At 46.9% G+C, this 50526-nt stretch carries 63 protein-coding genes; 50 read left to right on the forward strand and 13 right to left on the reverse strand.

Going from position 1 to position 50526, the window contains the following annotated elements; all coding sequences use genetic code 11:
• Positions 1-39: 39 nt before the first annotated feature.
• From AKJ31_RS15890 to AKJ31_RS15905, 4 genes are read right to left on the reverse strand one after another with little or no spacing between them, the layout of a single operon-like run.
• Entirely contained in the window at positions 40-258 is a 219-nt protein-coding gene (locus AKJ31_RS15890; RefSeq protein ID WP_053410085.1) for a YheU family protein, read from the reverse strand.
• Positions 259-313: 55 nt separating this feature from the next.
• Positions 314-1294, reverse strand: coding sequence for a hydrolase (locus AKJ31_RS15895; RefSeq protein ID WP_053410086.1), 981 nt, complete (start codon positions 1292-1294; stop codon positions 314-316).
• A gap of 8 nt (positions 1295-1302) precedes the next feature.
• Complete coding sequence (locus AKJ31_RS15900; protein ID WP_053410087.1) at positions 1303-1782, reverse strand: TIGR02444 family protein; 480 nt, start codon at positions 1780-1782, stop codon at positions 1303-1305.
• Complete coding sequence (locus AKJ31_RS15905; protein WP_053410088.1) at positions 1779-3701, reverse strand: ABC transporter ATP-binding protein; 1923 nt, start codon at positions 3699-3701, stop codon at positions 1779-1781. Before AKJ31_RS15905 ends, AKJ31_RS15900 begins: the two co-directional genes overlap by 4 nt.
• Positions 3702-3870: 169 nt before the next feature.
• Here AKJ31_RS15905 and kefG point away from each other — a divergent pair, with 169 nt between their 5' ends.
• From kefG to motX, 7 genes are all read left to right on the forward strand, one after another.
• Positions 3871-4455, forward strand: coding sequence for a glutathione-regulated potassium-efflux system ancillary protein KefG (kefG, locus tag AKJ31_RS15910; RefSeq protein WP_053410089.1), 585 nt, complete (start codon positions 3871-3873; stop codon positions 4453-4455).
• A complete protein-coding gene (gene kefB, locus AKJ31_RS15915) occupies positions 4445-6241 on the forward strand; it encodes a glutathione-regulated potassium-efflux system protein KefB (protein WP_053410090.1) in 1797 nt (598 codons plus the stop codon). Before kefG ends, kefB begins: the two co-directional genes overlap by 11 nt.
• A gap of 71 nt (positions 6242-6312) precedes the next feature.
• Positions 6313-6507, forward strand: coding sequence for a YheV family putative zinc ribbon protein (locus AKJ31_RS15920; RefSeq protein WP_053410091.1), 195 nt, complete (start codon positions 6313-6315; stop codon positions 6505-6507).
• 96 nt (positions 6508-6603) lie between these two features.
• The gene (gene slyD, locus AKJ31_RS15925) at positions 6604-7191 is read left to right on the forward strand and encodes a peptidylprolyl isomerase (protein ID WP_053410092.1); all 588 of its coding nucleotides are present in this window, start codon (positions 6604-6606) and stop codon (positions 7189-7191) included.
• Between the two features lie 123 nt (positions 7192-7314).
• Entirely contained in the window at positions 7315-8259 is a 945-nt protein-coding gene (locus tag AKJ31_RS15930; protein WP_053410093.1) for an isoaspartyl peptidase/L-asparaginase family protein, read from the forward strand.
• A gap of 132 nt (positions 8260-8391) precedes the next feature.
• Positions 8392-9708 (forward strand): adenylosuccinate synthase, encoded by a 1317-nt coding sequence (locus AKJ31_RS15935; protein WP_053410094.1) that lies wholly within the window; start codon positions 8392-8394, stop codon positions 9706-9708.
• 230 nt (positions 9709-9938) lie between these two features.
• Positions 9939-10577 carry a flagellar protein MotX gene (motX, locus tag AKJ31_RS15940; RefSeq protein WP_053410133.1) on the forward strand — a complete coding sequence of 213 codons (639 nt, stop codon included), beginning with the start codon at positions 9939-9941 and terminating at the stop codon, positions 10575-10577.
• A gap of 91 nt (positions 10578-10668) precedes the next feature.
• Here the strand turns inward: motX and AKJ31_RS15945 are convergent, their stop codons facing one another.
• Positions 10669-12078: an amidohydrolase gene (locus AKJ31_RS15945; RefSeq protein ID WP_053410095.1), complete on the reverse strand. Its 1410-nt coding sequence runs from the start codon at positions 12076-12078 to the stop codon at positions 10669-10671.
• A gap of 253 nt (positions 12079-12331) precedes the next feature.
• Between AKJ31_RS15945 and rnr the strand changes: the two genes are divergently transcribed.
• From rnr to rplQ, 30 genes are all read left to right on the forward strand, one after another.
• A complete protein-coding gene (gene rnr, locus AKJ31_RS15950; RefSeq protein WP_053410096.1) occupies positions 12332-14791 on the forward strand; it encodes a ribonuclease R in 2460 nt (819 codons plus the stop codon).
• A 17-nt stretch (positions 14792-14808) separates the two neighbouring features.
• On the forward strand, positions 14809-15546 hold the full coding sequence (rlmB, locus tag AKJ31_RS15955) for a 23S rRNA (guanosine(2251)-2'-O)-methyltransferase RlmB (protein WP_053410097.1): 738 nt from the start codon (positions 14809-14811) through the stop codon (positions 15544-15546).
• Positions 15547-15975: 429 nt separating this feature from the next.
• The gene (gene rpsJ, locus AKJ31_RS15960) at positions 15976-16287 is read left to right on the forward strand and encodes a 30S ribosomal protein S10 (protein WP_004410492.1); all 312 of its coding nucleotides are present in this window, start codon (positions 15976-15978) and stop codon (positions 16285-16287) included.
• A 14-nt stretch (positions 16288-16301) separates the two neighbouring features.
• Entirely contained in the window at positions 16302-16931 is a 630-nt protein-coding gene (gene rplC, locus AKJ31_RS15965; protein ID WP_005456132.1) for a 50S ribosomal protein L3, read from the forward strand.
• A gap of 17 nt (positions 16932-16948) precedes the next feature.
• Positions 16949-17551, forward strand: a complete 603-nt coding sequence (rplD, locus tag AKJ31_RS15970) for a 50S ribosomal protein L4 (RefSeq protein WP_053410098.1) — start codon at positions 16949-16951, stop codon at positions 17549-17551.
• Positions 17548-17850 (forward strand): 50S ribosomal protein L23, encoded by a 303-nt coding sequence (rplW, locus tag AKJ31_RS15975; protein ID WP_053410099.1) that lies wholly within the window; start codon positions 17548-17550, stop codon positions 17848-17850. Before rplD ends, rplW begins: the two co-directional genes overlap by 4 nt.
• Before the next feature lie 16 nt (positions 17851-17866).
• Positions 17867-18691 (forward strand): 50S ribosomal protein L2, encoded by an 825-nt coding sequence (gene rplB / locus AKJ31_RS15980; RefSeq protein WP_053410100.1) that lies wholly within the window; start codon positions 17867-17869, stop codon positions 18689-18691.
• A gap of 21 nt (positions 18692-18712) precedes the next feature.
• Positions 18713-18991: a 30S ribosomal protein S19 gene (gene rpsS / locus AKJ31_RS15985; protein ID WP_004745876.1), complete on the forward strand. Its 279-nt coding sequence runs from the start codon at positions 18713-18715 to the stop codon at positions 18989-18991.
• 10 nt (positions 18992-19001) lie between these two features.
• Positions 19002-19334 carry a 50S ribosomal protein L22 gene (gene rplV, locus AKJ31_RS15990; protein WP_004745877.1) on the forward strand — a complete coding sequence of 111 codons (333 nt, stop codon included), beginning with the start codon at positions 19002-19004 and terminating at the stop codon, positions 19332-19334.
• A gap of 19 nt (positions 19335-19353) precedes the next feature.
• Positions 19354-20052, forward strand: coding sequence for a 30S ribosomal protein S3 (gene rpsC / locus AKJ31_RS15995; RefSeq protein WP_005471060.1), 699 nt, complete (start codon positions 19354-19356; stop codon positions 20050-20052).
• A gap of 11 nt (positions 20053-20063) precedes the next feature.
• A complete protein-coding gene (gene rplP, locus AKJ31_RS16000) occupies positions 20064-20474 on the forward strand; it encodes a 50S ribosomal protein L16 (RefSeq protein WP_053410101.1) in 411 nt (136 codons plus the stop codon).
• On the forward strand, positions 20474-20665 hold the full coding sequence (gene rpmC / locus AKJ31_RS16005) for a 50S ribosomal protein L29 (protein ID WP_004410456.1): 192 nt from the start codon (positions 20474-20476) through the stop codon (positions 20663-20665). Before rplP ends, rpmC begins: the two co-directional genes overlap by 1 nt.
• Positions 20665-20919: a 30S ribosomal protein S17 gene (rpsQ, locus tag AKJ31_RS16010; protein ID WP_053410102.1), complete on the forward strand. Its 255-nt coding sequence runs from the start codon at positions 20665-20667 to the stop codon at positions 20917-20919. Before rpmC ends, rpsQ begins: the two co-directional genes overlap by 1 nt.
• A 162-nt stretch (positions 20920-21081) precedes the next feature.
• Positions 21082-21453 (forward strand): 50S ribosomal protein L14, encoded by a 372-nt coding sequence (rplN, locus tag AKJ31_RS16015; RefSeq protein ID WP_053410103.1) that lies wholly within the window; start codon positions 21082-21084, stop codon positions 21451-21453.
• Between the two features lie 12 nt (positions 21454-21465).
• Positions 21466-21783, forward strand: coding sequence for a 50S ribosomal protein L24 (rplX, locus tag AKJ31_RS16020; RefSeq protein WP_014230668.1), 318 nt, complete (start codon positions 21466-21468; stop codon positions 21781-21783).
• A 23-nt stretch (positions 21784-21806) separates the two neighbouring features.
• Entirely contained in the window at positions 21807-22346 is a 540-nt protein-coding gene (gene rplE, locus AKJ31_RS16025; protein ID WP_053410104.1) for a 50S ribosomal protein L5, read from the forward strand.
• Between the two features lie 17 nt (positions 22347-22363).
• Positions 22364-22669, forward strand: a complete 306-nt coding sequence (gene rpsN, locus AKJ31_RS16030) for a 30S ribosomal protein S14 (protein WP_053410105.1) — start codon at positions 22364-22366, stop codon at positions 22667-22669.
• A 29-nt stretch (positions 22670-22698) separates the two neighbouring features.
• Positions 22699-23091, forward strand: a complete 393-nt coding sequence (gene rpsH, locus AKJ31_RS16035) for a 30S ribosomal protein S8 (RefSeq protein ID WP_053410106.1) — start codon at positions 22699-22701, stop codon at positions 23089-23091.
• A gap of 13 nt (positions 23092-23104) precedes the next feature.
• Positions 23105-23638: a 50S ribosomal protein L6 gene (rplF, locus tag AKJ31_RS16040; protein WP_053410107.1), complete on the forward strand. Its 534-nt coding sequence runs from the start codon at positions 23105-23107 to the stop codon at positions 23636-23638.
• 9 nt (positions 23639-23647) lie between these two features.
• Complete coding sequence (gene rplR / locus AKJ31_RS16045) at positions 23648-24001, forward strand: 50S ribosomal protein L18 (RefSeq protein WP_004410436.1); 354 nt, start codon at positions 23648-23650, stop codon at positions 23999-24001.
• 14 nt (positions 24002-24015) lie between these two features.
• Positions 24016-24519, forward strand: coding sequence for a 30S ribosomal protein S5 (gene rpsE / locus AKJ31_RS16050; RefSeq protein WP_004745894.1), 504 nt, complete (start codon positions 24016-24018; stop codon positions 24517-24519).
• A 7-nt stretch (positions 24520-24526) separates the two neighbouring features.
• Entirely contained in the window at positions 24527-24703 is a 177-nt protein-coding gene (gene rpmD, locus AKJ31_RS16055) for a 50S ribosomal protein L30 (protein WP_004410429.1), read from the forward strand.
• A 5-nt stretch (positions 24704-24708) separates the two neighbouring features.
• Positions 24709-25143, forward strand: a complete 435-nt coding sequence (gene rplO / locus AKJ31_RS16060) for a 50S ribosomal protein L15 (RefSeq protein WP_006963206.1) — start codon at positions 24709-24711, stop codon at positions 25141-25143.
• Between the two features lie 20 nt (positions 25144-25163).
• Positions 25164-26498, forward strand: coding sequence for a preprotein translocase subunit SecY (gene secY / locus AKJ31_RS16065; RefSeq protein ID WP_053410108.1), 1335 nt, complete (start codon positions 25164-25166; stop codon positions 26496-26498).
• Between the two features lie 38 nt (positions 26499-26536).
• Positions 26537-26650, forward strand: coding sequence for a 50S ribosomal protein L36 (gene rpmJ / locus AKJ31_RS16070; RefSeq protein ID WP_000868186.1), 114 nt, complete (start codon positions 26537-26539; stop codon positions 26648-26650).
• 149 nt (positions 26651-26799) lie between these two features.
• Positions 26800-27156, forward strand: coding sequence for a 30S ribosomal protein S13 (gene rpsM / locus AKJ31_RS16075; RefSeq protein ID WP_005383154.1), 357 nt, complete (start codon positions 26800-26802; stop codon positions 27154-27156).
• An 18-nt stretch (positions 27157-27174) separates the two neighbouring features.
• Positions 27175-27564: a 30S ribosomal protein S11 gene (gene rpsK, locus AKJ31_RS16080; protein ID WP_001118870.1), complete on the forward strand. Its 390-nt coding sequence runs from the start codon at positions 27175-27177 to the stop codon at positions 27562-27564.
• Positions 27565-27591: 27 nt separating this feature from the next.
• Positions 27592-28212, forward strand: a complete 621-nt coding sequence (rpsD, locus tag AKJ31_RS16085; protein WP_006963204.1) for a 30S ribosomal protein S4 — start codon at positions 27592-27594, stop codon at positions 28210-28212.
• 24 nt (positions 28213-28236) lie between these two features.
• The gene (locus AKJ31_RS16090) at positions 28237-29229 is read left to right on the forward strand and encodes a DNA-directed RNA polymerase subunit alpha (RefSeq protein ID WP_004410407.1); all 993 of its coding nucleotides are present in this window, start codon (positions 28237-28239) and stop codon (positions 29227-29229) included.
• A gap of 26 nt (positions 29230-29255) precedes the next feature.
• Entirely contained in the window at positions 29256-29636 is a 381-nt protein-coding gene (gene rplQ / locus AKJ31_RS16095; protein WP_005383141.1) for a 50S ribosomal protein L17, read from the forward strand.
• Between the two features lie 155 nt (positions 29637-29791).
• Here the strand turns inward: rplQ and AKJ31_RS16100 are convergent, their stop codons facing one another.
• Both AKJ31_RS16100 and bamJ read right to left on the reverse strand, forming a co-directional pair.
• Positions 29792-30292, reverse strand: coding sequence for a DUF2780 domain-containing protein (locus AKJ31_RS16100; protein ID WP_053410109.1), 501 nt, complete (start codon positions 30290-30292; stop codon positions 29792-29794).
• Positions 30293-30388: 96 nt separating this feature from the next.
• Positions 30389-31009, reverse strand: coding sequence for a BamJ family beta-barrel-assembly machinery protein (bamJ, locus tag AKJ31_RS16105; RefSeq protein ID WP_053410110.1), 621 nt, complete (start codon positions 31007-31009; stop codon positions 30389-30391).
• Positions 31010-31245: 236 nt separating this feature from the next.
• Here bamJ and AKJ31_RS16110 point away from each other — a divergent pair, with 236 nt between their 5' ends.
• The gene (locus tag AKJ31_RS16110; protein WP_053410111.1) at positions 31246-31809 is read left to right on the forward strand and encodes a LysM-like peptidoglycan-binding domain-containing protein; all 564 of its coding nucleotides are present in this window, start codon (positions 31246-31248) and stop codon (positions 31807-31809) included.
• A 3-nt stretch (positions 31810-31812) separates the two neighbouring features.
• Here AKJ31_RS16110 and AKJ31_RS16115 read toward each other — a convergent pair whose 3' ends face one another.
• From AKJ31_RS16115 to cpdB, 4 genes are all read right to left on the reverse strand, one after another.
• A complete protein-coding gene (locus tag AKJ31_RS16115) occupies positions 31813-32664 on the reverse strand; it encodes a DMT family transporter (RefSeq protein ID WP_053410112.1) in 852 nt (283 codons plus the stop codon).
• A gap of 9 nt (positions 32665-32673) precedes the next feature.
• Complete coding sequence (locus AKJ31_RS16120; RefSeq protein ID WP_053410113.1) at positions 32674-33126, reverse strand: GNAT family N-acetyltransferase; 453 nt, start codon at positions 33124-33126, stop codon at positions 32674-32676.
• A 69-nt stretch (positions 33127-33195) separates the two neighbouring features.
• Positions 33196-33759 carry a Crp/Fnr family transcriptional regulator gene (locus AKJ31_RS16125; protein WP_053410134.1) on the reverse strand — a complete coding sequence of 188 codons (564 nt, stop codon included), beginning with the start codon at positions 33757-33759 and terminating at the stop codon, positions 33196-33198.
• Positions 33760-33869: 110 nt separating this feature from the next.
• Positions 33870-35831: a 2',3'-cyclic-nucleotide 2'-phosphodiesterase gene (cpdB, locus tag AKJ31_RS16130; protein ID WP_053410114.1), complete on the reverse strand. Its 1962-nt coding sequence runs from the start codon at positions 35829-35831 to the stop codon at positions 33870-33872.
• Between the two features lie 261 nt (positions 35832-36092).
• Here cpdB and cobA point away from each other — a divergent pair, with 261 nt between their 5' ends.
• Genes cobA through cysC form a run of 5 tightly spaced genes read left to right on the forward strand, consistent with a single transcriptional unit; the run spans position 36093 to position 41755 of the window.
• On the forward strand, positions 36093-36962 hold the full coding sequence (gene cobA, locus AKJ31_RS16135) for a uroporphyrinogen-III C-methyltransferase (protein ID WP_053410135.1): 870 nt from the start codon (positions 36093-36095) through the stop codon (positions 36960-36962).
• Between the two features lie 27 nt (positions 36963-36989).
• Positions 36990-37925, forward strand: a complete 936-nt coding sequence (cysD, locus tag AKJ31_RS16140) for a sulfate adenylyltransferase subunit CysD (protein WP_281173358.1) — start codon at positions 36990-36992, stop codon at positions 37923-37925.
• 20 nt (positions 37926-37945) lie between these two features.
• Complete coding sequence (gene cysN, locus AKJ31_RS16145; RefSeq protein ID WP_053410116.1) at positions 37946-39373, forward strand: sulfate adenylyltransferase subunit CysN; 1428 nt, start codon at positions 37946-37948, stop codon at positions 39371-39373.
• 27 nt (positions 39374-39400) lie between these two features.
• Positions 39401-41125, forward strand: a complete 1725-nt coding sequence (locus AKJ31_RS16150; RefSeq protein ID WP_053410117.1) for an SLC13 family permease — start codon at positions 39401-39403, stop codon at positions 41123-41125.
• Positions 41126-41137: 12 nt separating this feature from the next.
• On the forward strand, positions 41138-41755 hold the full coding sequence (gene cysC / locus AKJ31_RS16155; RefSeq protein ID WP_053410118.1) for an adenylyl-sulfate kinase: 618 nt from the start codon (positions 41138-41140) through the stop codon (positions 41753-41755).
• Between the two features lie 48 nt (positions 41756-41803).
• Here the strand turns inward: cysC and AKJ31_RS16160 are convergent, their stop codons facing one another.
• Positions 41804-42265, reverse strand: coding sequence for a chemotaxis protein CheX (locus AKJ31_RS16160; RefSeq protein WP_053410119.1), 462 nt, complete (start codon positions 42263-42265; stop codon positions 41804-41806).
• A 25-nt stretch (positions 42266-42290) separates the two neighbouring features.
• Positions 42291-42746: a zinc uptake transcriptional repressor Zur gene (zur, locus tag AKJ31_RS16165; protein WP_053410120.1), complete on the reverse strand. Its 456-nt coding sequence runs from the start codon at positions 42744-42746 to the stop codon at positions 42291-42293.
• 353 nt (positions 42747-43099) lie between these two features.
• On the opposite strand from zur, the gene dusA reads away from it, so the two are divergent.
• From dusA to AKJ31_RS16200, 7 genes are all read left to right on the forward strand, one after another.
• Complete coding sequence (gene dusA / locus AKJ31_RS16170; RefSeq protein ID WP_281173359.1) at positions 43100-44095, forward strand: tRNA dihydrouridine(20/20a) synthase DusA; 996 nt, start codon at positions 43100-43102, stop codon at positions 44093-44095.
• Between the two features lie 158 nt (positions 44096-44253).
• Positions 44254-44466, forward strand: coding sequence for an envelope stress response protein PspG (pspG, locus tag AKJ31_RS16175; RefSeq protein WP_053410121.1), 213 nt, complete (start codon positions 44254-44256; stop codon positions 44464-44466).
• Positions 44467-44605: 139 nt separating this feature from the next.
• Positions 44606-45268, forward strand: a complete 663-nt coding sequence (locus tag AKJ31_RS16180) for a TIGR04219 family outer membrane beta-barrel protein (RefSeq protein ID WP_053410122.1) — start codon at positions 44606-44608, stop codon at positions 45266-45268.
• 147 nt (positions 45269-45415) lie between these two features.
• Positions 45416-45646, forward strand: a complete 231-nt coding sequence (locus AKJ31_RS16185; protein WP_053410123.1) for a hypothetical protein — start codon at positions 45416-45418, stop codon at positions 45644-45646.
• Between the two features lie 124 nt (positions 45647-45770).
• Positions 45771-47627 carry an assimilatory sulfite reductase (NADPH) flavoprotein subunit gene (locus AKJ31_RS16190; protein ID WP_053410124.1) on the forward strand — a complete coding sequence of 619 codons (1857 nt, stop codon included), beginning with the start codon at positions 45771-45773 and terminating at the stop codon, positions 47625-47627.
• The gene (gene cysI, locus AKJ31_RS16195; RefSeq protein WP_053410125.1) at positions 47627-49360 is read left to right on the forward strand and encodes an assimilatory sulfite reductase (NADPH) hemoprotein subunit; all 1734 of its coding nucleotides are present in this window, start codon (positions 47627-47629) and stop codon (positions 49358-49360) included. Before AKJ31_RS16190 ends, cysI begins: the two co-directional genes overlap by 1 nt.
• The gene (locus tag AKJ31_RS16200) at positions 49353-50129 is read left to right on the forward strand and encodes a phosphoadenylyl-sulfate reductase (RefSeq protein WP_053410126.1); all 777 of its coding nucleotides are present in this window, start codon (positions 49353-49355) and stop codon (positions 50127-50129) included. Before cysI ends, AKJ31_RS16200 begins: the two co-directional genes overlap by 8 nt.
• The last annotated feature ends 397 nt before the right edge of the window (positions 50130-50526 follow it).

Consider the following 50526-nt stretch of genomic DNA (forward strand, 5'->3'; position numbering starts at 1 on the left):
TTACGACAGTTTATGGATGTGCTCGCTGAGCATTGAATCTTAACGATTAAACTGTCTTCTCAGCTGAATATCAACGGTTTCATGCAGTTCTGAGAACACAACCACGGCTTCACCCGTTTCGAGCTGCGCTTTGATTTGTGCGACTTTGTCGTCGAGCGATATTTCGTTTTCGCCGTAGTCTGTCCCTTCGCGTAAGACAAACTCTTTGATTAGGTTATCCAGGGTGTCTGGGGCGATTTGTTGCCATGGGATGATCATAAATACCTCAAAACTTTATGCAGCAATTCTATTGGAGCGTGGTTTAGATATGCACTTACTGGCGTTTAGCACTCAAGCTTTGGTAGTACGCCGGAAGTGCTTCTTCAAGCCAGAACTTTGGTTTTAGTGCGCTACCCGCGACAAACCCCACATGACCACCTTGGTCAAACAAACGGTAGTCAATATTGTCCGGAAGTACGTATTTCGGGATGACGTCTTCGGTCATAAACGGGTCGTCTTTGGCGTGGATGATTTGCGTCGGCAGTTTGATGTCTTTTAAACGGTGGATGCCAGAGCAGCGCTGGTAATAATCTTGTGCGTCTTTAAACCCGTGCAGCGGCGCTGTGATCAAATCGTCGAACTCGTAAAGCTTCGTTACGCGCTTGATGCTTTGATAAGACAGGTCGAGCTCGCCTTTTAGTAGGTGATGTTTGCGCAGTGCGTTTCTTTTCAACGAAGAGAGCAGATAGGTTTTATAGATCTTTGAGAAGCCTTGCTCAATACGCTGTGAACAGGCAGAAAGGTCAAGCGGCGCTGAAACAATGGTGGCGGCGTCTAGTAGAGGCTCTTGATTGTATTGCGCAAGATAGTTGGCCAGCATGTTTCCGCCAAGCGAGATGCCAACCGCCACTTTGGTTTGATTTGGAAACAGCGAGTCGAGGTGCTGAAGAAACAGTCGCGCGTCTTCGACTTCGCCCGAATGATACGCTCTGGCTAGGTTGTTCGGTTTGCCGCTGCAACCGCGAAAATGCATCATCACCGACAGCCAACCGTTCTTGGCAAAAGCGTGCATTAAGCCGTTGGCATAAGGGCTATAGAAGCAGCCTTCCAAACCGTGAAACAATACGAAAATAGGTTTGTTTTTCGCTTTTTCTGATTGCCAATCCTCACTCCAGGCGAGATCGAGAAAATCGCCGTCTTCGGTATCCAGCGTTTGCCATACAGGTTCAAACAACGCTTTCTTGCGAATAAAGCGCGGAGCCAGAGTTTGTACGTGAGGATTGGTCAATCCTTTAGCAGCGACAAATTGAGTCATAAGCACATCTACATGTTGGCGGTGTTATCAATCGGCTCGGCGAAAGCAGGATAGAGGTGCTCTGCTCCTAGTTGGCGACAGTAACGCAGGGTTAACGGCGAACCTAAGTTTTTTTCTAGTTCTAAGTTATTGATGCAGTCGACCAGATCAGATTGCTGGCAGCGTTCTAACTGCAGTTCAAACTGCAACGACTCACGATATAGCGCATCTGGAACATGGGATTTGAGTCGACGGCGAATGTCTCGGTAGCTGTGCAGCAGAGTTTCAGAATGCCCAAGGCACTCTTCCACTTTGAGCCAGTCTTGATCTTTGAAACATACCTGCTGCTCGTCGAGCCATTTGAGCAACAGCAGCAGGTTAACGTTGCCTTTGAAGTGGTTTTGTAGATTTAGGCACGCGTCTTTCACTCCTCGCATACTGTAGTACTGCAAGCTAAATTGCCACAGTCTTTCAAGGGTGAGTGATATGTCTGCGTGCTTTGGACTCATTGGCTATTGAATTCCTGTTCCATCTGTTCAAGCTCTTCTTGCAGAGCCATCCATTCCATTTCGACGTCTTCAAGTTCGCTTTTGCTGTTCGCCTGGGTTGCTAATACTTGATTAAGTTTAGTCTTATTTTCCGCCTCATACAGTGAGTTATCTGACAATTGTGTTTCTGCTTCTGCGAGGGCTGTACTTAACTTATCCATTTTTTCTTCAAGCTTTGTCAGCGTTTTGCGAATTGGCGCGGTCTGTTTACGGAAATCCGCATCGCGACGCTTTTGTTCTTTCTTCGCTGCGGCGCTATTGCTGGAGGTTTTTTCCGGTTGTGCTGATTGCTCTTCTTTACGCTGCACTTTTTGCTGCTCGGTCAACCATTTGTAGTAGTCATTCAAGTCGCCGTCGAATGGTGCCACTTGGCGGTCATGGACAAGGTATAAGTCGTCCGTGGTTGCACGTAATAAGTAACGGTCGTGCGATACGATCACCATCGCGCCTTCAAAGGTTTGCAGCGCTAAGGTCAGCGCTTGGCGCATATCGAGGTCAAGGTGGTTGGTCGGTTCATCGAGTAGCAATAGATTCGGTTTTTGCCAGACGATGAGTGCGAGCACTAGACGCGCTTTTTCACCGCCCGAGAATGGCGCGACTTTTTCCAGCGCTTTGTCACCTTGGAAACCAAAGCTGCCCAAGTAGTCACGTAACTGCTGCTCTGTGTGTTTCGGCGCGATCTGCATCATGTGCTGCAGCGGCGTCTCTTCTGGGTGCAAGGTTTCCAACTGGTGCTGTGCGAAGTAGCCAATTTTCACGCCTTGAGAATAGGTCAGCTCACCGCCCTGGCTGTTTAATTCGCCAGACAGCAGTTTGATCAGAGTGGATTTACCCGCGCCGTTGCGGCCAAGCAGACCAATGCGGCTGCCCGGAACTAGGTTCAAGCGGATCTTTTCCAGAATCAAGTTGTCGCCGTAACCCGCAGACACATCATCCATCATGATGATTGGGTTTGGTAGCGCATCCGGTTCGCGGAACTCAAAACTGAACGGGTTATCAAACTGCGCAGGTAGTACTTTCTCCATCCGTTCCAGCGCTTTGATACGGCTTTGCGCTTGGCGTGCTTTCGACGCTTTGTAGCGGAAGCGGTCGATGTAGCTTTGCATGTGCGACATTTGCTTCTGCTGCTTTTGATACATCGCTTGTTGCAAGATGAGCTTTTGCGCGCGCTGTTCTTCGAACGACGAGTAGTTACCCGTGTATTCGTTAAGTTGTTCGTTTTCGATGTGGATCACTCGACCGACGATCGGGTCCAAGAAATCACGGTCGTGCGAGATAAGTACCAAAGTACCTGGGTAGTTTTGTAGCCAGCGTTCAAGCCACATTACTGCGTCCAAATCCAAGTGGTTGGTCGGTTCGTCGAGCAAGAGCAAATCAGAACGGCACAGCAGCGCTTGCGCTAAGTTAAGACGCATACGCCAACCACCAGAAAACTGGGTTAGGTTCCAACTCATCTGTTCTTGGCTAAAGCCCAAACCGTCTAGCAGTTCTGCCGCGCGAGCGCGAATACTATAACCACCGATGGTTTCAATCTGGCCGTGGATCTCGGCGACGAGCGTGCCGTTATCGTTCGCTTCTGCGAGTGCGAGCTTTTCTTCCAAGGCGCGGTATTCTCGGTCACCGTCAATCACGTACTCAATCGCACTGCGTTCAAGCGCTGGTGTTTCCTGCGCAACCCAAGCTAATTCCCAATGCGCTGGTTTGCTGAAGTTACCAGCATCCACCGACAACTCGTCTTTAATCAACGCGAATAAGGTGGATTTACCACAACCGTTTTTGCCAACTAGGCCGACTTTATCGCCCGGATGAATGGTTGCAGAAGTTTGGTCCAGAAGCGGTTTACCGCCACGAAGAAGCTGGATGTCAGAAAAGGTAATCATAGTTTTGCGCTTTATCTTTGCTCGTATCGCGCAGAATAGTAGGGGGAATGAGATTAAATGTCGATCATTGTATTATGTGTAACAAAGACGTATAACAATCTGATAACGATAATATGAACTTAGCCACAGTGAGTCGGCTTCACCACTAATAAGGATTGCTGTCCAAGGAATGCAGACGAGACCATCGAAAACGCCCAAAGTACTTGTTCTTTACGCTCACCCAGAGCCGGATAGTTCAGTCGCCAACCAAATGATGATCAAGAAAATTCAATCGCTTGATCACGTTACTGTGCATGACCTTTACGCCCATTACCCAGATTTTTTTATCGACGTCAAAACAGAGCAACGACTACTGCTGAATCATGATGTTATCGTCTTTCACCATCCGCTCTACATGTATTCCTGTCCCGCGCTGTTAAAAGAGTGGCTGGACCGCGTACTGTGTAAAGGTTTTGCGTTCGGTTCAGGAGAGGCGCTGAAAGGCAAAGTATGGCGTAGCGTGATCACCGCTGGTGGCCGTGAAGACGCGTTTAAAGCCAGCGGCTATAACCGTTATCCGATGTCTGAAATTCTACAGCCGTTTGAGCTAACCGCGGCTTTGTGTCAAATGGAATGGGTTGAACCTCTGGTGTTGTACTGGGCGAGACGAGTACCAGAAATGGAGCGCTATCAACATGCTGAAGCGTATCGTCAATGGCTGATGAATCTTACCCATGACAATCACCATCGAGTAGGAGGTCAGCATGGCAGCTGAAAGCGACTTTCTACAAAGTAGTGTAATTTTTCTTTCCGCCGCGGTATTGGCGGTGCCACTCGCGCAGCGATTAGGGTTAGGCTCGGTACTCGGCTATCTACTCGCGGGTGTGGCGATCGGTCCTTGGGGCTTGGGTTTAATCAGCGACGTTGAAGCGATTCTGCACTTTGCCGAGTTTGGTGTGGTACTGCTGCTGTTTTTGATTGGTCTGGAGCTAAACCCGACCAAACTACTACAAATGAAAGGGCCGATTCTCGGGCTTGGCGGCGCGCAGGTTGTTATCACTACTTTATTACTTGCAAGCGTGGCTTATCTATTGGGCACGAGCTGGCAAACCAGTTTAGTGATCGGTATGGGCTTGGCGCTGTCTTCCACAGCGATTGCGTTGCGGGTTATCGAAGAGCAAGGCTTAGAAGGCAGTGAAGCCGGTCAATCGGGGTTTGCGGTGCTGCTGTTCCAAGATATCGCCGTGATTCCGATGTTGGCGATATTGCCAGTGTTGGCGGGAAACACTGCCGGTGACTGGTTCGATGTATTGTGGATGCTCGGCGGTGTCGGTGGATTGTTGGTCGGTGGCCATTATCTATTGAGGCCGCTGTTCCGTTATGTGGTGATGAGTGGCGTACGTGAGTTGTTCACCATTGCGGCTTTGCTACTGGTGATCGGTATCGCTTTGATTATGAAGCAGCTAGGTCTATCGATGGCACTTGGCACTTTCTTGGCTGGGGTGCTACTGGCAGAGAGTGAATACCGCCACGAACTAGAGATCGCGATTGAACCGTTCAAAGGTTTACTGTTGGGACTGTTCTTTATCGCGGTTGGCATGGCGGTTAACTTAGGGTTATTGGCGTTACAACCAGTCGCGGTGCTGTTGGCAGTAACGGGGTTAGTGACGTGTAAAGGGCTGATCCTTTATGTGCTGGCCCATTTGTCTGGCGGGCGAGCCAAATCACGCAGTAAGATGGCGGCGATTCTCAGCCAAGGTGGTGAGTTTGCTTTTGTTATCTTTACCGCTGCCAGTGCGGAAGGCTTGTTAACCCAAGACCAAATTGCGTTTTTACTCGTAGTGGTAAGTTTGTCGATGGTAACGACCCCCTTGTTACTCACGGTGCAAAATCGCTGGTATGCGCGTGGCCTGAACGCTCAGCCAGGCAAGCAACGTCGCAGTGATGTGGTGAACAAACAACCCCGCGTGATCATCGCTGGCTTTGGTCGTTTTGGTCAGATCGTTGGTCGTCTGATGTACGCCAACAAAATAAAAGTAACGGTACTGGAAAGCGACGCCAGCCAGATCCAACTGTTGCGTAAATACGGTTATAAAGTCTTCTTTGGTGATGCGACCCAGCTCGATTTATTGCGTGCGGCTGGGGCAGACAAAGCCGAAGCGATGATCATCTGTACCGATTCACCAGATGAACTGATGAATATTGTTGAGTTGTGTAAACAACACTTCCCAAGGCTTAAAATCCTCGCACGGGCGCGTAGCCGGGTTGAAGCATATCAATTGCTCAGTCACGGAATCGAAAGCTACTCGCGCGAAACCTTTTTAGGTGCGTTAGACTTGGGGCGTCAGGCATTGGTCGAGTTAGGTATGCATCCTTATCAGGCCAAGCGAGCGGAAGCACATTTCAGGAAACTGGATAATGCAATGCTGAAAGAGCTGTTGCCTCAGCACACCGACGATAAGCAATTGGCCCTAAGAGCCAAAGAAGCACGAAAAGAACTGGAAGAGATTTTTGGTCGCGAGATGGAAAGCGACCAACAATCGAAAAACTTCTGGGATTAATCCAATCGCCGATGTATACGCCGGCTTTTAGGTTGGTGTATGAGTTGGAAGAGACTAGTGAAGTAAGAGAGATGAAAAAAAGGTTTATTGCAGGCGCGAGTTGCCCTAAATGTTCGCAGCAGGACACATTACGCTGGTGGATCGAGAACAATATCGAAATCGTCGAGTGTGTCGAGTGCTCGCACACCGATCAGCGTAAGCCGCAATCTGTAGAAAAAACTGAACACAGCGGTCAAGAGATGATCGGAATTTTTAAGCCAGAATAATTGAGTTTCTATAATCAATCCCCATAATACGTGGATAGACACTTTGTTAATCGGAGCAAGTTTTTTGCTCCGTTTCTCTAACTCCTTGGAGTAATTATGAAAATTGAAAAGAACGTAGTAGTAAGTCTTGCTTACCAAGTAAAACTAGAAGATGGTGTGGTTGTTGATCAATCAACAACAGACGCGCCACTAGATTACCTTCACGGTAACAACAACCTGATCACAGGTCTGGAAGATGCCCTAGAAGGTAAAGAAGCAGGTGCTAAGTTCTCAGTAACTGTTACTCCAGAAGAAGCATACGGCGAGCACAACGACGCGCTAGTACAACGCGTTCCTGCTGATGTATTCCAAGGCGTTGACCAGATCGAAGTTGGTATGCGTTTCCTAGCGGATACAGACCAAGGTCCAATCCCAGTTGAAGTGACTGAAGTAGACGGTGACGAAGTAGTGGTTGACGGTAACCACATGCTTGCAGGTCAAACACTGACTTTTGACGTTGAAGTTGTCGCGCTACGTGAAGCAACAGCAGAAGAAGTTGAGCACGGCCACGTTCACCAAGCTGGCGGTTGCGGTCATGATCACGACCATGATCACGAAGGTGGTTGTTGTGGCGGCGAAGGCCACAGCCACGGTGAAGAGAAGAAAGATGGCTGCTGCGGTGGCGGTAGCTGCGGTTCTCACTAATCTGAGCCGATGCTGAACTTACGTTTAGTAAGATAGAATAACAGAGCGCAAGCTAACGCGATTAGCTTGCGCTTTTTTATACCCGTTGAATTGATCAACTCCAGATACTCGGAGAGTAAACCCATGAGCAAGCCATTTTCTATCGCTATCCACGGTGGCGCCGGGACGATTTTACGCGAGCAAATGACGCCAGAGTTAGAAGCGCAAATCAGACGCGACCTCGAGTCCTCGGTCAAAGCGGGGTATCAAGTGTTGGCAAATGGTGGCGATGCACTGGATGCGGTCGTGGCTGCAGTCAAAGTGCTGGAAGACTCACCACATTTTAATGCGGGTAAGGGCTCAGTATTGACCAACAAAGAAATGGTCGAGATGGATGCGTCGGTCATGCATGGCAAAGAGATGAATGCCGGCGCTGTGGCGGGTGTACGCCATATTCGCAACCCGATTGAATTGGCCCGTGATGTGATGCTCAACAGCAATCACGTCTTGTTGATTGGAGAAGGCGCGGAAGAGTTCGCGTTTGAGCACGGATACGAATACACAGAACAAGATTACTTCTACACCGATCGTCGTTATGAGCAACTGCAATCGATGAAAGAGAAAGGCTTGTTCGCTTTGTCTGAGTCTAAGTACCCAGATGACAGTAAGCACGGTACGGTAGGCGCAGTGGCGCTCGACCAGCAAGGAAACTTGGCCGCTGCAACCAGTACTGGTGGCGTGACCAATAAGAAATACGGCCGAGTAGGTGACTCATCAATCATTGGTGCGGGCACTTTTGCCGAAAATGGCAACGTTGCGGTATCGACGACAGGCATGGGAGAGTTCTTTATTCGCAAATGCGTGGCGGGTGACGTGGCGGCAAGAATGCGCTACTTGGGTGAAGATGTCGTGACGGCGAGTGAGACCGTGATCAATGGTGAGCTAAAAGCCATGGGGGGAGAGGGCGGTTTGATCGCGTTAGATGCAAGCGGCAACATCAGTTATGCGATGAATAGTAGCGGCATGTATCGCGCTGGAATTGATGCCCACGGAGCGATGGAAATTAAGATATACGCCGCAGAAAAATAAGCCGTATTGTTTGAAAAAGATAATATCAACAAACACTTAGTTAAGCGCTACGCAAGCGTGATTAAAAAATAACTGCAAGAAATGTGATTCAGTGCTAGAATCCATTTTTAATCAGCAATCAGACTTGGAAAGATGGGTAATAACGTAGTCGTTCTAGGCACCCAATGGGGTGACGAAGGTAAAGGTAAAATCGTAGACCTTTTAACTGAAGATGCAAAATATGTGGTTCGCTACCAAGGCGGTCACAATGCAGGCCACACTCTAGTAATTGACGGTGAAAAAACCGTTCTTCACTTAATTCCATCAGGTATCCTTCGCGATAACGTAAAATGTGTTATCGGTAACGGTGTAGTACTATCACCTGAAGCTCTACTTAAAGAAATGAAACCTCTTGAAGAGCGCGGTATTCCTGTACGCGAGCGTCTTTTCATTTCTGAAGCTTGTCCTCTAATTCTTCCTTACCACATCGCGCTTGACCAAGCTCGCGAACTTGCTCGTGGTAAGAAAGCGATCGGTACAACTGGCCGTGGTATCGGTCCAGCATACGAAGATAAAGTTGCTCGTCGCGGCCTACGCGTTGGCGACCTATTCGATATGGAAGCGTTCGCTGAGAAACTAAAAGAAGTAATGGAATTCCATAACTTCCAACTAGTTAACTTCTACAAAGCAGAAGCAGTAAGCTACGAAGAAGTACTTGAGCAGGCACAAGGCTACGCTGAGCTACTCACTTCAATGGTTATCGACGTAACTGACGAACTAGACGCAGCACGTAAGCGCGGCGACAAGATCATGTTCGAAGGTGCGCAAGGTACGTTGCTTGATATCGACCACGGTACTTACCCATACGTAACATCTTCTAACACGACTGCTGGTGGTGTTGCTGCAGGTTCTGGTTTCGGTCCTCGTCACATCGGTTACATCCTTGGTATCGCGAAAGCTTACTGTACTCGTGTAGGTTCAGGTCCATTCCCGACTGAACTTTACGACGGTCAAGAGAAACAAGATCCAGTAGGTAAACACCTAGGTACTAAAGGTCACGAGTTTGGTGCAACAACGGGTCGTCTACGTCGTACTGGTTGGTTCGATGCAGTTGCTATGCGTCGTGCAATCCAAATCAACTCTATCTCTGGTTTTTGTCTAACTAAGCTAGACGTACTAGACGGTCTAGAAGAGCTAAAAATCTGTACTGGTTACAAGATGGAAGATGGCTCTGTACTAGAAGTTTCGCCAATGGCTGCTGAAGCATTTGAACAAGCAACGCCAATCTACGAAACCATGCCTGGTTGGTCAGAAAACACATTCGGTGCGAAATCAATCGAAGAGCTACCAAAAGCGGCTATAGATTACATCAAGCGTATCGAAGAGCTAACGGGCGTGCCTGTAGACATTATCTCTACTGGTCCAGACCGTAATGAAACAATCATCAAGGTTCACCCATTCGAATCTTAATTCTGATTGTTATCAGTAGATTAGAAAACCAGCGCTATGTCGCTGGTTTTTTTGTGCTTGTCGATCGCTGTTTTTTTCGACACTCTATGGCAATCTTTTGCCATTACACGGCAATTTTGATTAAAGAGTTAGCGGTACTTGCCGATATTAATATCAAACTTGCCGCAACTGCGGCAATTCCGGCATTGGTGAAAAGCGAATGCCAATTATCGAAGTTAAGAGTGCAGACAATGAAGCTAAAACAATTAGCGGCTTCGATGGTATTGGCGGCCAGCACCTTTATGGTCAAGGCCAATGGCTTGCAGGAGATTGGCGAGCCAGTACCTATCTACTCCGAAGCAGAACTGATTAAGTTGGTGAACGAAAACCAGCACCTTGCACGCATAAAAGCCGATAACTGCCAGTTAGTGGAAGATATCGTTGCTCGTGCTACCCGTATTAACTTACCGTCATACGAGTTTCTCTATGGTGATATGTTGGCGTGGGGTGTGTGTGTCGACCAAGACGTCGAACTGGGGCTCTATTATATGGAAAACGCAGCGCATCAAGGTTTGCCTGCGGCGTTAGAGCAACTCGGTCGTTACTACTCACGTGGTACCTTGGTTCAGCAAGATAAAGAACGTGCGATCCCATATCTACGCGAAGCTGCGGCGATGGGCAATCTAAACGCGCGTATTCAATTGGCGGAGTTGTTACTTAGAGATTACGGCAGTCCGCTGGATTATGAAGATGCCTACCGTTGGCTGTACAACTCGGTTACGGCTGATCAGCGCACTCACAAGCGAATTTCGATTTTGCGTCGCGGTTTAGAACAGCGCATGCCGATGAACATCATTGCTCGAGCGAAAAAGCGCGATACTTTCTGGTAAACAGAATTTCGAGAACCATTTTTCTGCACTCAAGTTGTTCTCAAAAACAAAAATGCCCAGCGGTTGCTGGGCATTTTTTATTGTCTGCTGGTTATTGAACCACTTCGCCTGACTCAATCACAGTGCTGCGTACCACTTTGGTAAATTCTAACGCTTCTTTACGAATCGCGTCTTCATCTACGGTCAGCATGTTACGGTCTTTCATCAGGATTTTTCCATCCACGATCGTATGACGAACATTGGCTGAGTTCGCTGAGTACACCAACGCAGAATATGGGTTATATACCGGTACCATGTTTGGCGCTTTGGTATCGATGACGATGATATCCGCCAGCTTGCCCACTTCGAGTGAGCCGACTTTATCTTCCATATGCAATGCTTTGGCTGCGCCCATGGTTGCCATATCGATAACTTTAATCGGTGGCATTGCCGCTCGGTCTTGATTGACCAGTTTATGCACTTTCGCGACTTGGTTGAATTCGTCGATGGTACTTAACGTGTTACCCGACATTGGGCCATCTGTGCCCAGTCCGATACGTACGTCTTGGTCGTACATCTTCAATGCGGGAGAGACGCCTTTCGCCGATTTAATGTTGGCACTCATATTATGCGCCACACCCATCTGCGATTTTTTTACTAGCTCGATATCTTCATCGTCGACCAAAATCATATGCGCGCCGACAAGGTTCTTGTTGAGTGCACCAATGCTATCCATATATTTGACTGGCGATAATCCGTCTGAACGCTCGGCGATCTTTTCTTGTTCGCGGTGTGATTCTGCAAGGTGGATCATCACTGGAACATCTTTTTCCAGTGATAGCTTAGCGATTTTCTGCAGCGTTTCGGTGGTGTTGGTGTAAGGTGCGTGTGGCGCAAATGCTGGAGTAATGCGGGAGTGGTCTTTGTACTGCTCAATAAAGTTGAGTGCATACTGAATGCCTTCTTCGGCGTTAGCCGCATCGGCAACTGGGAACTTAATCACCGTTTCACCGAGTACCGCACGCATGCCAATTTTATCGACCGTCTTAGCCACTTCATCCTCGAAATAGTACATGTCTGCGTAAGTGGTTACGCCACCTTTCACCATTTCAACGTTGCCTAAGTTTGCGCCAATACGAACCATGTCACGCGAAACCAGTTTGGCTTCTAGAGGGAAGATATAGCGATGCAGGCGGTCCGGCACATCGTCAGCCAGTGAGCGGAACACCGTCATCGAAACGTGAGTATGCGTATTGATAAGACCAGGCATCACGATGTCACCATCGACATCAAGCACCGTATCGGAACTGTATTGTTTGGCAAGGCTGCTGTCACCGACTGCGACGATCTTATTGCCATCAACGATGACAGTTCCGTTTTCGTACACCGTCTTATCTTGATTCATAGTTAACACCATCGCATCGGTAATGATCAGGTCGACTTTTTCATTGGCAACAGAAGAAAGGGGCAGTAGACCTAAGCCAGCAATGGCAGTGGCTAGCAGTGTGCGTTTTAAACTCATAGGATCACCAGTATTGGTAAGAACGGATTGTCTGACCGGATCATACCCCTTTAGCTATTAGCTACAATCGTTTGCTTAGTGCGTTGCACAGAAGTGTGATCTGGATAAATTCACGCTACCCACGGAATTAATCCACGCTAAGTGATGAAAAAGACATTAAAAAGTAATGGATTTGAAGCGAGTTGCCTGTAGCTTCTACCGTGAGTCAGATATACTAGTTTCCATACCTTCCTTGCTAAATTTAGGCGAGCTTATGTCAGATAATATCAATAACGACCCGTTTGCAGATCGTGAATCGGAAAACTATGAAAACCCAATCCCTAGTCGTGAATTCATCCTAGAGTTCTTGGCTCAGGCGGGTGTGCCGATGAACCGCAATGACCTGTTTGATGCACTGCAGCTCAACGGTGAAGACCAATACGAAGGCCTTCGTCGTCGCTTAAGAGCGATGGAGCGTGATGGCCAGCTCGTATTTACCCGTCGCCAGTGCTATGCCCTACCAGAAAAACTCGAAATGGTAAAAGGCTATGTTATTGGTCATAAAGATGGCCATGGCTGGGTGCGACCAGATGGAAGCACCGGTAAGGACAACGACATTGTTCTTCCTCATCATCAGATGAAAAACGTTATCCACGGTGATTACGTACTCGTGCAACCGACACAAAATTCAAAACGTGGACGTAAGGAAGGGCGTTTAGTCCGCGTGTTGGAAGAAAGAACCGGACAAATCGTCGGTCGTTTCTTTATGGAGTACGGCTACTCTTATGTGGTGCCGGATGACTCGCGTATTTCACAAGATATTCTGATCCCAAATGAGCTCAAAGCCGGGGCTCGTATGGGTAACGTGGTCGTAATCGAGATTACCGATCGCGGCTCACGTTCACGCGGCATGATGGGTAAAGTGGTGGAAGTACTGGGCGAAAACATGGCGCCGGGTATGGAAACACAAATCGCGATTCGCACTCACCAGATCCCACATGAATGGCCAGTAGCGGTAGAAAAGCAAATTGAAGGCCTGGGAGAAGAAGTTCCAGAGGAAGCGAAGCAAGGTCGTGTTGATCTACGTGAACTTCCGTTAGTGACGATTGACGGTGAAGACGCTCGTGACTTCGATGACGCTGTTTACTGTGAAGCGATCCCCGACGGTGGTTGGAAACTGTGGGTGGCAATTGCTGATGTAAGTTATTACGTTCGTCCAGATTCAGCGCTGGATAAAGAAGCCATTAATCGTGGTAACTCGGTGTACTTCCCGTCACAAGTGGTACCAATGTTACCTGAAGTGCTTTCAAACGGTTTATGTTCACTTAACCCGCAAGTTGATCGCTTATGTATGGTGTGTGAGATGACGTTGTCTGAATCGGGCAAATTGACCGGGTATAAGCATTACGAAGCGGTAATGAACTCGCACGCTCGTCTGACTTACAACAAAGTGCACGATATTTTGGAAGGGGACGAAGAGCTACGCCAGCGTTACCAACCGCTCGTTCCACACCTTGAAGAATTGCACAAAATGTACAAAGTGCTAAAGAAAGCACGTGACCATCGTGGTGCGATCGAGTTCGAAACCATCGAGACCAAATTCATCTTTAATGCTGAGCGAAAAATTGACAGCATTGAGCCTGTGATTCGTAACGATGCGCACAAGATCATCGAAGAATGTATGATTTTGGCTAACATCGCTTCGGCTTCTCTGGTGGAAAAAGCGAAAGAACCGTCGCTATACCGTATCCACGAGCCACCTGGTGAAGAGCGTCTGATGGGCTTCAGAGACTTCTTAGGCGAGTTGGGGCTTGATCTGAAAGGAGGATTGGAGCCATCACCAACCGACTATGCGGACTTGGTTAAACAGATTGCCGAACGCCAAGATAAAGAATTGATCCAAACCATGCTGCTTCGTTCGATGAAGCAGGCGGTGTACAACGCGGATAACGCGGGTCACTTTGGTTTGGCGTTGAAACGCTACGCGCACTTCACATCGCCAATTCGTCGTTATCCAGACTTGCTATTGCACCGCGCGATTAAATACCTGATCGCGAAACAAGAAGGGCGCAACCAAGACCGTTGGACGCCGACTGGCGGATACCACTATTCGTTTGATGATATGGATTTCTACGGTGAGCAGTGCTCGATGACTGAGCGCCGTGCGGATGATGCAACACGTGAAGTCTCGGATTGGCTCAAGTGTGAGTACATGCAAGACCATGTTGGCGAAGAGCTAGAAGGTGTGATTGCGAACGTCACCAGCTTCGGTTTCTTTGTCCGTCTGACTGACTTGCATATTGACGGGCTAGTCCATATCTCCGCCTTAGCGAACGACTATTACCAGTTTGATCCGGTTGGTCAAAGACTTATCGGTGAAAGCTTTGGCGCCATCTACCGCTTAGGCGATGCGGTGAAAGTGAAAGTCCTGTCGGTGAACTTAGATGATCGTCAAATTGACTTTGAATTAGTCGAAACAAGTCGTAAGCTACGCGGCAAAGGCAAAACGGCGAAGAAACGCGCGGCAGAAGCTCAGCAGAAAGCCAAAGCGAAGAAACGTGCGGCGAGCAAAGGTGGCGACAAAGCGTCACCAAATATCGAGCCAACTGTGCGACCGGATACGGCGGAGCATAAGAAAGGTGCTAAGAAAGCGAAAGTCACCAAAGCACGCAAGAAGAAACCAAACAGTAAGCCAAAGAAAGCTAAAAGCAGCAACAAAGCGAAAGCGCAGTAACGAAACAGGTTTAGTTAATGAGTAATGAATTTATTTACGGTATTCACGCAGTAAAAGCAGTATTGGCGCGTGAGCCGGAGCGTTTTATTGAAGCGTTTGTTTTAAAAGGTCGCCAGGATGACCGTTTGATGCCAATTCTTAACGAACTGCAACAAATCGGCGTTTCGATCCAGCAGATGACGCGTAAAACACTCGACGACAAAGCTCGTGGCGCGAACCACCAAGGTGTGATGGCGCGAGTAAAACCGGCTAAGCAGCTAAACGAGAATGATCTCGACGATATCTTGGCAAAACATGATGCACCACTGTTATTAGTGCTTGATGGTGTCACTGACCCACATAACCTAGGTGCTTGTCTGCGTAATGCGGACGCGGCGGGTGTGGCTGCGGTTATCGTACCAAAAGATAAGTCAGCCAATATCAATGCTACAGTCAGTAAAGTTGCTTGCGGCGCAGCTGAAACCGTTCCGCTAGTGCGCGTGACCAACTTGGCTCGTACGATGCGCGCGCTGCAAGAGCAGGGGATTTGGTTTGTTGGCACCGCAGGTGAAGCGACGCACGATATCTATCAAGCCAAGCTAACAGGGCCATTGGCGATCGTGATGGGAGCTGAAGGTGATGGGATGCGCCGCCTAACGCGCGAAACTTGCGATGATCTGATCAAAATCCCAATGGCGGGTAGTGTATCGAGCCTAAACGTATCGGTTGCTTCAGGCGTGTGTTTGTTTGAAGCGGTCCGTCAGCGACTCGCATAATCATCGTCACTGAATCGTTGGTTAATTAAGCGCACAGGGTTTGGTTCTGTGCGCTTTTCTTTGTCCGCAATTAATTCCGCTTAATTTTCAAACACCCCTTGCAACTGAAATTGTGATCTGTATAATGCAGCGCACTGGTTAAGCCAGTTGTGAACCAATGAGCAGTGAGGAGCTAATAAACTTAAGGGTTTGTTAGGTAATGTAGACTCAGCTTATGTTCGCGGTTAATACAATTAGCTATCTTTTCTTCGGAAAAACTATCCCCAGAGGTGACTTTGGCATGTAGGGATAGTTAATCGAAAATTAACTGACAATGCGTCCTAATCTTGGATGCTACGGTTTCACATAAATCAATCGGCATTCTCTCGTCTTGACGAGTCTGAGTGGCGATATTGTTTGTGTAATTTTTTATAATTGGAGCTCTGTCTCATGCAGAACCAACGTATCCGTATCCGCCTAAAAGCTTTCGATTACAAACTAATCGATGCTTCTACAGCGGAAATCGTTGAAACAGCTAAGCGCACTGGCGCACAGGTTCGTGGTCCAATCCCACTACCAACTCGTAAAGAGCGTTTCACAGTTCTTATCTCTCCACACGTTAACAAGAAAGCACGTGACCAGTACGAAATCCGTACTCACAAGCGTCTAATCGACATCGTTGAGCCAACAGACAAAACTGTTGATGCTCTAATGCGTCTAGACCTTGCTGCGGGCGTTGACGTTCAAATTAGCCTAGGTTAAGGGAGATTAGAAGTATGATTGGTCTAATCGGTCGTAAAGTGGGCATGACCCGCGTATTTACTGAAGAAGGCGTTTCTATCCCAGTAACTGTTGTTGAGGTTGAAGCTAACCGTGTTTCTCAAGTGAAAACTCTTGAAACAGACGGCTACGCAGCAATCCAGGTTACAGCTGGTTCTAAGAAAGCTAACCGCGTAAACAAAGCTGAAGCAGGTCACTTTGCTAAAGCTGGCGTTGAAGCTGGTCGCGGTCTTTGGGAATTCCGTTTAGAAAACGGTGAAGAGTTCGAGGTTGGTGCTGAACTAACTGTTGAACTATTCAACGAAACTAAGAAAGTAGACGTTACTGGTACATCTAAGGGTAAAGGTTTCCAAGGCGCAGTTAAGCGTTGGAACTTCCGTACTCAAGATATGACTCACGGTAACTCATTGTCTCACCGTGCTCCTGGTTCTATCGGTCAATGTCAGACTCCAGGTCGCGTATTTAAAGGCAAGAAAATGGCAGGTCACATGGGTGCTGAGCGTGTAACGACTCAAAACCTAGAGATCGTACGTGTTGACGCTGAGCGCAACCTGCTTCTTATTAAAGGTGCAGTCCCAGGCGCAACTGGCGGCAACGTGATCGTTAAACCAGCTGTTAAAGCATAACGTCTCAGGAGTAAGTAATGGAACTAATGGTTAAAGGTGCCGATGCACTAACTGTTTCCGAAACTACTTTCGGACGTGAGTTTAACGAAGCTCTTGTACACCAAGTAGTTGTTGCATTTGCAGCAGGTGCTCGTCAAGGTACTCGTGCTCAAAAAACACGTTCAGAAGTTTCTGGCGGTGGCGCTAAGCCATGGCGTCAAAAAGGTACTGGCCGTGCGCGTGCTGGTACAATCCGTAGCCCAATCTGGCGTACAGGTGGTGTTACTTTTGCTGCGAAACCACAAGATCACAGCCAAAAAGTAAACAAAAAAATGTACCGTGGTGCTATGAAGAGCATTCTTTCTGAGCTTGTTCGTCAAGAGCGTCTAATCGTTGTTGATAACTTCTCAGTAGAAGCACCAAAAACTAAAGAGCTAGTAGCTAAGCTTAAAGAGCTTGAGCTTAACGATGTACTAATCGTTACTGGCGAAGTAGACGAGAATCTATTCTTAGCTGCTCGTAACCTATACAAAGTTGACGCACGTGATGTTGCTGGTATCGATCCAGTATCTCTAATCGCGTTTGACAAGGTTCTAATGACTGCTGAAGCAGTTAAGCAAGTTGAGGAGATGCTAGCATGATCACTGAAGAGCGTATCCTAAAAGTTCTACGTGCACCGCACATCTCTGAAAAAGCAACTATGGCTGCAGAGAAAGCGAACACTATCGTTTTCAAAGTATCTATCGATGCAACTAAGAAAGAGATCAAAGCAGCTGTAGAAAAGCTATTTGAAGTTGAAGTTAAGTCTGTAAATACTCTTATTACTAAGGGTAAGACCAAACGTCAAGGTCTACGCCAAGGTCGCCGCAGCGACGTTAAGAAAGCGTACGTTACTTTGAAAGAAGGTCAAGATCTTGACTTTGTTGGCGGCGCGGAATAACAGGAGTAGTTGAGAAATGGCTATTGTTAAATGTAAGCCGACTTCGGCTGGTCGTCGTCACGTTGTTAAAGTTGTTAACGCTGACCTACACAAGGGTAAGCCTTACGCACCTCTTCTAGAGAAAAACTCTAAGAACGGTGGTCGTAACAACAACGGTCGTATCACAGTACGTCACATCGGCGGTGGTCACAAACACCACTACCGTGTAATTGATTTTAAACGTACTAAAGATGGCATCCCAGCGAAAGTTGAGCGTCTAGAATACGATCCAAACCGTAGCGCAAACATTGCTCTAGTGCTGTACGCAGACGGTGAGCGTCGTTACATCCTAGCACCTAAAGGTGTTCAAGCTGGTGATGCAATCCAGTCTGGTGCGGATGCACCAATCAAAGCTGGTAACGCACTTCCAATGCGTAACATCCCAGTAGGTTCAACTGTACACAACGTTGAACTTAAGCCTGGTAAAGGTGGTCAGCTAGCTCGTTCGGCTGGTGCATATGCACAAATCGTTGCTCGCGACGGTGCATACGTAACTATCCGTCTACGTTCTGGTGAGATGCGTAAAGTATTGTCTGAAGGCCGTGCAACAATCGGTGAAGTAGGCAACTCTGAGCACATGCTTCGTGAACTAGGTAAAGCTGGTGCTAACCGCTGGCGCGGTGTTCGTCCAACCGTTCGCGGTGTGGTAATGAACCCGGTTGACCACCCACACGGTGGTGGTGAAGGTCGTACTTCAGGTGGTCGTCACCCAGTATCTCCTTGGGGTATGCCAACTAAAGGCTTCAAGACCCGTAAGAACAAACGCACTGACAAGTACATCGTACGTCGTCGTAACAAGTAATCTATATAAAGAGGAATCGCCATGCCACGTTCTCTCAAGAAAGGTCCTTTTATTGACCTACACTTGCTGAAGAAGGTAGAGAAAGCGGTGGAAAGCGGAGACAAGAAGCCTATTAAGACTTGGTCCCGTCGCTCAATGATCATCCCTACGATGATCGGTTTGACCATCGCTGTCCATAATGGTCGTCAGCACGTACCAGTTTTCGTAACCGAAGAAATGATCGGTCACAAACTGGGTGAATTCGCACCAACACGTACTTACCGCGGCCATGTCGTGGATAAGAAAGCTAAGAAGCGTTAAGGAGTAGATGATGGAAGCACTAGCTAAACATAACTTTGCTCGCATTTCGCCTCAGAAAGCTCGCTTAGTTGCGGACCAAATTCGTGGAAAATCTGTAGACCAAGCTCTAGAAATCTTGACGTTCAGCAACAAAAAAGCTGCTGATCTAATCAAGAAAGTTCTTGAGTCAGCTATCGCTAACGCGGAGCACAATGAAGGCGCAGATATTGACGATCTAAATGTCGCAAAAATCTTCGTAGATGAAGGCCCGATCATGAAGCGTATTATGCCTCGTGCTAAAGGTCGTGCGGATCGTATCTTGAAGCGTTCAAGCCACATCACTGTTGTTGTAGCAGATCGCTAAGAGACTAGGAGAGTAAGCAATGGGTCAAAAAGTACATCCTAATGGTATTCGTCTAGGCATCGTTAAGCCTTGGAATGCTACATGGTTTGCTAACACCAAAGATTTCGCTGACAACCTAGACGGCGACTTCAAGGTACGTCAGTTCCTTACGAGTGAACTGAAAAAAGCATCACTTTCACGCATCGTTATCGAGCGTCCTGCTAAGAGCATCCGTGTGACTATTCACACTGCTCGTCCAGGCGTTGTAATCGGTAAGAAAGGTGAAGACGTAGAAAAACTACGCGCAGCTGTAGCTAAAATTGCAGGTGTACCAGCGCAAATCAACATCGCTGAAGTACGTAAGCCTGAGCTAGATGCACAGCTTGTAGGTGATAGCATCGCGTCTCAGCTAGAGCGTCGTGTTATGTTCCGTCGTGCTATGAAGCGCGCGGTACAAAACGCAATGCGTCTAGGCGCTAAAGGTATCAAAGTGGAAGTAAGCGGTCGTCTAGGCGGCGCTGAAATCGCACGTTCTGAGTGGTACCGTGAAGGCCGTGTGCCTCTACACACTCTACGTGCTGACATTGATTACGCAACTTCTTCGGCTCACACTCAATACGGTGTGATCGGCATTAAAGTTTGGATCTTCAAAGGTGAGATTCTAGGCGGTATGCCAGCAGCTAACGCTGTAGAGCCTAAAGGCGATAAGCCTAAGAAGCAGCGTAAAGGCCGTAAGTAAGGAGTCGACAGATGCTACAACCTAAACGTACTAAGTTCCGTAAGGTTCACACAGGTCGTAACCGTGGTCTAGCTAAAGGTACTGATGTAAGCTTCGGCGAATTCGGTCTTAAAGCTGTTGGCCGTGGTCGTCTAACTGCTCGTCAAATCGAAGCGGCACGTCGTGCGATGACACGTCACGTTAAGCGTCAAGGTAAAATCTGGATCCGTGTGTTCCCAGACAAACCAATCACAGAAAAACCACTTGAAGTTCGTCAGGGTAAGGGTAAAGGTAACGTTGAGTACTGGGTAGCCCAAATCCAACCTGGTAAGGTTATGTACGAAATGGGTGGTGTACCTGAAGAATTGGCTCGTGAAGCGTTCCGCCTAGCGGCTCGTAAACTGCCATTCAAGACTACATTTGTAACTAAGCAGGTGATGTGATGAAAGCACAAGATCTACGCGAAAAGAGCGTTGAAGAGCTTAACGCTGAGCTATTGAATTTGCTACGCGAACAGTTCAACCTGCGCATGCAGGCTGCGACTGGTCAACTACAGCAAACTCATACTCTGAAAGCTGTACGCCGTGATATCGCACGTGTGAAAACTGTTTTGACTGAGAAGGCAGGCGCATAATGAGCGAAGTAAAACGTACTCAACAAGGTCGTGTTGTTAGCGACAAGATGGACAAGTCTATCACTGTTGCTATCGAACGTTTCGTAAAACACCCAATCTACGGTAAATACGTTAAACGTACGACTAAAGTACACGCACATGACGAGAACAACGAGTGTGGCCTAGGCGACACAGTTGAAATCGCAGAGTGTCGTCCACTGTCTAAGACTAAGTCTTGGACTTTGGTAAAAGTTGTAGAAAAAGCGAAAATCTAATTTTGTTTCTTCTATAAAAAAAGCGGCTCCAAATTTTTTTTGGAGCCGCTTATTTTTTGACTACCCAATCACAAAAAAGGGTGGTACAATTCGCGTCCCTTTTAAAGAGGCAGCCCGACCCGTGAGGGTCTAGTTTTTTTATATATTTAGCGGAGCACTAACATGATCCAAATGCAAAGTATGCTGGACGCAGCTGATAACTCAGGCGCTCGCAGCGTAATGTGTATTAAGGTTCTGGGTGGCTCTCACCGCCGTTATGCACATATCGGTGACATCATCAAAGTTACTGTTAAGGAAGCAATTCCTCGCGGTAAAGTTAAAAAAGGTGATGTACTGAAGGCGGTGGTAGTTCGCACCCGTAAAGGCGTACGTCGTCCAGACGGTTCTGTCATTCGCTTCGACCGTAATGCTTGCGTACTGTTAAATGACAATACTGAGCAACCAATCGGTACACGTATCTTTGGTCCTGTGACTCGCGAACTTCGTGGCGATAAGTTCATGAAGATCGTTTCACTGGCTCCAGAAGTTCTGTAAGGAGCACGTAAGATGGCAGCTAAAATCCGTCGTAATGACGAAGTAATCGTTCTTGCTGGTAAAGATAAAGGCAAGAAAGGTAAAGTAACTAAGGTTCTAGCAACCGGTAAAGTTATCGTTGAAGGTATCAACCTTGTTAAGAAACACCAAAAGCCGGTTCCGGCTCTAGGTCAACAAGGTGGCATCGTTGAACAAGAAGCAGCAATTGACGCTTCTAACGTTGCAATCTTTAACGCAGCTACTGGTAAAGCTGACCGTATCGGTTTCCGTTTCGAAGATGGCAAGAAAGTTCGTTTCTTCAAGTCTAACGGCGAAACCGTTTCTAACTAATAGAAGTAATTTGGAGTTCTACTATGGCGAAACTGCATGATTACTACAAGTCGTCTGTAGTCGCTGAACTGACCAAACAGTTCGGTTACACAAGCGTCATGCAAGTCCCTAGAATCGAGAAAATCACCCTAAACATGGGTGTTGGTGAAGCAATCAACGATAAGAAACTGCTAGAAAATGCAGCGTCTGATATGGCAACGATCTCTGGTCAAAAGCCACTTATCACAAAAGCGCGCAAATCTGTTGCAGGTTTCAAAATCCGTGAAGGCTACCCTATCGGTTGTAAAGTAACCTTGCGTGGCGAACGTATGTGGGATTTTCTTGAGCGTCTAATTTCGATCGCTCTTCCACGTGTACGTGACTTCCGTGGTGTTAGCGCTAAGTCTTTTGACGGTCGCGGTAACTACAGCATGGGCGTTCGCGAGCAAATCATCTTCCCGGAAATCGACTTTGATAAAGTTGATCGAGTACGCGGTCTAGACATCACTATTACGACGTCTGCTGGTACTGATGAGGAAGGCCGTGCTCTGCTGGCTGCCTTTAACTTCCCATTCCGTAAGTAAGGTGAAGGGTTACTGTTATGGCTAAACAATCAATGAAAGCACGTGAAGCTAAACGTGCAAAGCTAGTAGCTAAGTTTGCTGAAAAGCGTGCTTCGCTAAAAGCTATCATCAGCGATGTAAACGCATCTGAAGAAGATCGTTGGAATGCGGTTCTAACACTGCAATCTCTTCCACGTGATTCAAGTGCATCACGTCAGCGCAACCGTTGTAACCAAACTGGTCGTCCACACGGTTACCTACGTAAGTTCGGTCTAAGCCGTATTAAGGTTCGTGAAGCTTGCATGAAAGGCGAGATTCCGGGTCTTCGTAAGGCTAGCTGGTAATTGCCACTTAATCATTTGGAGTAAATCATATGAGCATGCAAGATCCGATTTCGGATATGCTGACCCGCGTTCGTAACGGTCAGGCAGCAAACAAAGTTGCTGTAAAAATGCCTTCTTCAAAGCTTAAAGTTGCAATTGCTGCACTACTAAAAGCTGAAGGTTACATCGTTGACTTCGCTGTTGAAGGCGAAGCAAAACCTGAGCTAGAAGTTACACTTAAGTACTTCCAAGCTAAACCAGTAATCGAGCAACTTAAACGTGTTTCTCGTCCAGGTCTACGTGTTTACAAGAAGAAAGATGAACTTCCTTCTGTAATGGGTGGTCTTGGTGTTGCTATCGTTTCAACTTCCAAGGGTCTGATGTCAGACCGTGCTGCACGTAAAGCAGGTCTTGGCGGTGAAATCATCTGCTACGTAGCTTAATAAGGAGTAGACTATGTCTCGTGTTGCAAAAGCACCTGTCGCTATTCCAGCTGGCGTAGAGGTGAAACTAAACGGCCAAGAAATCACTGTAAAAGGTGCTAAAGGCGAACTATCACGCGTTCTTAATGATGCGGTAGTTGTTGCTCAGGAAGATAACAATCTTACTTTCGGTCCACGCGAAGGTGTTGTAAACGCATGGGCACAAGCAGGTACTGCTCGCGCTCTAGTTAACAACATGGTTGTTGGTGTTACTGAAGGCTTTACTAAGAAGCTAACTCTTAAAGGTGTTGGTTACCGTGCTGCTATCAAAGGCAACGCTGTAGGCCTAACACTAGGCTTCTCACACCCAGTTGAGCACGAGTTGCCAGCGGGTATTAAAGCGGAATGTCCAAGCCAAACTGAAATCGTGATCACTGGTTGTGACAAACAACTAGTTGGTCAAGTTGCGGCTGACATTCGTTCTTACCGTCAACCTGAGCCTTACAAAGGCAAAGGTGTTCGTTACGCAGATGAAAATGTGCGTACTAAAGAAGCTAAGAAGAAGTAAGGTAACACTATGGATAAGAAAGCATCTCGCATCCGTCGTGCTACACGCGCACGTCGTAAGATTGCAGAACTGGGTGCGACTCGCCTAGTTGTACACCGTACTCCTCGTCACGTGTACGCTCAGGTTATCGCAGCGAACGGCTCTGAGGTTATCGCAGCAGCTTCTACTGTAGAAAAAGCGATCCGTGAGCAAGTGAAAAACACTGGTAACATCGATGCAGCTAAAGCAGTAGGTAAAGCTGTTGCTGAGCGCGCTCTTGAGAAAGGCGTTGAGTCAGTTGCATTTGATCGTTCTGGTTTCCAATACCACGGTCGAGTAGCGGCGCTAGCAGAATCTGCTCGCGAAGCTGGTCTGAAATTCTAAGGTAGGGTTGGACGATGGCTAAAGAACAACAAGTTCAAGCGAATGATTTGCAAGAAAAGCTAATCGCCGTTAACCGTGTTTCTAAAACGGTTAAAGGTGGTCGAATCATGAGCTTTACTGCACTAACAGTAGTTGGTGACGGTAACGGTCGCGTAGGTTTCGGTTACGGCAAAGCTCGTGAAGTACCTGCAGCGATCCAAAAAGCAATGGAAAAAGCGCGTCGTAACATGACTACGATCGCTCTTAACGAAGGCACTCTTCACCACCCAGTGAAAGGTCGCCACTCGGGCTCTAAAGTTTACATGCAGCCTGCTGCAGAAGGTACTGGTGTAATCGCAGGTGGTGCGATGCGTGCAGTACTAGAAGTTGCTGGCGTACACAACGTACTATCTAAAGCATACGGTTCTACGAACCCTATCAACATCGTTCGTGCAACGATCGATGCACTAGGTAGCATGAAGTCGCCAGAAATGGTTGCTGCTAAACGTGGTCTAACTGTTGAATCTATTTCGGAGTAAGAACACCATGGCAACTATTAAAGTAACTCAAACTAAAAGCTCAATTGGTCGCCTACCAAAGCACAAAGCGTGTCTTAAAGGTCTGGGCCTTCGTAAAATCAACCACACAGTAGAACTTGAAGATACTCCGTGCGTGCGCGGCATGATCAACAAGGTTTACTACATGGTTAAAGTTGAGGAGTAATCAGAATGCGTTTGAATACTCTATCACCGGCTGCGGGCTCTAAGCCTTCTGCGAAGCGCGTAGGTCGTGGTATCGGTTCTGGCCTAGGTAAAACTGGTGGCCGTGGCCACAAAGGTCAAAAGTCACGTTCTGGCGGTTCAGTTCGTCCAGGTTTTGAAGGCGGTCAGATGCCTCTAAAACAACGTCTACCTAAATTCGGTTTCACTTCTCGTAAGAGCCTAGTGTCTGCTGAAGTTCGTCTAGCTGAGCTAGCGAAAGTAACTGGTGACGTAGTAGATCTAAACAGCCTTAAAGCTGCTAACGTTATCACTAAGAACATCGAATTTGTAAAAGTTGTTCTATCTGGTGAAATTAACAAAGCAGTGACTGTTAAAGGTCTACGTGTGACTAAAGGCGCTAAAGCTGCAATCGAAGCTGCAGGCGGTAAAATCGAGGAATAATCTCGAGGAACGAGGTACAGATGGCTAAGAAACCAGGACAAGATTTTCGTAGTGCTCAGAGCGGCTTAAGTGAACTAAAGTCGCGCTTATTATTCGTAATTGGTGCACTTTTAGTATTCCGAGCAGGCTCTTTTGTGCCGATTCCTGGTATTGACGCTGCTGTACTTGCCGATTTGTTCGAACAGCAAAAAGGTACCATCGTAGAAATGTTTAACATGTTCTCCGGTGGTGCTCTTGAGCGTGCATCTATATTAGCGTTGGGCATCATGCCGTATATTTCGGCATCTATTGTTGTCCAACTGCTAACTGTAGTTCATCCAGCGTTAGCTGAACTCAAAAAAGAGGGTGAAGCAGGCCGTCGTAAGATCAGCCAATACACACGCTACGGCACGCTTGTACTTGCGACATTCCAGGCTATTGGTATTGCAACAGGCTTACCAAACATGGTCGACAATCTGGTTGTTATCAACCAAACCATGTTTACGCTAATTGCTACCGTAAGTTTAGTAACCGGCACCATGTTCCTAATGTGGTTAGGTGAACAAATTACAGAGCGTGGAATTGGTAACGGTATTTCGTTACTAATCTTTGCAGGTATTGTTGCTGGATTGCCTTCGGCAATCGGTCAAACAGTCGAGCAAGCGCGTCAAGGTGAATTGCATGTACTTCTTCTGCTGTTAATTGCTGTACTAGCATTCGCGGTTATTTACTTTGTTGTTTTCATGGAGCGTGGTCAACGTCGTATCGTTGTAAACTACGCGAAGCGTCAACAAGGTCGTAAAGTATTTGCTGCGCAAAGCACTCACTTGCCACTTAAAATTAATATGGCAGGTGTTATTCCAGCGATTTTTGCATCAAGTATTATCCTGTTCCCAGGAACACTGGCTCAGTGGTTTGGTCAGAACGGTGAGAGCAGCGCGTTCGGTTGGTTAACTGACGTGTCTTTGGCTCTTAGCCCAGGTCAACCTCTGTATGTAATGCTTTATGCAGCAGCGATTATTTTCTTCTGTTTCTTCTACACGGCGTTGGTTTTCAACCCGCGTGAAACAGCAGATAACTTGAAGAAGTCCGGTGCATTCGTACCCGGTATCCGCCCAGGTGAGCAGACAGCTAAGTACATTGATAAAGTGATGACGCGTTTAACCCTTGCTGGTGCGTTATACATCACCTTTATCTGTCTGATTCCGGAGTTCATGATGGTCGCGTGGAACGTACGTTTCTACTTCGGCGGTACATCACTACTTATCGTAGTGGTTGTTATCATGGACTTTATGGCACAGGTACAGACTCATATGATGTCTCAACAGTATGATTCTGTGTTGAAGAAAGCGAATCTGAAAGGCTACGGCCGTTAATTCGGCGGTAGTTTCAGTTTCATTTACGGAGTTTAGCAATGAAAGTTCGTGCTTCCGTTAAAAAAATCTGCCGTAACTGTAAAGTTATCAAGCGTAACGGTGTCGTTCGCGTGATTTGCAGTGAGCCAAAGCACAAGCAGCGCCAAGGCTAATCAGCAGAAATTTTTACTTGAAATATAAGGTAGTGTCGAGTATATTCCTCGGCCTACCTTTTGCGTGCAAAAGAAGTAGTATCCCACAGCGTATCCATAACGGGCTTTGCTGTGGCTAATTCTTTTATAGAAACACTTAGGAGTGAATAATGGCCCGTATAGCCGGCATTAACATTCCTGATCAGAAGCATGCTGTAATCGCTCTAACTGCGATCTACGGCATCGGTAAAACTCGCTCTCAAGCTATCCTAGCTGAAGTGGGTATTGCTGAAAATGTTAAGATCAGTGAACTAACTGAAGAGCAGATCGATCAACTGCGTGATGGTGTAGCTAAGTACACTGTAGAAGGTGATCTACGTCGTGAAGTATCTATGAACATCAAGCGTCTTATGGACCTTGGCTGTTACCGTGGTCTTCGTCATCGTCGCAGTCTACCACTACGTGGACAGCGTACTAAAACCAACGCTCGCACCCGTAAGGGTCCGCGTAAGCCGATCAAGAAATAATCGGGAAGGTAGAGTACAATGGCTAAACAACCAACTCGCGCTCGTAAGCGCGTACGCAAGCAAGTTGCAGATGGCGTTGCGCACATCCATGCATCTTTCAATAACACAATCGTAACTATCACTGACCGTCAAGGCAACGCTCTTGCATGGGCTACTGCAGGTGGTTCAGGTTTCCGTGGTTCTCGTAAGTCTACTCCGTTCGCTGCACAGGTTGCTGCTGAGCGTTGTGCTGAAATGGCTAAAGAGTACGGTCTAAAGAACTTGGAAGTTATGGTTAAGGGTCCTGGTCCAGGTCGTGAATCTACTGTTCGCGCACTGAACGCAGCTGGTTTCCGCATCACAAACATCGTTGATGCTACACCAATCCCTCATAACGGTTGTCGTCCACCTAAGAAACGTCGCGTATAACGTTTCTAGGATAATTGGAGAAAGATCATGGCAAGATATTTGGGTCCTAAGCTGAAGCTTAGCCGTCGTGAAGGCACTGACTTATTCCTTAAGTCTGGTGTTCGCGCGATCGATACCAAGTGTAAAATTGATAACGCACCAGGTGTACACGGCGCTCGTCGCGGTCGTCTATCTGAGTATGGCGTTCAGCTTCGTGAGAAGCAAAAAGTTCGTCGCATGTACGGCGTTCTAGAAAAACAATTCCGTAACTACTACAAAGAAGCAGCTCGCCTTAAAGGCAACACTGGTGAAAACCTACTTCAGCTTCTTGAAGGTCGTCTTGATAACGTAGTTTACCGCATGGGCTTTGGCGCAACTCGCGCAGAAGCACGTCAGCTAGTTAGCCACAAAGCTATCCTAGTTAACGGTAAAGTTGTAAACGTTCCTTCTTTCAAAGTTGCGGCTAACGACGTTGTTTCTATCCGCGAGAAAGCTAAACAGCAATCTCGTATTAAAGCGGCTCTAGAAGTTGCAGAACAACGCGAAAAACCAACTTGGATTGAAGTAGATGGTGGCAAGATGGAAGGTACGTTCAAGCGTCTGCCTGAGCGTTCAGATCTGTCTGCTGACATCAACGAACAACTGATCGTCGAGCTTTACTCTAAGTAAGGTTTAAACTAAAGAGAGGACACAATGCAGGGTTCTGTAACAGAATTTCTTAAGCCACGTCTTGTTGACATCGAACAAGTTAGCACGACTCACGCAAAAGTAACTCTTGAGCCATTAGAGCGTGGCTTTGGTCATACTCTAGGTAATGCACTTCGCCGTATTCTTCTATCTTCTATGCCAGGTTGTGCAGTTACAGAAGTAGAGATTGAAGGCGTTCTACACGAATACAGCACTAAAGAAGGCGTTCAGGAAGATATTCTTGAAATTCTTCTAAACCTTAAAGGTTTGGCTGTACGCGTTGCCGAAGGCAAAGATGAAGTGTTTATTACACTGAACAAATCAGGCTCAGGCCCTGTGGTTGCAGGTGACATCACCCATGATGGTGATGTAGAGATCGCTAACCCAGAACACGTTATTTGTCACCTAACGGATGACAACGCTGAGATCGCTATGCGTATCAAAGTTGAACGTGGTCGTGGTTACGTTCCAGCTTCAGCTCGTATCCATACTGAAGAAGATGAGCGTCCAATTGGTCGCCTACTGGTTGACGCTACGTACAGCCCAGTAGACAAGATTGCTTACTCTGTTGAAGCAGCTCGTGTAGAGCAGCGTACAGACTTAGACAAGCTTGTTATCGACATGGAAACGAACGGTACTCTAGACCCTGAGGAAGCAATCCGTCGCGCAGCAACTATTCTTGCTGAGCAATTGGATGCGTTCGTAGATCTACGTGATGTACGTGTACCTGAGGAGAAGGAAGAGAAGCCAGAATTCGATCCGATCCTACTGCGTCCTGTAGACGATCTTGAACTAACAGTTCGCTCTGCTAACTGTCTGAAAGCAGAAGCGATTCACTACATCGGTGATCTTGTACAGCGTACTGAGGTTGAGCTACTTAAAACGCCTAACCTTGGTAAAAAATCTCTTACAGAGATTAAAGACGTACTTGCATCACGTGGTCTGTCTCTGGGCATGCGCCTAGAAAACTGGCCACCAGCGTCTATCGCTGAAGATTAATCGATAATAGTTAGAAGGATTAGGTCATGCGCCATCGTAAGAGTGGTCGTCAACTCAACCGCAACAGCTCACATCGTAAAGCGATGTTCAGCAATATGGCTAGCTCTCTAGTACGTCATGAAGTTATCAAGACTACACTGCCAAAAGCAAAAGAGCTACGTCGCGTAGTTGAGCCTTTGATTACACTAGCTAAGACTGACAGCGTTGCTAACCGTCGTCTAGCATTTGCACGTACTCGTGACAACGAAGTAGTTGCAAAACTATTTAACGAACTAGGTCCACGTTTTGCTGCTCGTCAGGGCGGTTACACTCGTATCCTAAAAGCTGGCTTCCGTGCTGGTGACAAAGCTCCAATGGCTTACATTGAGCTTGTAGATCGCCCAGCTGCTGAAGAAGCTGCTGAGTAATCAGGTTCGTAAGAACGGAAAAGCCGAGCATTAGCTCGGCTTTTTTGTATCTGAAATCTGCCCAGCCTTTAGATATAAAAAATCGCCGATGGTAGCAATCTATCTCTACGGCATCAGCGATATTGTTTGTTCGTTAATCTATCTGGTGATAGAACTTACTGCCAGATTGTACCTAAGCTGCTAAGTAGGCTTGAGCTTGCACCTTGGCTTTGCAGTGTTTGCAGAATGATTGGTACAAAAGTTGAAATCAGTGATGGATCCATACCAAGTGCTGTAAACGCGCTTTTAACGGTCTCGTTATTCGCGATCATCGCTGTTAGACCTGTCGATTGAAGACTGTCATAACCTGGGATCAAACCAGCAAGTTCGCTGTTTTGGCTTTCACCTAAGTTGTTTTGCGCTAGAGCCAGTAGTGAACCCACACCACCTAGAGCCTGCTCAGAGGTTACGTTAGTACTCTGTTGAATCGCGTCAGCCAACGTTGATGACTGTTGATTTTGTTGTCCCCATGCGTTTGCTGCTGCAAACAATGCGCTGCTTGCCATAGAGCTGTAGCTGTTAGTTGTTGTTGAGCTCTCTTGCGTACCACTAGAAGTGTTTTGGCAGCCGAAAAGTACCGCGCTTGCCAGTACTGCAATAACGAGTTTGTTATTCATCATTTCTCCTAATCGCTCGTTTATTATTATTGTTACATAAAACAAAAACGGTGGCATTTAGGCCACCGTTTTAAGTTAAGCTCATCTCATTAATGATTATAGGATGTCTAGTAGCTCAACTTCGAATACTAGTGCTGCAAATGGAGGAATTGCTGCACCTGCACCACGCTCACCGTATGCAAGGTCTTGTGGGATGTATAGTTTCCACTTAGAACCAACAGGCATTAGTTGAAGTGCTTCAACCCAACCTTTGATTACGCCAGTTACAGGGAACTCAGCTGGTTGACCGCGTGATACTGAGCTGTCGAACACAGTGCCATCAGTTAGCTCGCCGTGGTAGTGAACACGTACTTGCTTGTCTGAAGTTGGAATTTCACCAGTACCTTCAGTGATAACTTCGTACTGTAGACCAGACTCAAGAACAGTTACTTCAGGACGTAGAGCGTTGTCTTTTAGGAATGCTTCACCATCAGCAGCTGCAGCTTTAGCTGCTTCTTGACGTGCTGCTTCAGCGCGCTGGTGTAGCTCTTGAAGTGCTTTGTTGATTTCGTCGATTTCGATAGCTGGCATGTCACCAACTAGAGCAGTCGCGATACCCGCTGCGATAGCATCAACGTTCAAACCTTCAAGACCAGAACCCGCAAGTTGCTGACCCATCTGTAGACCGATACCGTAGCTTGCTTTTTGCTCTACAGTCTCAAATTTTACTTCAGACATTTAGTGTCTCTCTTTATATGGTGTGTGAAGTGCGTAAGGATACCAGTATTAGCGGCACGATGAAATGTTCACCTCTCAATCCATTCTTGCACCAAGCAATGTGAGATTTAGATCTACTTTCCCTGCATTGCCGCTCAATTTTGACTTCTGTATAACTAACTTGAGAGAAATTTCCTATACTCATGTGCGCTTGGTTTTTATACTTGAACTGAAGCCTTTTCGGGAGAAGAGATGCGATGAATCGCAGAAAGAAAAAGAAGCAGCAAAACGTAGATTATATTGAGCTCATTAAGCAGAAATGGTCTTCGATAGATTGGTCAGAAATCAAAGATAAGATCCAACAAAACTGGAATCGACTGCCTAAGTTGCATCAGCGCGCATTGATGGTATTAGCGCCTATCGTTCTTCTACTGCTGTTGATTCCTTTTCCTGATTCAAAGCAGGAAGTCACGCCATCTACGCCACAACGAGTAGAGATTGATATCAACACTTCCGGTTTAAGTGAACAGACGATCGCGGGTGAAACTGAGTTAACCTCAAAAGAGTGGCAGGAATACGAAGTGAAAAGTGGCGACACATTGGCGCAAGTATTTCGCAGCAATGGCTTACCGATGGCCGATTTGAATGCGTTAGTAAAAGTTGAAGGCAATGACAAGCCGCTTAGCTATATCAAGCAAGGCCAGTTAGTGCGCTATAAACTGACCGAAGAGGGTAAATTGGATATCTTACAGTTAGAGAAAAGTGGCCAATCGGTGATGTTCTTCCGTTTATCGGACGGTGGATTCGGTCGCAGCAAATAACTACTACTTTGTCGCTCTGCGCACTCTTAGCGAATGCCAAGGGATCAGTGGAGCGACAATCATCAAAATTCCTACCGCAGTTAGCCAGTCAGGCACTTCATCAAACCACATCACGCCAAAGAGTGTTACAAACAGCAGCCCGGAGTTCTCTGCCACTGCGATATTCCCAGCTTGTGCCTTTTGGTAAGCGGCCACCGCTAAGCCGTTGTACAGCAAAATCAAACTCGCACTGCCAAGAATCAATAACAAAACGTGGGAATCTATTGGCGTCCAATTAACTAAAGCGACGCTTGCGGTAAGTGGCAATGACAACACACTGGTCCAAAACAGTGTCGTGACGATCGATTGTTCGACAGGTAATTGACGTGCGGTAATGTTGAATAACGCAATAGTCATCGCGGTTCCTAGAGCGAAAACAGCCGCCCAGTGAAACTCTGACGGTCTGAGCACCACCAGCACACCTACAAAACCTATGATGGTGGCGATGACTTTGCCAAGCGGTGGCGTTTCTTTCAACAACAAGGTTGAGAGTGGCAGCATCAGTAGCGGCGCCGCGTAGAAAATCGCGTTGGCGGTTGCCAGCGGGAGGTGCGTTACCGCCACGACCATGCAGCCACTACCGATGATCAGAATATGAGCGCGAAAAATATTGAGTATCGGTTTGCGTAGCCTTCGTTGCTCAGACGGTTGTCGTAACCACAGTGGCAAAATCACTAACGCTGACAGTAACTGACGAATAAACACATATTGATATACAGGCACGCCACCATCGAGAATTTTCACCGCAACATCGGATAAAGAGGCGGCTAAATTCCCGATGACCAATAATAAAATTGCCAAGTAGTGAGGGGACACGAACGGGTCTTACTTAGACAGCTTCATATCGATATGGGGGATATCGTCTTCGAGATACATTGCTGAAGTTGCAACAAAACCATGTTGAGCGTAAAAGTCAGCGAGGTGCTCTTGCGCACCGATCTCGATATCCGATTGAGGCCAAAGGTGTTCACAACCAGCCAAAGCTTGCTGAATCAACTGATGGCCAAGACCACCACCACGATGTGTTTGCTTAGTTGCGACGCGTCCAATACTGACAGAAGGGTAGCTTACGCCTTTAGGTAATAAACGCGCACAAGCTATCAGTTCATCCTCTTTATATCCCAACAGGTGATGCACTTGCGGAAGACAATCTTTACCATCCAGCTCTGGGTAAGGACAAGTTTGCTCGACGACGAATACATCTACTCGCAGTTGGAGTAATTGATAAAGTTGCTGCGTAGTCAGTTGAGTAAACGGGACAAGTTGCCAGTGGATCATATCGCTCTCAAAGATAAACAAAAGTCTCTGAAAATTAACAGGCTAGCGAACAAAAGGCATTAACAATTGTTAACTTTGTGCGCGCTTTTTAATCCGGCTCAAACTGATCGGCGTAATACCCAAATAGGCCGCGATTTGGTAGTCGTTTAAGCGTTCGAGTAGCTCTGGATAATGCTGGCAGAACAATTCGTAGCGTTGCTCGGGGCTGTATAGCAGCATAAAACGCTCTTTGTTTTCTTTATACATCAGTTGGGTTTCAAGCAGCTTGAGGTAGACGCTGTGTTTCTGTTCGCGCCAAGCTCGCAGTGTTTCAACTGGCAGCGTAATCAAGGTGCAAGGCGTCAATGATTCCAAAAGATACGGCGAGGCTTGCTGTTTTATCAGGCTCTCAAATCCAATGATCCAATCGTTCTCCCAATAAAACTCTTTACTGAACTCTTTGCCTTTGTCGGTCAGATAGGCTGAGTGACAGATACCCTCTAGCAGGAAGAATATCTCCTCTGCGACTTGGCCTTGGTGCAACAAGATATGACGAGTCGGCAGTTCAATTAACTGCGCAGAATGGGTCAGTTGCTCAATCTCTTGAGGGTTAAAACCGTTGTCAGTGAGTTGTTGTTGGAAACGTTCAAACATGGCGAGTAACAGGTGAGTAAAACAGTGCTCTGATTTTACCGCACTTTTGGTCATCACGAGGATGAAAAAAGCCGCGACGGTTATCGCGGCTTGGGAGGATATCTTACCAATTATTTTTGCAAGTCGATTTGGTAGACCGCAAAACCGACATCGTCGGTAGCGACGTGTTTCATCGGGTATTGGCCTTTTGCTTTGATGAAGTCAGCGGCTTTTTCGCTTGGAGAAGTTTCAAAGCGAATATCCAACGCTTTCTCCGATTGAATCGGCGCAAACGACCAGTTGTTGTCCGCACTTGGTGCAAACTCGCCATTTTCTTGGCTCACGCGAGTAATGTAGGCAGCAATCACAGAGCGGTTTTCGTCTGGTGAATCGAACGCAACGAAGTCAGAGCCTGTGCCCGGGAACTTATTGCTGTACGCACGGTAGTTATTGGTCGCGATGATGAAGTCTTGCTTCATGTCGATCGGTTTTCCTTGGTAGGTTAAACCAACGATACGCTGCGCGTCTGGGTTGACGACTTTACAGTCACCATCGTACTTCGCTGGCTGGGTCACGTCGATTTGGTAAGTCAGACCATCAATCACGTCAAAGTTGTAAGTGCGGAAGCCATCCCAGTCGATAAGACTTTGAGGTGCGGTGCTGTTGATGTCGATTTGTTTGAATTGACCCGCGCTGCATTCCAACCACTCTTTGACTTCTTTACCGGTTACTTTCATCGCCACTAGGGTGTTCGGGTAGAGGTAAAGGTCGGCTGCGTTGCGGAACGTTAGCTGTCCTGATTCGACTTCGGTGAAGTTTGCTGGGTCATTCTTACGGCCACCGGCTTTAAACGGTGCGGCTGCTGACAACACAGGGATATCGGCCAAGTCTGGATCACCTTGGATAAAACGTTCTACGTAATCTTTTTGTGCGAGGTTAACGATCTGTACTGTTGGGTCGTCTTGCACGAGTGCTAAGAAGCTGTACATCACATCATTGGCTTTGCCAATTGGCTGATTAACAAATTCACGCGTCCCTTTATGGTCAGCTTCAAGTGCTTTAACGATTCCCGCATCGGCTTCTGCCAGCGGTTTCTGGGCGCTTTTATCGTAAATAGGTCGGGCTTCAGACTGTGCAGTTACTACCTGCCACTGACCATTTTGCTCTTTTAGCTCAAGGTCAATCACACCTACATGGCTACCCCAACGTCCCGGCATCACCGCGGCTACACCGTTGATGGTGCCTTTCTGATTATCAACACCTGGAATGTTGTCAAAACCTTTACCCGGGAACACCGCGTGAGAGTGGCCAAAGGCAATCGCATCGATGCCTTCTACTTCAGATAAGTAGTAAGTGGAGTTTTCTGCACCGACTTTATGTGGGTCAGACGAGACACCAGAGTGAGGAATCGCCACGATCACATCCGCGCCCGCCGCTTTCATTTCTGGGACCAGTTTTTGTGCGGTTTCTTTGATGTCTTTGGCAAACACTTTGCCTTCTAAATTCTTCTTATCCCACACCATGATTTGCGGTGGAACGAAACCAATGTAGCCCACTTTAATTTCGTGTTCAGCACCGTCGACATCTTTAAAAGTGTGCGTTTTGATGATGTAAGGTTTGAAGTAATGTTCACCCGTTTTCTTATCAAATACGTTAGCGTTTACATACGGGAAATCAGCGTCGTTAAGGGTTTCTGCGAGGAACTCTAAACCATAGTTAAATTCGTGGTTACCAATATTGCCTACATCGTAGTCAAGCGTATTCATCGCTTTATAAACAGGATGGACTTCGCCTTTTTCGATGCCTTTCGCAGCCATGTAGTCACCCATTGGGCTTCCTTGAATCAGGTCGCCGTTGTCGACTAATACGCTGTTTTCCACTTCCGCTCGGGCTTGTTTAACCAAAGTAGCAGCGCGAGTCAGACCAATCTTTTGGCTTGGTTTGTCTTTGTAGTAATCGTAATCCATCACGTTGGTATGGATGTCAGTTGTCTCGACAATACGTAGTTTGATGGTATCAGCCATTGCTGGACCAGCCATGGTCAGCATCCCACCCAAGACTGCTAAAGAAAGAGGTTTCACTGCTAATTTCATTTTTAAGCTCCGATAGCGTTTGTTAGCACCATGCTTAATGTAACAAAATGATATGAAACGATGATTTCAGTGAGTCGTAAAGTGTGATCTAACATGTTGGTTATACTGGACTCTGCTGACAATCTCTCAAAAATCTCTCGTCTATATTCTTCCTCTGTATGTTGTCTTATTAATAAATAGTATAAAAAATGAAATTTTAGAATTTCAGGTAATATGTATTGAACGCCATAATGCCCTCATTAACAGAAAGAGGATGACATGATGGCGAGTAAGGATACGGTTTCTCAGTTTCCTCTGAGTAATCCACACAAGCAGCGCAATGAACAAACAAACTTAAACTCGATTGGTAGCAGTTTGCTTGGCCATGGCGAAGTCGCGCTAGTGGGCTCAGGACCGGGCGACGTTGAGTTACTGACATTAAAGGCGCTGCGTTTTTTACAACAAGCAGACGTTGTGCTGTTTGACTACCTTGTCTCCGATGAAATCATGTCTCTTGTGCCTAGCGACACTATCCAAGTTTGTGTGGGTAAACGCGCAGGTCACCACAGTGTTCCTCAAGAAAAAACCAACCAGTTATTGGTCGACTTTGCCAAGCAAGGTCATCGCGTGGTGCGCATCAAAGGCGGCGATCCATTCATTTTTGGTCGTGGCGGTGAAGAGTTAGAAGTTTTAGCAGATGCGGGCATTTCATTTCATGTTGTCCCTGGAATTACCGCCGCTGCAGGTGCGACCGCGTATGCCGGGATTCCGCTCACCCATCGCGATTTTGCTCAGTCAGCGATGTTTATTACCGGACACTTGAAAGCAGAGAGCGACCAAATGGATTGGTCGACACTGGCGCGTGGCAACCAAACCTTAGTTATCTATATGGGCTTGATGAAGTCTGAGTACATTCAAGCCCAGTTAATTGAACACGGACGTAATCCAAACACACCGATCGCCATTATTGAGCGCGGGACACAAGCAACCCAAAAGGTATTTAAAGGTCAGCTTGCTCAACTCGCTGAACTTGCCCAAGGCGCGCAGTCACCGTCGCTAATCGTAATCGGAGAAGTCGTATCACTGTCAGAAAAGCTGGCGTGGTTCTCGACTTCACAGCAGGCAGATGAGCAGCAACGCCAATTTGCCTAACACCAAATTTTGACTAGTCAGAAGCTCATTAAGAGTCGTAAAGGAAGCCCTAACATGGACCAAGAACGATTAACCCATTTGAAGCAGTTGGAAGCGGAGAGTATCCATATCATCCGTGAAGTCGCTGCTGAATTTGATAACCCAGTGATGATGTATTCCATCGGTAAGGATTCATCAGTCATGCTGCATCTTGCACGTAAAGCGTTTTACCCAGGCAAGATTCCTTTCCCGCTTCTACACGTTGATACGGATTGGAAATTCAAAGAGATGATCGAGTTCCGTGACCGTACGGCAGAAAAATACGGCTTTGAGCTTTTGGTTCACAAGAACCCAGAAGGTTTGGCAATGGGCATCAGCCCGTTTGAGCATGGTTCGTCAAAGCACACCGACATCATGAAAACTCAAGGCCTGAAGCAAGCGCTGAACAAATACGGTTTTGACGCTGCATTCGGCGGGGCGCGTCGTGATGAAGAAAAATCGCGTGCGAAAGAGCGTGTTTACTCGTTCCGCGACAAGAACCACACCTGGGATCCTAAGAATCAACGTCCAGAGCTTTGGCGTACTTACAACGGCCAAATCAATAAAGGCGAAAGCATCCGTGTATTCCCACTATCTAACTGGACTGAGCTAGATATCTGGCAATACATCTACTTAGAAAATATCGAGATCGTACCGCTTTATCTTTCAGAGAAGCGTCCGGTAGTAGAGCGTGACGGCATGTTGATCATGGTCGACGACGAGCGAATGAAGCTACAACCAGGCGAGAAAATTGAAGAGAAAAGCGTTCGCTTCCGTACGTTGGGTTGTTACCCACTGACTGGTGCGATCGAATCAGAAGCCAACACGCTGACAGGCATTATCGAAGAGATGCTGGTTGCAACATCGAGTGAACGTCAGGGCCGAGCGATCGACCACGATCAGTCAGGATCGATGGAGCTGAAAAAGCGTCAGGGTTACTTCTAAACAGGATCTAAGGAAAGAAAATGAATAGCGCAGTAGAAGCTCAATTAGCAGAGCTAGGTATCGAAGGCTACCTCAAACAGCACCAATACAAGTCACTACTTAGATTCTTAACGTGTGGCTCAGTCGATGATGGCAAAAGTACTCTGATCGGTCGTTTGCTGCATGACTCAAAACAAATTTATGAAGATCAACTAGCAGCCGTTCACTCAGACAGCCAACGTGTGGGAACAACGGGTGAGCGACCAGACTTAGCTTTATTGGTTGATGGCCTACAAGCCGAGCGTGAGCAAGGGATCACGATTGATGTGGCTTACCGTTACTTCTCAACTCAGAAGCGTAAGTTCATCATTGCCGATACGCCGGGACACGAGCAGTACACGCGTAACATGGCGACGGGTGCGTCGACGTGTGATCTGGCGGTGATCTTGATTGATGCGCGTAAAGGCGTACTTGATCAAACGCGTCGTCATTCATTCATTTCGAACTTGCTTGGTCTGAAGCACTTTATCGTTGCGGTTAACAAGATGGATCTTGTCGACTACTCACAGCAGCGTTTTGAAGAGATTCGTGAAGAGTATTTAGAGTTCTCTAAGCACTTGCAAGGCGAAACAGATATTCAAATCATTCCGCTGTCTGCACTGGAAGGCGACAACGTGGTCGAAGCCAGCGCAAACATGACATGGTTTGAAGGCCCGTCATTGCTTGAGCTGTTAGAGAATGTTGATGTAGACCGCGAGAAGAAAGTCGGTGAATTCCGCTTCCCGGTACAGTACGTCAATCGTCCTAACCTTGATTTCCGCGGTTTTGCGGGCACGGTTGCCGGCGGTGAAGTGAAAGTGGGCGACCGCATTAAAGCGCTCCCTTCGGGCAAAACGTCGACTGTCGCGCGCATCGTAACATTCGATGGCGATCTCGATAAAGCGCAGGCAGGTCTTGCGGTCACTCTGACTCTAGAAGACGAAATCGATATCAGCCGTGGTGACTTGATCGTGTTGGAAGACTCAAAAGTCGAGTCAAGCAACCATCTGCTCGCCGATGTGGTTTGGATGACAGAGCAACCATTGCAACCGGGTCGCGAGTACGACATCAAGATTGCGGGTAAGAAGACTGTTGGTCGTGCAGAGGCGATTCGTCATCAATACGACATCAACAATTTGTCGACACACAGTGCGGCTGAGCTACCTCTGAATGGCATTGGTCTGTGTGAACTAACACTGAACGAGTCAGTGGCCTTGGATCACTACCTCGAGTGTCAAGATACCGGTGGTTTCATCATTATCGACCGTTTATCTAATGTGACGGTTGGGGCGGGGCTAGTACGTGAAAGTCTAACCCAAGTTGAAACACAAGCAGGTGATATCTCAGCGTTTGAACTAGAGCTGAATGCGCTTGTACGTAAACATTTCCCGCATTGGGAAGCGAAAGACATCAGTCAGTTACTTAAATAAGTACTCACTTACTGACAAGGAAGAGTTATGTGGCAACAAGGTTTTGTGTTGGCGTTGTTACTGGGGACAGTAACCTGCCTATTAACAACACGCATTAAACCGAGCTTCATTTTTGCTGGCGCGGCATTTATTGCTTTTATGGCTGGCATGATTGAAGTCGGCGATGTTGCCACTAACTTTACCAACTCTTCGCTGGTGACGCTGGTGCTACTGATCGTAGCGTCGGCGGCGCTGGAAAAAACCATGCTGATAAGCTGGGTGAGCCGCTCTTTATCAACCGGCTGTTTAGGCACTGTGGTCGCCAAATTGGGATTATCGACCGCTTTTTTGTCGTCATTCACCAATAATACTGCGGTAGTGATTTCACTGATCAGTGCGATTAAACGTAACCAGCAACACGCGCCGTCCAAGTTGTTGATCCCGCTATCTTATACGGCGATCTTAGGCGGTACTCTTACCCTGATCGGCACTTCGACCAACTTGATCATCAACAGTTTTGTTGAAGATGCAGGATTGCCAAGTTTAGGCTTTTTTTCTCCGACGATGATCGGTTTATCGGTGCTGGTGGCGGGCTTGTTGATCCTGATCCCGCTGAGTTACCTTCTGCCGAGCTATGAAGATCAAAACCAAGAAGAGCTGTCTTACTTTCTAGAAGCGAAAGTCGAGCCGGGTTCACCGCTAGTCGGTCGTAGTATCAATGAGAATAACCTGCGCGCTCTGCGTAAGTTGTTCTTGGCTGAAGTCGTGCGTGACGGTAAAACCATCGCACCAGTTGAGCCAGACTTTGTCTTGCAGGCACGTGATAGCTTGTTGTTTTGTGGTGATGTTGAAAGCGTAGCAACACTGCAAGATATTCAAGGGCTGACGCTCTTTGGTCAGCACCATCTTAACGGCCAAAGCTTTGTCGAAGTAGTCGTGAGTTCTTCGGCGAGCTTTTGTAACAAGACCCTGAAATCGAGTCATTTCCGTGACCGTTTTGACGCGGTGGTTGTTGCAATCCGACGTGGACATGAACGACTACAAGGCGGCTTAGGTAATATTACCTTAAACGCTGGCGATACCTTGGTGTTGGTACCTGGTAAACGCTTTGAACAAGAACGTCGCGCGCACCGCAAAGAGTTTGTCGTTATCAACGACCTCGACTCCAGTGCTCGTTTAGATTCGCACAAATCAGCAATGGTTTTAGGTGGTTTCTGCGCGGTGATCGCATTTGCACTGCTTGGCTGGGTACCTCTGATCAAAGGTCTTTCGGTGTTTCTGTTGGTAGCTTTGTTTAGCGGTATCGTCCAACTCAGTGAACTGCGCCGCCGCTTCCCAATTGATATCGTGGTGATCGTTGGTTCAGCACTGTCGATCGCCCAATTGATGCTCTCATCTGGTTTGTCTGAAAGCTTAGGCCAGATGTTTATGGAGAGCTTTAACGGCTGGGGCGTCTTTGGTGCCTTAGTCGCGACTTATTTGTTAACGCTGGTTCTGACCGAGTTGGTCACCAATAATGCCGCGGCAGCTCTGGCATTTCCGCTGGGCTACAGTATGGCGATCAGCTACGGCGTAGACCCGATGCCGTTTATTATGGCGGTACTGTTCGGCGCTAGCGCAAGTTTTATCTCTCCTTACGGATACCAGACTAATCTATTGGTATACAGCGTAGGGAATTACAAAATTACTGACTACATAAGAGTAGGCATACCGATCTCTATCGTTTATTCGGTATTGGTACTAGCGCTTATTCCTCAGTTTTTCCCGTTTTAAAAGGATTGAATTATGACAACGGAAACGCCGATTAAAGACGAGAACATCGTTTGGCATCAGCACTCCATCGATAAAGAGTTCCGCGCTAAGTTAAAGCAGCAAAAACCAGTGATATTATGGTTTACGGGATTATCGGGTGCTGGTAAATCGACGGTTGCTGGTGCGTTGGAAAACAAGCTGGCCGAGCAGGGTTACCACACCTATTTGTTGGACGGTGATAACGTACGCCACGGTCTATGTAGTGACTTGGGTTTCTCTGAGCAAGACCGCCGTGAAAACATCCGTCGTATCGGTGAGCTAGCTAAGTTGATGGCTGACGCCGGACTGATTGTTCTGTCGGCGTTTATTTCTCCCCACCGCGCTGAGCGTCAGTTGGTCAGGGAAATGGTGCCAGAAGGTGAGTTTCTTGAAGTGTATGTCAATACATCGCTTGAAGTGTGCGAACAGCGTGACCCTAAAGGGCTGTATAAGAAAGCGCGAGCGGGAGAAATCCGCAACTTTACTGGTATTGATTCTGACTATGAAGCGCCAATCAATCCCGAAATTGACTTGTTAGCCGGAGAGAAGGCGATTGACGAGTTAGTAGACGATTGCATTCAAATACTTAAGCAACGCAATATCATCGCTTAAATAAAAAAGCTTCCGACATGGAAGCTTTTTTACTTTTCTCAATACTGTCTATTCAAAACAGATTTCAATGAAGGCATTACCCCATTGAGAGGTGAAAGGCATGATGATGATAGAGCCTTCACACTTGTGGCGAATGGTATGGCCTTTACCCGATACAATGATCGGCGTTGCCATATCAAAATCGAAGCCACTCTCTGCGAGAATGCGCTTTGCGCCGCCTGTGACCATATTCGTGATTTCACCGACCATATCGGTTACTTCATCATTCAGGCCATTTGGACGCTCACCAAGCATCTTGTGCATGATCTCTAGCGCCAGAGTTTCATCAAACGTAATTGACATTGAGCCACGTGTTTGCGGCCCCACCATACCAATCAAACCGGATACATCGCCACGTGCGATTTCATCTTTTTTGACTCTTGGTTTTTGTGGCTTTAACTCTAGTGCTGCCATCGTCTTTAGTACGTTCATCAACGAAGCTAAAAACGGGTTAACAAATTCAGCGCGCATAATTATCTACTATATTTTTCTTTCGCTAATCAGCCGAGCAAGCTTTACAAACCCCATGAGTCTCGATGACGTGGTTGGTGATCGTAAAATCATGCTTTGCTGCATTATCAACAAGTAAGGCTACCAAACTATCATCTTGAAGTTCAATAACGTTGCTGCATTTATCGCATATCAACAAATGCGAGTAATGTTTGTGTGCGTTACAAGAGCAACACTGGATGTAACTATTCGTTGATTCTACTCGATGGATGAAGCCTTGTTCGAGTAAAAAATCCAACGCTCTGTATACCGTAGGTGGCTTAGCTTGCGGTTCAACTTTTTGTAGCTCTTCCAGCAATTCATAAGCACTAAACGCTTTTGGACTTGAGCAGATAAGCTCAAAGACACGCTTGCGCTGCGTAGTCAGTCTAACTCCACGGGCTGCACAGATTTCTTCAATTTGTTTGACTAACTGATGGTCCAAACTATTCACCATTACTATTGGACATTGCTAATAATATACCATTTATTGAATTATATCGTTGCTTCATAGAGTAATTCTGATGGATCGCTCAATAAGGTATATCGGAACATTTGTTCAATAAGTTTTACGGCACTTGCTAGTGACAGCGTAAACCCATTGATTGCAGGACATTAAACCAGTTTGCCACAGGATGAGAGATTGTTAATCACTGTGCCGCTCTGTAAATGTGCTTCTTCAGTGGTGTATAATACGCGATTACTTTGCAAAATTGCAGAAATTGTGAACTTTTAGAGCCCAGGCTCTATTCTAGGCTATTTCTGTGATCAGATTCCACCAAACCTAGACCTTATGAGGAATACTCAGTGTCTAACATCGATGTAAACAACGACTTTGCCTTACAGCGTTTTTCTATCGCACCCATGCTCGATTGGACAGATCGCCATTGCCGCTACTTCCATCGCCTGCTAACGAGCGAAACTTTGCTGTACACAGAGATGGTTACCACAGGGGCTATCATCCACGGTAAAGGGGACTTTCTTGCTTATAACGAAGAAGAGCATCCTGTCGCGCTTCAACTTGGTGGTTCAAATCCGCAAGACTTAGCAACCTGTGCCAAGTTAGCCGCAGAGCGTGGCTATGATGAAATCAACCTGAACGTTGGTTGCCCATCAGACCGAGTTCAAAATGGTCGCTTTGGTGCGTGTTTGATGGCAGAGCCGCAGCTGGTGGCTGACTGTATTGCAGCAATGAAAGAAGTTGTGGACGTGCCAGTAACCGTGAAAACGCGTATCGGTATCGATGACCAAGACTCATACGAGTTCTTAACCGACTTTGTTTCTATCGTTTCAGAGAAAGGTGGCTGTGAGCAGTTTACCATTCATGCTCGTAAGGCGTGGCTCTCTGGTCTTAGCCCAAAAGAAAACCGTGAAATTCCACCATTGGATTACCCGCGAGCTTATCAGCTAAAGAAAGACTTCTCGCATCTGACGATTGCGGTGAATGGTGGCGTTAAAACACTCGAAGAGACCAAAGAGCACCTTAAACACCTCGATGGCGTGATGGTGGGGCGTGAAGCTTACCAAAACCCATATATCCTTGCTGAGGTGGATCAACAGATCTTCGGTTTGGATAAGCCAATCAAGAAGCGCACCCAAGTGGTACAAGAGATGTACCCATACATCGAACAACAGTTGGCGAAAGGGGCATATCTTGGCCATATTACCCGTCATATGTTGGGCTTATTCCAAAATATGCCAGGAGCGCGTCAATGGCGTCGTTACATTAGTGAAAACGCGCATAAACCTGGCTCTGGTATTGAGGTGGTGGAAGCGGCATTAGCCAAAATTCCCAAAGAACTAGATGTGTAAAAATGACCACGCATAGTGGTTAAAATTACCAACATTGTTTTACAAAAGGTGCTCTTTAAGAGCGCCTTTTTATTTTTATTCATATTATTCAAGTGGATAGACTAATTTTAAATATTGGCATACATCCTGAAAGATAAAATGAAACAAAGGAGATGCGTATGTTTGAGTTAATCTTTATTTTGGTTTTCACCGCGACATTATTAGTGACTGGCGTCACTATGCTGACCGTTTTCGCGGGAATCGCGTTTGCTATGGTTGTTATGGTGTTGCTCGGTATGATTGGCGCGGTACTTAAGATACTGCCGTGGCTGATTGTGATTGCTCTTGGGGTTTGGTTCTTTAAATCCTTCGTTGTGCAGCCTAGATCATAGCGGGTGGCAAAAGAGAAATAGTTGCTGGCTTAAGCTGTGTGTATGGTAGAATCGGTGCATATCGTATACACATCTTCCCAGCATTATTAAGCTGTTATACAACGGAAGAGTTCAAGTTCCACACTGGAGAATCAATTTCATGGGCTTTAAAACCATTGCCATTTTAGCCGCCGCTGTTATGTCAGTATCTGCCTACGCAGAATCTTCGCTGACAACAAAGTTTGGAGCTGAAGGCTGGTGGACCAGAACAAAAGTCAATGAAGTAAATCGCGATAGAGACAGCACGCCAAGTTTCTATGCAGGAATAGAACACGATGTTAAGTTCCTACCAAACGCTCGCGTTCGCTACTCTTCAGTAGATGCAGACTACATGGCGTTTGATAAGTTAGATTTATCGCTTTATTACCGCATTTTAGAGCACGACTTGATGCGTTTTGATGCCGGTGTGACGGTCAGTGACCTTTCAAATACCTACTACCGCAACGCTGATACTCAAGCGGAAGTGAGCTTTGATGAGCTGATTTGGGCATTTTACGGCTATGCAGAGTTAAGCGTACCTAATACTAACTTTGATGTGATTGGTGAAATGAATTTTGGTGATTCTCAAGGTATCAAGAACACCGATCTGATGGCGGGTTTACAATACCGTATTGATGTCAAAGAGCGGCAACTGTTACTGAAAGGTGGTTATCGTGCGATCGACTTGGAGTCTGATGACTTCAAAGTGGTCGGCGAATCTGAGTTGGGCAAACCATTTATTTTCGCTCACGGTTGGTATGCTGGTGCAGAATACCGTTTCTAAGCTGATTTGGATTTTCTTTAAAACGTCGCTCGATATAGCGGCGTTTTTTTATACCCTTTGATTATATGTAAAATTATTCTTTAGCACTTTTCTCGGTTTGACCCATCCTTAATAAGGAGTCTTATATCTGGCAGAGAAAGGAATCTCATGACGATCACTGAGCTAAGAAACCTATTCAGAGAAAAACAGTTGGTAGAAGCCATTATTGAACCGTCAGCCCAAGAAGGCAGTTGGATAGTGGAGTTCAGGCATGCACGTGGTGGTTTGGTGCTACTGACCGATTCCCACGGTGAAGAATGTCACTACGGAGACTTAGACCTCGCCTCCAAATCAGCAATGGCGGTTGGCTTTAAACAAGTTCGAATCGAAGCCAAATAGTTCAATGAGTATTAATTAACCGCTCTTTACTTCCAAAAGTTATAAAACATTCACTTCTATTCTTTCTTGTTATTAAAGAGAGTGGTTAACCTATGCTCACGCAATGAATAGGGATGTCGTGACCATGTCTTTAAACAAGAATGTTCCCTCTCAAGGAAACACCTCACAAGAATTACCGTCAATTGCTGCTCCTCTCAATGATCAGCAGCTTGGCTCATTACAACAAACGGTAGCTGGTCTATCGTCACAACAGCTCGCTTGGGTGAGTGGTTATTTCTGGGGCTTAGCCCAGTCTCAACCTCAGACGGCTTCGGCGACAGCACCATTAACGCAAGCGGCCGCTGCGGTTGCAGCTCAACCTGCTGGTAAGCTAACCATTATCTTTGCCTCTCAAACGGGTAACGCAAAGGGTGTAGCAGAATCACTGGAGCAAGAAGCAAAAGCACAAGGTATTGACGTTGCGCTGTTTGACGCCAGTGATTACAAAGGCAAAAACCTAGCGAAGGAGACCCACGTGATCATCGTGGCGTCGACTAACGGCGAAGGTGAAGCTCCAGATAATGCCATCGAACTTCACGAGTTTTTGCAGTCAAAGAAAGCACCTAAGCTACCAAACCTGAAATACGGCGTGATCGGTTTAGGAGATTCGAGCTATGAGTTCTTCTGCCAAACTGGTAAAGACTTTGACACGTACTTATCGAAATTAGGTGCGACGCCATTTATTGACCGCGTAGATTGCGATGTTGATTACGAAGCGCCTGCATCAGAGTGGAAAGCGAAAGCGCTAGACAAAGTTAAAGATGATCTAGCGGCTGGCCCTCAGGCTGAAGTGGTACAACTACCAGTTGGTCAAGCGTCTGGCCATTCTCAGTACAACAAACAAAATCCATACACGGCGACGTTACTGACCAGCCAGAAAATCACTGGTCGAGATTCAGGTAAAGACGTGCGTCATGTAGAAATCGACCTTGAAGGTTCAGGTTTAACGTATCAACCAGGTGATGCGCTGGGTGTTTGGTTCGACAACAGCTCTGAGCTGGCCAACGCGATTCTTGGCAAAGTCGGTCTTTCCGGTGTAGAGAGTGTTGATGTCGATGGCGAAAGTATCTCTATTCATAGCGCTTTGGTTAGCAAGTTTGAGATCACGGCGTCTAACCCTCAACTAGTGACTAAGTTTGCCGAGCTATCAGGCAGCAAAAAGTTACAAAAGCTGGTGGAAGATAAAGACAAGCTACGTGAGTATGCGACGAATACCCAAGTGGTTGATGTCCTAGCGGAGAAGAAAACCAAGCTGTCAGCTGAAGAGCTAATTGGTTTGCTACGCCGTTTGACGCCACGCCTATATTCAATTGCTTCGAGCCAATCAGAAGTCGATGAAGAAGTGCACCTGACTGTTGGCTTGGTTGAGTACGACAAAGACGACGAAAAACGCTTTGGTGGCGCGTCGAGCTTTTTGACTCAGCGTCTAGAAGAAGGTGGTGAAGTGAAAGTGTTTGTTGAGAACAACAATAACTTCAAACTTCCTCAAGACGACAATACACCAATCATCATGGTTGGTCCTGGTACTGGTATTGCGCCATTCCGTAGCTTTATCCAAGAGCGCGATAACCGTGACGCAGAAGGCAAAAACTGGTTGTTCTTTGGTGACCGTACCTTTACTCAAGATTTCTTGTATCAGGTTGAATGGCAAAAGTACCTTAAGTCAGGATTATTGAGCCGTCTTGATGTCGCGTTTAGCCGTGACCAAGTAGAAAAAGTTTACGTGCAACACCGTATCCTAGAAAACGCAGCGCAAGTGTGGCAGTGGATTCAAGAAGGAGCCTACATCTACGTATGTGGTGATGCGACTCGTATGGCGAAAGACGTTCACGATGCCTTAGTTATCGTTGCTGAGCAAGAAGGTAAGATGCCACGCGATGATGCTGAACAATTTATTAATGACTTACGTAAAGCTAAACGTTACCAAAGGGATGTGTACTAATGACTTTTTCTATCGAAAATAATAAGCAGGTTGTATTAGGCGAAGAATTAGGACCACTTGCGGATAACGAGCGTCTAAAGAGAGAAAGTAATTTTTTACGCGGTACGATCGAGCAAGATTTGCAAGACCGTATCACGGGGGGGTTTACCGCTGATAACTTCCAACTGATTCGTTTCCACGGTATGTACCAGCAGGATGACCGCGATATTCGTAACGAACGTGCTAAGCAAAAGCTAGAGCCGCTACACAACGTTATGTTACGCGCTCGCATGCCTGGCGGCATCATCACTCCAATCCAGTGGTTGGCGATCGATAAGTTTGCAACAGAGCACTCTCTGTATGGAAGTATTCGTCTGACGACGCGTCAAACGTTCCAGTTCCATGGCGTATTGAAACCAAATATCAAGCTGATGCACCAAACGCTAAACAGCATCGGTATCGACTCAATTGCAACGGCGGGTGACGTTAACCGTAACGTATTGTGTACGACTAATCCAGTTGAATCAGAGTTGCACCAAGAAGCGTATGAGTGGGCGAAGAAGATCAGTGAGCATCTTCTACCTAAGACTCGTGCGTATGCGGAAATCTGGTTGGACGGTGAAAAAGTCGAAACGACTGACGAAGAGCCAATTCTAGGTAGCAACTACTTACCGCGTAAGTTCAAAACGACAGTAGTCATTCCACCGCAAAACGATGTTGACGTGCACGCGAACGACCTTAACTTCGTCGCAATTGCAGAAAACGGTAAGCTGGTGGGCTTTAATGTCCTAGTTGGTGGTGGTCTGGCAATGACTCACGGCGATACTTCGACTTACCCGCGCCGCGCTGATGACTTTGGGTTTATCCCACTAGAGAAAACACTCGATGTAGCTGCAGCTGTGGTTACCACTCAACGTGACTGGGGTAACCGTTCTAACCGTAAGAATGCGAAAACCAAGTACACTTTAGACCGTGTTGGTAGCGACGTATTTAAAGCTGAAGTTGAAAAGCGTGCTGGTATTACGTTCGAAACCAGCCGCCCTTATGAGTTTACAGAGCGTGGTGACCGTATTGGCTGGGTTGAAGGGATCGATGGCAAACATCACTTAACATTGTTCATTGAAAACGGCCGACTACTGGATTACCCAGGTAAACCGCTTAAAACAGGCGTTGCTGAAATTGCGAAGATCCACAAAGGTGACTTCCGCATGACCGCAAACCAGAATCTGATTGTTGCGGGTGTCGCTAAGAGCCAAAAAGCGAAGATCGAGAAGATCGCCGTTGAACACGGCTTGATGGACGAGTCTGTGAGCGAGCAGCGTAAGAACTCAATGGCGTGTGTCGCTTTCCCAACCTGTCCGCTGGCAATGGCCGAAGCCGAGCGCTTTTTACCTGAGTTTGTTACTGATGTGGAGGCTATCTTAGCCAAACACGGTTTGCCAAAAGAAGACAACATCATCTTACGTGTGACTGGCTGCCCGAACGGATGTGGTCGGGCGATGTTGGCTGAGATCGGTCTAGTCGGTAAAGCGCCAGGTCGCTACAACTTACACCTAGGTGGTAACCGTGGTGGTACGCGAGTACCGAAGATGTACAAAGAGAACATCACCGACAAACAGATCCTAGAAGAGATTGACCAACTGGTTGGTCGCTGGGCGAAAGAAAGAGAAGAAGGCGAATGCTTCGGTGACTTCACTATTCGTGCTGGCATCATTGAAGAAGTATTTGTGTCGAAGAGGGATTTCTATGCTTGATTCTGTAGCTTCAAAATTGGAGCTGGCAGAACTACTCAAACTCACCAAGACGGAGCAAATCCTCCGTCTTGCAGAAATCAATGTGAAGCTTGAGCAGTTGTCAGCGCAAGAACGAGTTGCTTGGGCGCTTGAAAACTTGGAAGGGGAGCATGTTGTATCGTCAAGCTTTGGTATTCAAGCTGCAGTAATGCTTCATCTAGTCACAGCGCAAAAGCCGGATACGCCTATTATTCTTACAGATACTGGTTATCTGTTTCCAGAGACATACCGTTTCATTGATTTATTGAGTGAACAACTGACTCTCAACCTCAAAGTGTACCGAGCTAAAGAAAGTGCTAACTGGCAGGAAGCTCGATACGGGCAACTTTGGGAGCAGGGGATTGAAGGTATCGAGAAATACAACAAGCTCAACAAAGTCGAGCCGATGCGCAGAGCTCTGGATGAGCTTAATGTTGGTACTTGGTTCTCTGGACTTCGCCGAGAGCAATCGAAGTCTCGTGCTGGTCTTCCGATCTTGTCGATCCAGAATGGTGTGTTTAAGTTCCTTCCGGTGATCGACTGGACGAACAAAGATATCCACTATTACTTAGAAGAGAACAACCTTCCTTACCACCCGCTATGGGATGAAGGTTACCTGTCTGTCGGCGATACCCATACCACTAAAAAATGGGAACCGGGCATGTCAGAAGAGGAAACACGTTTCTTCGGTCTAAAAAGAGAGTGTGGATTGCACGAAGAAGACGATGAACAACATGGTTCGGGTATTTAAATAGAAAGTTACTTCCATATAGATGATGAAAAGGTCGCTAAGGCGACCTTTTATTTTGGCTAAAAAACACGATCTGTGGATAACTCTGTGTGTATTGTGTTGGCTATATTGGGGTAAAGTTGGATAAATAAGGCTTTGAGTGAAAGTTGCGCGTTTAAGCGTTATTTTTGCAATTTTTTCAAAATAACGCTTGCCAATGTGATGGCGATCTCTATAATGCCTCCTCGTCGACAGGGCAAGGGCTCACAAGAGTTTGAAGCCAGTCAGACGGGCCAAAAAGAAAAAACGAAATAATTTGAAAAAAGTGTTTGACACTGAAGATTATCTCGCTAGAATGGCCGCCTCTTCCGAAGTGATGTAAGTCACAAAGAAGAGTAGCTCTTTAAAAATATAGACC

The sequence above is a fragment of the Vibrio hepatarius genome (assembly GCF_001274785.1).
Lineage (GTDB): Bacteria > Pseudomonadota > Gammaproteobacteria > Enterobacterales > Vibrionaceae > Vibrio > Vibrio hepatarius.

Coding starts and splice junctions, on each gene's coding strand:
- kefG (WP_053410089.1), top strand. CDS start 3,871: ATGCAGACGAGACCATCGAAAACGCCCAAAGTACTTGTTCTTTACGCT.
- rplN (WP_053410103.1), top strand. CDS start 21,082: ATGATCCAAATGCAAAGTATGCTGGACGCAGCTGATAACTCAGGCGCT.
- rplV (WP_004745877.1), top strand. CDS start 19,002: ATGGAAGCACTAGCTAAACATAACTTTGCTCGCATTTCGCCTCAGAAA.
- rpsC (WP_005471060.1), top strand. CDS start 19,354: ATGGGTCAAAAAGTACATCCTAATGGTATTCGTCTAGGCATCGTTAAG.
- rpmC (WP_004410456.1), top strand. CDS start 20,474: ATGAAAGCACAAGATCTACGCGAAAAGAGCGTTGAAGAGCTTAACGCT.
- kefB (WP_053410090.1), top strand. CDS start 4,445: ATGGCAGCTGAAAGCGACTTTCTACAAAGTAGTGTAATTTTTCTTTCC.
- slyD (WP_053410092.1), top strand. CDS start 6,604: ATGAAAATTGAAAAGAACGTAGTAGTAAGTCTTGCTTACCAAGTAAAA.
- AKJ31_RS15930 (WP_053410093.1), top strand. CDS start 7,315: ATGAGCAAGCCATTTTCTATCGCTATCCACGGTGGCGCCGGGACGATT.
- cysN (WP_053410116.1), top strand. CDS start 37,946: ATGAATAGCGCAGTAGAAGCTCAATTAGCAGAGCTAGGTATCGAAGGC.
- AKJ31_RS15890 (WP_053410085.1), bottom strand. CDS start 258: ATGATCATCCCATGGCAACAAATCGCCCCAGACACCCTGGATAACCTA.
- rplP (WP_053410101.1), top strand. CDS start 20,064: ATGCTACAACCTAAACGTACTAAGTTCCGTAAGGTTCACACAGGTCGT.
- AKJ31_RS15920 (WP_053410091.1), top strand. CDS start 6,313: ATGAAAAAAAGGTTTATTGCAGGCGCGAGTTGCCCTAAATGTTCGCAG.
- rnr (WP_053410096.1), top strand. CDS start 12,332: ATGTCAGATAATATCAATAACGACCCGTTTGCAGATCGTGAATCGGAA.
- AKJ31_RS16100 (WP_053410109.1), bottom strand. CDS start 30,292: ATGAATAACAAACTCGTTATTGCAGTACTGGCAAGCGCGGTACTTTTC.
- AKJ31_RS15945 (WP_053410095.1), bottom strand. CDS start 12,078: ATGAGTTTAAAACGCACACTGCTAGCCACTGCCATTGCTGGCTTAGGT.
- cobA (WP_053410135.1), top strand. CDS start 36,093: ATGGCGAGTAAGGATACGGTTTCTCAGTTTCCTCTGAGTAATCCACAC.
- cpdB (WP_053410114.1), bottom strand. CDS start 35,831: ATGAAATTAGCAGTGAAACCTCTTTCTTTAGCAGTCTTGGGTGGGATG.
- pspG (WP_053410121.1), top strand. CDS start 44,254: ATGTTTGAGTTAATCTTTATTTTGGTTTTCACCGCGACATTATTAGTG.
- AKJ31_RS16185 (WP_053410123.1), top strand. CDS start 45,416: ATGACGATCACTGAGCTAAGAAACCTATTCAGAGAAAAACAGTTGGTA.
- rpsH (WP_053410106.1), top strand. CDS start 22,699: ATGAGCATGCAAGATCCGATTTCGGATATGCTGACCCGCGTTCGTAAC.
- rpmD (WP_004410429.1), top strand. CDS start 24,527: ATGGCAACTATTAAAGTAACTCAAACTAAAAGCTCAATTGGTCGCCTA.
- AKJ31_RS16120 (WP_053410113.1), bottom strand. CDS start 33,126: ATGATCCACTGGCAACTTGTCCCGTTTACTCAACTGACTACGCAGCAA.
- rplC (WP_005456132.1), top strand. CDS start 16,302: ATGATTGGTCTAATCGGTCGTAAAGTGGGCATGACCCGCGTATTTACT.
- AKJ31_RS16160 (WP_053410119.1), bottom strand. CDS start 42,265: ATGCGCGCTGAATTTGTTAACCCGTTTTTAGCTTCGTTGATGAACGTA.
- rplW (WP_053410099.1), top strand. CDS start 17,548: ATGATCACTGAAGAGCGTATCCTAAAAGTTCTACGTGCACCGCACATC.
- AKJ31_RS16110 (WP_053410111.1), top strand. CDS start 31,246: ATGAATCGCAGAAAGAAAAAGAAGCAGCAAAACGTAGATTATATTGAG.
- AKJ31_RS16150 (WP_053410117.1), top strand. CDS start 39,401: ATGTGGCAACAAGGTTTTGTGTTGGCGTTGTTACTGGGGACAGTAACC.
- AKJ31_RS15905 (WP_053410088.1), bottom strand. CDS start 3,701: ATGATTACCTTTTCTGACATCCAGCTTCTTCGTGGCGGTAAACCGCTT.
- rpsD (WP_006963204.1), top strand. CDS start 27,592: ATGGCAAGATATTTGGGTCCTAAGCTGAAGCTTAGCCGTCGTGAAGGC.
- AKJ31_RS16125 (WP_053410134.1), bottom strand. CDS start 33,759: ATGTTTGAACGTTTCCAACAACAACTCACTGACAACGGTTTTAACCCT.
- rplR (WP_004410436.1), top strand. CDS start 23,648: ATGGATAAGAAAGCATCTCGCATCCGTCGTGCTACACGCGCACGTCGT.
- AKJ31_RS16190 (WP_053410124.1), top strand. CDS start 45,771: ATGTCTTTAAACAAGAATGTTCCCTCTCAAGGAAACACCTCACAAGAA.
- rplQ (WP_005383141.1), top strand. CDS start 29,256: ATGCGCCATCGTAAGAGTGGTCGTCAACTCAACCGCAACAGCTCACAT.
- rplX (WP_014230668.1), top strand. CDS start 21,466: ATGGCAGCTAAAATCCGTCGTAATGACGAAGTAATCGTTCTTGCTGGT.
- secY (WP_053410108.1), top strand. CDS start 25,164: ATGGCTAAGAAACCAGGACAAGATTTTCGTAGTGCTCAGAGCGGCTTA.
- rpsE (WP_004745894.1), top strand. CDS start 24,016: ATGGCTAAAGAACAACAAGTTCAAGCGAATGATTTGCAAGAAAAGCTA.
- AKJ31_RS16090 (WP_004410407.1), top strand. CDS start 28,237: ATGCAGGGTTCTGTAACAGAATTTCTTAAGCCACGTCTTGTTGACATC.
- rplO (WP_006963206.1), top strand. CDS start 24,709: ATGCGTTTGAATACTCTATCACCGGCTGCGGGCTCTAAGCCTTCTGCG.
- rpsK (WP_001118870.1), top strand. CDS start 27,175: ATGGCTAAACAACCAACTCGCGCTCGTAAGCGCGTACGCAAGCAAGTT.
- rpsM (WP_005383154.1), top strand. CDS start 26,800: ATGGCCCGTATAGCCGGCATTAACATTCCTGATCAGAAGCATGCTGTA.
- rpsJ (WP_004410492.1), top strand. CDS start 15,976: ATGCAGAACCAACGTATCCGTATCCGCCTAAAAGCTTTCGATTACAAA.
- bamJ (WP_053410110.1), bottom strand. CDS start 31,009: ATGTCTGAAGTAAAATTTGAGACTGTAGAGCAAAAAGCAAGCTACGGT.
- rplF (WP_053410107.1), top strand. CDS start 23,105: ATGTCTCGTGTTGCAAAAGCACCTGTCGCTATTCCAGCTGGCGTAGAG.
- cysC (WP_053410118.1), top strand. CDS start 41,138: ATGACAACGGAAACGCCGATTAAAGACGAGAACATCGTTTGGCATCAG.
- AKJ31_RS16200 (WP_053410126.1), top strand. CDS start 49,353: ATGCTTGATTCTGTAGCTTCAAAATTGGAGCTGGCAGAACTACTCAAA.
- rpsN (WP_053410105.1), top strand. CDS start 22,364: ATGGCTAAACAATCAATGAAAGCACGTGAAGCTAAACGTGCAAAGCTA.
- AKJ31_RS15900 (WP_053410087.1), bottom strand. CDS start 1,782: ATGAGTCCAAAGCACGCAGACATATCACTCACCCTTGAAAGACTGTGG.
- rplD (WP_053410098.1), top strand. CDS start 16,949: ATGGAACTAATGGTTAAAGGTGCCGATGCACTAACTGTTTCCGAAACT.
- AKJ31_RS15895 (WP_053410086.1), bottom strand. CDS start 1,294: ATGACTCAATTTGTCGCTGCTAAAGGATTGACCAATCCTCACGTACAA.
- rplB (WP_053410100.1), top strand. CDS start 17,867: ATGGCTATTGTTAAATGTAAGCCGACTTCGGCTGGTCGTCGTCACGTT.
- AKJ31_RS16180 (WP_053410122.1), top strand. CDS start 44,606: ATGGGCTTTAAAACCATTGCCATTTTAGCCGCCGCTGTTATGTCAGTA.
- AKJ31_RS15935 (WP_053410094.1), top strand. CDS start 8,392: ATGGGTAATAACGTAGTCGTTCTAGGCACCCAATGGGGTGACGAAGGT.
- rplE (WP_053410104.1), top strand. CDS start 21,807: ATGGCGAAACTGCATGATTACTACAAGTCGTCTGTAGTCGCTGAACTG.
- rpsQ (WP_053410102.1), top strand. CDS start 20,665: ATGAGCGAAGTAAAACGTACTCAACAAGGTCGTGTTGTTAGCGACAAG.
- rlmB (WP_053410097.1), top strand. CDS start 14,809: ATGAGTAATGAATTTATTTACGGTATTCACGCAGTAAAAGCAGTATTG.
- rpmJ (WP_000868186.1), top strand. CDS start 26,537: ATGAAAGTTCGTGCTTCCGTTAAAAAAATCTGCCGTAACTGTAAAGTT.
- cysI (WP_053410125.1), top strand. CDS start 47,627: ATGACTTTTTCTATCGAAAATAATAAGCAGGTTGTATTAGGCGAAGAA.
- motX (WP_053410133.1), top strand. CDS start 9,939: ATGAAGCTAAAACAATTAGCGGCTTCGATGGTATTGGCGGCCAGCACC.
- rpsS (WP_004745876.1), top strand. CDS start 18,713: ATGCCACGTTCTCTCAAGAAAGGTCCTTTTATTGACCTACACTTGCTG.